Origin of the sequence: Pseudomonas sp. B2M1-30 (genome assembly GCF_025447575.1) — a bacterium.
GTDB classification, from domain to species: Bacteria; Pseudomonadota; Gammaproteobacteria; order Pseudomonadales; family Pseudomonadaceae; genus Aquipseudomonas; species Aquipseudomonas botevensis.
This window is the reverse complement of the sequence record NZ_JAOEJT010000001.1, coordinates 396,335-450,891: the sequence shown is the minus strand read 5'-3', so window position 1 is coordinate 450,891 and position 54,557 is coordinate 396,335. Positions and strand designations below refer to the sequence as shown.

Annotated in this window: 55 protein-coding genes (2 of these 55 running past the window's edge); 26 read left to right on the top strand and 29 right to left on the bottom strand. The window is 62.2% G+C overall.

Features of this window, described 5'->3' with window-relative positions; all coding sequences use genetic code 11:
- Positions 1-1,505 carry the 5' portion of a DNA helicase Rep gene (gene rep, locus N8H74_RS02075; protein ID WP_217829248.1) on the bottom strand. The gene continues 505 nt to the left of window position 1, outside the view, so the window shows 1,505 of its 2,010 coding nt (coding positions 1-1,505); it begins with the start codon at positions 1,503-1,505; its stop codon lies off the left edge, out of view.
- A 266-nt stretch (positions 1,506-1,771) separates the two neighbouring features.
- Here rep and N8H74_RS02070 point away from each other — a divergent pair, with 266 nt between their 5' ends.
- Positions 1,772-3,445, top strand: a complete 1,674-nt coding sequence (locus N8H74_RS02070; RefSeq protein WP_262146018.1) for a bifunctional diguanylate cyclase/phosphodiesterase — start codon at positions 1,772-1,774, stop codon at positions 3,443-3,445.
- A 59-nt stretch (positions 3,446-3,504) separates the two neighbouring features.
- Here the strand turns inward: N8H74_RS02070 and N8H74_RS02065 are convergent, their stop codons facing one another.
- The gene (locus N8H74_RS02065; protein WP_217829250.1) at positions 3,505-4,899 is read right to left on the bottom strand and encodes a NorM family multidrug efflux MATE transporter; all 1,395 of its coding nucleotides are present in this window, start codon (positions 4,897-4,899) and stop codon (positions 3,505-3,507) included.
- Positions 4,900-5,055: 156 nt separating this feature from the next.
- Between N8H74_RS02065 and N8H74_RS02060 the strand changes: the two genes are divergently transcribed.
- Both N8H74_RS02060 and N8H74_RS02055 read left to right on the top strand, forming a co-directional pair.
- Complete coding sequence (locus N8H74_RS02060) at positions 5,056-5,976, top strand: LysR substrate-binding domain-containing protein (protein WP_217829251.1); 921 nt, start codon at positions 5,056-5,058, stop codon at positions 5,974-5,976.
- Positions 5,977-6,162: 186 nt separating this feature from the next.
- Positions 6,163-8,139: a methyl-accepting chemotaxis protein gene (locus N8H74_RS02055; protein ID WP_217829252.1), complete on the top strand. Its 1,977-nt coding sequence runs from the start codon at positions 6,163-6,165 to the stop codon at positions 8,137-8,139.
- An 11-nt stretch (positions 8,140-8,150) separates the two neighbouring features.
- Here N8H74_RS02055 and N8H74_RS02050 read toward each other — a convergent pair whose 3' ends face one another.
- From N8H74_RS02050 to N8H74_RS02020, 7 genes are all read right to left on the bottom strand, one after another.
- A complete protein-coding gene (locus N8H74_RS02050) occupies positions 8,151-8,864 on the bottom strand; it encodes a phosphocholine cytidylyltransferase family protein (protein ID WP_262146017.1) in 714 nt (237 codons plus the stop codon).
- Complete coding sequence (locus N8H74_RS02045; RefSeq protein ID WP_262146016.1) at positions 8,861-9,481, bottom strand: gamma-glutamyl-gamma-aminobutyrate hydrolase family protein; 621 nt, start codon at positions 9,479-9,481, stop codon at positions 8,861-8,863. Before N8H74_RS02045 ends, N8H74_RS02050 begins: the two co-directional genes overlap by 4 nt.
- Positions 9,478-11,793, bottom strand: coding sequence for a PEP-utilizing enzyme (locus N8H74_RS02040; protein WP_262146015.1), 2,316 nt, complete (start codon positions 11,791-11,793; stop codon positions 9,478-9,480). Before N8H74_RS02040 ends, N8H74_RS02045 begins: the two co-directional genes overlap by 4 nt.
- A gap of 6 nt (positions 11,794-11,799) precedes the next feature.
- Positions 11,800-12,549 (bottom strand): methyltransferase domain-containing protein, encoded by a 750-nt coding sequence (locus N8H74_RS02035; RefSeq protein ID WP_217829256.1) that lies wholly within the window; start codon positions 12,547-12,549, stop codon positions 11,800-11,802.
- Complete coding sequence (locus tag N8H74_RS02030) at positions 12,546-13,124, bottom strand: adenylyl-sulfate kinase (protein ID WP_225929804.1); 579 nt, start codon at positions 13,122-13,124, stop codon at positions 12,546-12,548. Before N8H74_RS02030 ends, N8H74_RS02035 begins: the two co-directional genes overlap by 4 nt.
- Before the next feature lie 43 nt (positions 13,125-13,167).
- A complete protein-coding gene (locus N8H74_RS02025; protein ID WP_262146012.1) occupies positions 13,168-14,334 on the bottom strand; it encodes a hypothetical protein in 1,167 nt (388 codons plus the stop codon).
- A 360-nt stretch (positions 14,335-14,694) separates the two neighbouring features.
- On the bottom strand, positions 14,695-16,188 hold the full coding sequence (locus tag N8H74_RS02020) for a YifB family Mg chelatase-like AAA ATPase (RefSeq protein WP_262146011.1): 1,494 nt from the start codon (positions 16,186-16,188) through the stop codon (positions 14,695-14,697).
- Positions 16,189-16,398: 210 nt separating this feature from the next.
- Between N8H74_RS02020 and N8H74_RS02015 the strand changes: the two genes are divergently transcribed.
- Positions 16,399-16,668 carry a HigA family addiction module antitoxin gene (locus tag N8H74_RS02015; RefSeq protein ID WP_217829260.1) on the top strand — a complete coding sequence of 90 codons (270 nt, stop codon included), beginning with the start codon at positions 16,399-16,401 and terminating at the stop codon, positions 16,666-16,668.
- On the opposite strand, the gene N8H74_RS02010 is transcribed toward N8H74_RS02015, so the two are convergent.
- Together N8H74_RS02010 and N8H74_RS02005 are read right to left on the bottom strand one after the other, a co-directional pair.
- The gene (locus N8H74_RS02010; protein WP_262146010.1) at positions 16,663-17,190 is read right to left on the bottom strand and encodes a Bro-N domain-containing protein; all 528 of its coding nucleotides are present in this window, start codon (positions 17,188-17,190) and stop codon (positions 16,663-16,665) included. The two genes, N8H74_RS02015 and N8H74_RS02010, sit on opposite strands and share 6 nt — an antisense overlap.
- Positions 17,191-17,583: 393 nt before the next feature.
- Complete coding sequence (locus N8H74_RS02005) at positions 17,584-17,844, bottom strand: accessory factor UbiK family protein (protein WP_217829262.1); 261 nt, start codon at positions 17,842-17,844, stop codon at positions 17,584-17,586.
- A gap of 396 nt (positions 17,845-18,240) precedes the next feature.
- On the opposite strand from N8H74_RS02005, the gene glnK reads away from it, so the two are divergent.
- From glnK to sutA, 4 genes are all read left to right on the top strand, one after another.
- Positions 18,241-18,579, top strand: a complete 339-nt coding sequence (gene glnK / locus N8H74_RS02000) for a P-II family nitrogen regulator (RefSeq protein WP_002555808.1) — start codon at positions 18,241-18,243, stop codon at positions 18,577-18,579.
- Positions 18,580-18,614: 35 nt separating this feature from the next.
- Positions 18,615-19,952 (top strand): ammonium transporter, encoded by a 1,338-nt coding sequence (locus N8H74_RS01995; RefSeq protein WP_217829263.1) that lies wholly within the window; start codon positions 18,615-18,617, stop codon positions 19,950-19,952.
- Positions 19,953-20,168: 216 nt separating this feature from the next.
- Complete coding sequence (locus N8H74_RS01990) at positions 20,169-20,618, top strand: secondary thiamine-phosphate synthase enzyme YjbQ (RefSeq protein WP_217829264.1); 450 nt, start codon at positions 20,169-20,171, stop codon at positions 20,616-20,618.
- Between the two features lie 76 nt (positions 20,619-20,694).
- Positions 20,695-21,030: a transcriptional regulator SutA gene (gene sutA / locus N8H74_RS01985; RefSeq protein WP_217829265.1), complete on the top strand. Its 336-nt coding sequence runs from the start codon at positions 20,695-20,697 to the stop codon at positions 21,028-21,030.
- Between the two features lie 83 nt (positions 21,031-21,113).
- Here the strand turns inward: sutA and N8H74_RS01980 are convergent, their stop codons facing one another.
- Genes N8H74_RS01980 through N8H74_RS01955 form a run of 6 tightly spaced genes read right to left on the bottom strand, consistent with a single transcriptional unit; the run spans position 21,114 to position 25,724 of the window.
- Positions 21,114-21,821, bottom strand: coding sequence for an HAD-IA family hydrolase (locus N8H74_RS01980; protein WP_262146009.1), 708 nt, complete (start codon positions 21,819-21,821; stop codon positions 21,114-21,116).
- Positions 21,818-22,717: a tyrosine recombinase XerC gene (gene xerC / locus N8H74_RS01975; protein ID WP_262146007.1), complete on the bottom strand. Its 900-nt coding sequence runs from the start codon at positions 22,715-22,717 to the stop codon at positions 21,818-21,820. The genes N8H74_RS01980 and xerC overlap by 4 nt, the downstream gene beginning before the upstream one ends.
- A 2-nt stretch (positions 22,718-22,719) precedes the next feature.
- A complete protein-coding gene (locus N8H74_RS01970) occupies positions 22,720-23,445 on the bottom strand; it encodes a DUF484 family protein (RefSeq protein ID WP_217829268.1) in 726 nt (241 codons plus the stop codon).
- 13 nt (positions 23,446-23,458) lie between these two features.
- Positions 23,459-24,289, bottom strand: a complete 831-nt coding sequence (dapF, locus tag N8H74_RS01965) for a diaminopimelate epimerase (protein WP_217829269.1) — start codon at positions 24,287-24,289, stop codon at positions 23,459-23,461.
- A gap of 4 nt (positions 24,290-24,293) precedes the next feature.
- Complete coding sequence (lysA, locus tag N8H74_RS01960; RefSeq protein WP_262146006.1) at positions 24,294-25,541, bottom strand: diaminopimelate decarboxylase; 1,248 nt, start codon at positions 25,539-25,541, stop codon at positions 24,294-24,296.
- A gap of 9 nt (positions 25,542-25,550) precedes the next feature.
- Positions 25,551-25,724: a lipoprotein gene (locus tag N8H74_RS01955; RefSeq protein WP_217829271.1), complete on the bottom strand. Its 174-nt coding sequence runs from the start codon at positions 25,722-25,724 to the stop codon at positions 25,551-25,553.
- Between the two features lie 217 nt (positions 25,725-25,941).
- Between N8H74_RS01955 and cyaY the strand changes: the two genes are divergently transcribed.
- The 3 genes from cyaY (at position 25,942) to rnk (ending at position 27,062) form a co-directional block, all read left to right on the top strand.
- Positions 25,942-26,274 (top strand): iron donor protein CyaY, encoded by a 333-nt coding sequence (gene cyaY, locus N8H74_RS01950; protein ID WP_217829272.1) that lies wholly within the window; start codon positions 25,942-25,944, stop codon positions 26,272-26,274.
- 4 nt (positions 26,275-26,278) lie between these two features.
- Positions 26,279-26,500 (top strand): DUF1289 domain-containing protein, encoded by a 222-nt coding sequence (locus N8H74_RS01945; RefSeq protein ID WP_217829273.1) that lies wholly within the window; start codon positions 26,279-26,281, stop codon positions 26,498-26,500.
- A gap of 151 nt (positions 26,501-26,651) precedes the next feature.
- The gene (gene rnk / locus N8H74_RS01940; protein WP_217829274.1) at positions 26,652-27,062 is read left to right on the top strand and encodes a nucleoside diphosphate kinase regulator; all 411 of its coding nucleotides are present in this window, start codon (positions 26,652-26,654) and stop codon (positions 27,060-27,062) included.
- A 7-nt stretch (positions 27,063-27,069) separates the two neighbouring features.
- On the opposite strand, the gene N8H74_RS01935 is transcribed toward rnk, so the two are convergent.
- The 3 genes from N8H74_RS01935 to N8H74_RS01925 form a co-directional block, all read right to left on the bottom strand.
- Entirely contained in the window at positions 27,070-29,913 is a 2,844-nt protein-coding gene (locus tag N8H74_RS01935) for a class I adenylate cyclase (protein ID WP_262146005.1), read from the bottom strand.
- A gap of 194 nt (positions 29,914-30,107) precedes the next feature.
- Positions 30,108-30,353: a TIGR02647 family protein gene (locus tag N8H74_RS01930; protein WP_217829276.1), complete on the bottom strand. Its 246-nt coding sequence runs from the start codon at positions 30,351-30,353 to the stop codon at positions 30,108-30,110.
- Positions 30,354-30,548: 195 nt separating this feature from the next.
- Positions 30,549-30,833 (bottom strand): hypothetical protein, encoded by a 285-nt coding sequence (locus N8H74_RS01925; RefSeq protein ID WP_217829277.1) that lies wholly within the window; start codon positions 30,831-30,833, stop codon positions 30,549-30,551.
- A gap of 122 nt (positions 30,834-30,955) precedes the next feature.
- Here N8H74_RS01925 and N8H74_RS01920 point away from each other — a divergent pair, with 122 nt between their 5' ends.
- On the top strand, positions 30,956-31,615 hold the full coding sequence (locus tag N8H74_RS01920) for a glutathione S-transferase (RefSeq protein WP_262146002.1): 660 nt from the start codon (positions 30,956-30,958) through the stop codon (positions 31,613-31,615).
- Positions 31,616-31,714: 99 nt separating this feature from the next.
- Here N8H74_RS01920 and argH read toward each other — a convergent pair whose 3' ends face one another.
- The gene (argH, locus tag N8H74_RS01915; RefSeq protein WP_262146001.1) at positions 31,715-33,109 is read right to left on the bottom strand and encodes an argininosuccinate lyase; all 1,395 of its coding nucleotides are present in this window, start codon (positions 33,107-33,109) and stop codon (positions 31,715-31,717) included.
- 472 nt (positions 33,110-33,581) lie between these two features.
- On the opposite strand from argH, the gene N8H74_RS01905 reads away from it, so the two are divergent.
- The 7 genes from N8H74_RS01905 to rsd all read left to right on the top strand — a co-directional run bounded on the left by N8H74_RS01905 (position 33,582) and on the right by rsd (position 39,989).
- Complete coding sequence (locus tag N8H74_RS01905) at positions 33,582-34,328, top strand: LytTR family DNA-binding domain-containing protein (RefSeq protein ID WP_217829280.1); 747 nt, start codon at positions 33,582-33,584, stop codon at positions 34,326-34,328.
- 137 nt (positions 34,329-34,465) lie between these two features.
- A complete protein-coding gene (hemC, locus tag N8H74_RS01900; protein ID WP_262146000.1) occupies positions 34,466-35,407 on the top strand; it encodes a hydroxymethylbilane synthase in 942 nt (313 codons plus the stop codon).
- The gene (locus N8H74_RS01895) at positions 35,404-36,168 is read left to right on the top strand and encodes a uroporphyrinogen-III synthase (RefSeq protein WP_262145999.1); all 765 of its coding nucleotides are present in this window, start codon (positions 35,404-35,406) and stop codon (positions 36,166-36,168) included. The genes hemC and N8H74_RS01895 overlap by 4 nt, the downstream gene beginning before the upstream one ends.
- 16 nt (positions 36,169-36,184) lie before the next feature.
- Positions 36,185-37,339: a uroporphyrinogen-III C-methyltransferase gene (locus N8H74_RS01890; protein WP_262145997.1), complete on the top strand. Its 1,155-nt coding sequence runs from the start codon at positions 36,185-36,187 to the stop codon at positions 37,337-37,339.
- The gene (locus N8H74_RS01885) at positions 37,336-38,574 is read left to right on the top strand and encodes a heme biosynthesis protein HemY (RefSeq protein ID WP_217829284.1); all 1,239 of its coding nucleotides are present in this window, start codon (positions 37,336-37,338) and stop codon (positions 38,572-38,574) included. Before N8H74_RS01890 ends, N8H74_RS01885 begins: the two co-directional genes overlap by 4 nt.
- A 219-nt stretch (positions 38,575-38,793) precedes the next feature.
- Positions 38,794-39,345, top strand: a complete 552-nt coding sequence (locus N8H74_RS01880; protein WP_262145996.1) for a disulfide bond formation protein B — start codon at positions 38,794-38,796, stop codon at positions 39,343-39,345.
- Between the two features lie 185 nt (positions 39,346-39,530).
- Positions 39,531-39,989: a sigma D regulator gene (gene rsd, locus N8H74_RS01875; protein ID WP_217829633.1), complete on the top strand. Its 459-nt coding sequence runs from the start codon at positions 39,531-39,533 to the stop codon at positions 39,987-39,989.
- A 61-nt stretch (positions 39,990-40,050) separates the two neighbouring features.
- Here the strand turns inward: rsd and N8H74_RS01870 are convergent, their stop codons facing one another.
- Complete coding sequence (locus tag N8H74_RS01870) at positions 40,051-40,716, bottom strand: FKBP-type peptidyl-prolyl cis-trans isomerase (RefSeq protein WP_262145995.1); 666 nt, start codon at positions 40,714-40,716, stop codon at positions 40,051-40,053.
- A gap of 192 nt (positions 40,717-40,908) precedes the next feature.
- On the opposite strand from N8H74_RS01870, the gene N8H74_RS01865 reads away from it, so the two are divergent.
- Complete coding sequence (locus tag N8H74_RS01865) at positions 40,909-42,093, top strand: AlgP family protein (protein ID WP_262145994.1); 1,185 nt, start codon at positions 40,909-40,911, stop codon at positions 42,091-42,093.
- Here the strand turns inward: N8H74_RS01865 and N8H74_RS01860 are convergent.
- Positions 42,090-42,551, bottom strand: a complete 462-nt coding sequence (locus tag N8H74_RS01860; protein ID WP_262145993.1) for a TIGR02444 family protein — start codon at positions 42,549-42,551, stop codon at positions 42,090-42,092. The two genes, N8H74_RS01865 and N8H74_RS01860, sit on opposite strands and share 4 nt — an antisense overlap.
- Before the next feature lie 50 nt (positions 42,552-42,601).
- On the opposite strand from N8H74_RS01860, the gene N8H74_RS01855 reads away from it, so the two are divergent.
- The 3 genes from N8H74_RS01855 (at position 42,602) to N8H74_RS01845 (ending at position 45,867) form a co-directional block, all read left to right on the top strand.
- Positions 42,602-44,512: an ATP-binding cassette domain-containing protein gene (locus N8H74_RS01855; protein ID WP_262145992.1), complete on the top strand. Its 1,911-nt coding sequence runs from the start codon at positions 42,602-42,604 to the stop codon at positions 44,510-44,512.
- Positions 44,512-45,093, top strand: a complete 582-nt coding sequence (locus tag N8H74_RS01850) for a mechanosensitive ion channel family protein (RefSeq protein ID WP_217829290.1) — start codon at positions 44,512-44,514, stop codon at positions 45,091-45,093. The genes N8H74_RS01855 and N8H74_RS01850 overlap by 1 nt, the downstream gene beginning before the upstream one ends.
- A gap of 141 nt (positions 45,094-45,234) precedes the next feature.
- Positions 45,235-45,867 (top strand): LysE family transporter, encoded by a 633-nt coding sequence (locus N8H74_RS01845; protein WP_217829291.1) that lies wholly within the window; start codon positions 45,235-45,237, stop codon positions 45,865-45,867.
- Between the two features lie 91 nt (positions 45,868-45,958).
- On the opposite strand, the gene N8H74_RS01840 is transcribed toward N8H74_RS01845, so the two are convergent.
- From N8H74_RS01840 to N8H74_RS01820, 5 genes are all read right to left on the bottom strand, one after another.
- Positions 45,959-46,702 (bottom strand): penicillin-binding protein activator LpoB, encoded by a 744-nt coding sequence (locus N8H74_RS01840; RefSeq protein WP_262145991.1) that lies wholly within the window; start codon positions 46,700-46,702, stop codon positions 45,959-45,961.
- 3 nt (positions 46,703-46,705) lie between these two features.
- Positions 46,706-47,293, bottom strand: a complete 588-nt coding sequence (gene lpoB, locus N8H74_RS01835) for a penicillin-binding protein activator LpoB (protein WP_217829293.1) — start codon at positions 47,291-47,293, stop codon at positions 46,706-46,708.
- A gap of 36 nt (positions 47,294-47,329) precedes the next feature.
- Complete coding sequence (locus tag N8H74_RS01830) at positions 47,330-47,704, bottom strand: YcfL family protein (RefSeq protein ID WP_217829294.1); 375 nt, start codon at positions 47,702-47,704, stop codon at positions 47,330-47,332.
- A 15-nt stretch (positions 47,705-47,719) separates the two neighbouring features.
- The gene (locus N8H74_RS01825; RefSeq protein WP_262145989.1) at positions 47,720-49,114 is read right to left on the bottom strand and encodes a hypothetical protein; all 1,395 of its coding nucleotides are present in this window, start codon (positions 49,112-49,114) and stop codon (positions 47,720-47,722) included.
- Between the two features lie 206 nt (positions 49,115-49,320).
- Positions 49,321-50,715 carry a hypothetical protein gene (locus tag N8H74_RS01820; protein WP_262145988.1) on the bottom strand — a complete coding sequence of 465 codons (1,395 nt, stop codon included), beginning with the start codon at positions 50,713-50,715 and terminating at the stop codon, positions 49,321-49,323.
- A gap of 146 nt (positions 50,716-50,861) precedes the next feature.
- On the opposite strand from N8H74_RS01820, the gene N8H74_RS01815 reads away from it, so the two are divergent.
- Both N8H74_RS01815 and N8H74_RS01810 read left to right on the top strand, forming a co-directional pair.
- Positions 50,862-52,757, top strand: coding sequence for an FTR1 family protein (locus tag N8H74_RS01815; RefSeq protein ID WP_262145987.1), 1,896 nt, complete (start codon positions 50,862-50,864; stop codon positions 52,755-52,757).
- A 106-nt stretch (positions 52,758-52,863) separates the two neighbouring features.
- Positions 52,864-53,319 carry a YaiI/YqxD family protein gene (locus N8H74_RS01810; protein WP_262145986.1) on the top strand — a complete coding sequence of 152 codons (456 nt, stop codon included), beginning with the start codon at positions 52,864-52,866 and terminating at the stop codon, positions 53,317-53,319.
- Positions 53,320-53,362: 43 nt separating this feature from the next.
- On the opposite strand, the gene elbB is transcribed toward N8H74_RS01810, so the two are convergent.
- Positions 53,363-54,031, bottom strand: a complete 669-nt coding sequence (gene elbB, locus N8H74_RS01805; protein ID WP_217829299.1) for an isoprenoid biosynthesis glyoxalase ElbB — start codon at positions 54,029-54,031, stop codon at positions 53,363-53,365.
- 116 nt (positions 54,032-54,147) lie between these two features.
- On the opposite strand from elbB, the gene N8H74_RS01800 reads away from it, so the two are divergent.
- On the top strand, positions 54,148-54,557 hold the 5' end (the start) of the coding sequence (locus N8H74_RS01800) for a sterol desaturase family protein (protein ID WP_262145985.1). 826 nt of this gene lie beyond the right edge of the window; the window shows 410 of its 1,236 coding nt (coding positions 1-410); it begins with the start codon at positions 54,148-54,150; its stop codon lies beyond the right edge, outside the window.

The following is a 54,557-nucleotide window of genomic DNA, read 5'->3' as shown; positions in this document are numbered from 1 at the left end:
CGGTAGTCCGCCGCCTTGTCGCTGGAACTGTTGGTGCGCAGCCAGTTCTCGTAGTCGATGTCCATGACCATGCTGCGCAACGCCGAGATCGGGTCTTCACCGGCGCACTGCTCGCGCACTTTGTCCATGAAGCGCTTGAAACGCGACAGGCGATCGGTGAAGCGGCTGTCCAGATGTTCGCCCAGGCCGATTTCGTCGGTGGCGGCGTACATCGAGATCTTGCGTTCGGTGGCGTAGTTGCCGAGTTTTTCCAGGGTCGTGGAGCCGATTTCCCGGCGCGGCACGTTGATCACCCGCAGGAAGGCGTTGTCGTCGTCCGGGTTCACGATCAGGCGGAAGTAGGCCATCAGGTCCTTCACTTCCTGGCGCCCGAAGAAACTGTTGCCGCCACTCAGGCGGTACGGCACCTGGTGGTGCTGCAATTTCAGCTCGATCAGTTTGGCCTGGTAGTTGCCGCGATAGAGGATCGCGAAATCGCTGTACGGGCGGTCGGTGCGCAAGTGCAGGCTGAGGATTTCCATGGCCACGCGCTCGGCTTCGGCGTCCTCGTTGCGGCAGCGGATCACGCGGATCTCGTCGCCGTGGCCCATTTCACTCCACAACTGCTTTTCGAATTCGTGGGGGTTGTTCGAAATCAGCACGTTGGCGCAGCGCAGGATACGGCTGGTGGAGCGATAGTTCTGCTCGAGCATCACCACTTTCAGGGACGGGTAGTCCTCTTTGAGCAGCATCAGGTTTTCCGGCCGCGCGCCGCGCCAGGCATAGATCGACTGGTCGTCGTCGCCCACCACGGTGAACTGGTTGCGCTTGCCGATGAGCATTTTCACCAGCAGGTACTGGCTGGCGTTGGTGTCCTGGTATTCGTCGACCAGCAGGTAACGCACCTTGTTCTGCCACTTTTCGAGGATGTCGGCGTGTTCCTCGAAGAGTTTCACCGGCAGCAGGATCAGGTCGTCGAAGTCCACCGCGTTGAACGCCTTGAGCGTGCGCTGGTAGTGGGTGTAGACGATGGCGGCGGTCTGCTCCTTGGGATTGCGGGCGTTTTCCAGGGCCACGGCCGGCAGGATCAGGTCGTTTTTCCAGGCGCCGATCATGTTCTTGATCTCGTCGACGCCGTCGTCGCCCGCGTATTCCTTCTGCATGATGTCCGTCATCAGGGACTTGACGTCGGTTTCGTCGAAAATCGAGAAACCGGGCTTGTAGCCCAGCCGTTCATGTTCCTTGCGGATGATGTTCAGGCCCAGGTTGTGGAACGTGCAGACTGTCAGGCCGCGACCTTCGCCGGCGCGCAGCAGGGTGCCGACCCGCTCCTTCATCTCGCGCGCGGCCTTGTTGGTGAAGGTCATGGCGACGATGTACTGGGCGCGGATGCCGCAGTTCTGGATCAGGTGCGCGATTTTGCGCGTGATCACGCTGGTCTTGCCGGAGCCAGCACCGGCGAGCACCAATAGAGGGCCGCCGACGTAGTTCACGGCTTCTTGCTGCCGGGGATTGAGTCGGGACATACGAAAATTCGGGAGTCGATGACGAAATGGGCCGGCATTTTAACAGGCTCAGCGATTTGTGCTGCTCTCTCCGACTTGTGACGCATCACGCGATTCAAATTTGCCGGTTTTGTTACTTTCACGCAGGATGCGCGGTGATTTTGCGGCTAATGTTCTCTTTCATGACAAAAAATCACAGGTTTTGATAACTGTTGTCATTTGGTCATTGGTCTGCACAACGGCATAATGCCCGCCGCCCACATCATTGCAGAGTCTAGGGAGCTAGCTTGTCTACGCCTGTCGAACCCTTGCGTTTGCTGCTACTGGCCGAAGAGCCAGCGTGGACAGCGTTGTTGCGCGAGTGTCTGGCTCCCATGGGGAGCACGGCGGTGCTGATCAGCGCGCCGAGCTGGGAATCGGTCAGCACTCTGTTCGAAGACAACCGCAACGCGGTGCTGTTGACCGTTCCGGCCCTGCAACCGGCGCCCGGCCGTTGCAGCCTGCCGACCGTGCTGCTCCTGGAACAGGAGCCGGCGACTCCGCCCGATGGCGTCAGCGACTGGCTGGTGCGCGACGTACTCGACAGCGGCATGCTGCGCCGCTGCCTGCGCCATGTGCGGGAGCGCGGTGTACTGGAAAACACCCTGCAACGCCTGGCCGAGCAGGACCCGCTGACCGGCATTGCCAACCGTCAGGGTTTTCAGACCTTGCTCACGGCGCGGCTGGCCGAAAACGACGGTCGCGGCCTGGCCCTCGGTCATCTCGACCTCGATAACTTCCGCCACGCCAACGACGCCCTCGGCCACCAGGCCGGTGACCGGCTGATCCTGCAAGTGGTCTCGCGGCTGAAAAGCCAGCTGGAGGCCGGCGACCAGTTGGCACGCCTGGGCAGCGACGAATTCGCCCTGCTGATCGACACCCGCCGCGCCCCGCAACGGGCCGAGTGGATGGCCGAGCGCATAACCGAAGCGCTGGCCGAGCCTTACTGGGTCGACGGCGAAAGCCTGTTGATCGGCTCCAGCCTCGGTATTGCCCATGCCCGCGCCCAGGGTGGCGCCGATCCGCTGATGTGGCACGCGCACATCGCCATGCAGCAGGCCAAGAGCACTCAGGGCTGCACCTTTCATATCTTCAACGAACGGATCAACCGCAACGCGCGGAGCATGGCCGATCTCGAAAGCGAGCTGCGCCGGGCCTTGCGCCGCGATGAGCTGGAGCTGCATTACCAGCCCCGGCTGAATCTTGAGGACGGGCAGATTGTCGGCCTCGAAGCCCTGGTGCGCTGGCGCCATGCCGAGCGTGGCCTGCTGCCGCCCAGTGAGTTCGTGCCGCTGGCGGAGCAGAGCGGGTTGATCGTGCCGCTGGGCTACTGGGTGATTTCCCGGGCCTTGCGCGACATGCAGGCGTTGCGCGAACGCGGCCTGCCGGCGCTGCACATGGCGATCAACCTGTCGTTCCGCCAGTTCCAGGACAGCCAGTTGCTGCCGACCCTCAGCCGTCTGATCGCCGAGCGCGGCGTCGAGGCGCAATGGCTGGAGTTCGAACTCACCGAAACCGCCGTGATGCGCCGCAGCGATCTGGTCAAACAGACCATGGACGCCCTCGGCCGCCTCGGCGTGCGCTTCTCGCTGGATGATTTCGGCACCGGGTTCTCGTCGTTCGTCCACCTCAACAGCCTGCCGATCACCCTGCTGAAGATCGACAAAAGCTTCGTCGGCGGCATGGAGCAACGCGAAGAGAACCGCAAACTGGTGCATGCGATGATCAACCTCGCGCACAACCTGCACCTGGAAGTGGTCGCCGAAGGGGTGGAAACCCCGGAGCAACTGGAACTGCTGCGCGGATTTGGCTGCGATCAGGTGCAGGGTTATCTGATCAGCAAGCCGTTGCCGCTGGCGGAACTGGTGGAGTATCTGACGTTTGGCTCCAGTCAGCAGCCAGCGCTGGAAATCGTGAGCTGAGCCGGTCCCTGTAACGAACAATCCGTTGGGAGCGGGCAAGCCCGCTTCCAACGGTCATCTTATTCAGCCTGCGCGATGTTGAAGCCCTGCGATTGCGGCTCCAGCCGAATCATCCGCTTCATCTTCCACTCGAACGCCAGTGTCAGGCTCACCGCCGCACAGGCCAGGCCCAGCGCCAGCCCCCACCAGACCCCGGTCGGCCCCCAGTGCAGATGGAACGCCATCAGCCATGCCGCCGGCGCGCCGATCAGCCAGTAGCAACCGAGGCCGACCAGAAACGTGGTCTTGGCATCCTTGAGTCCACGGATGCAGCCCATGGCGATCGTCTGCACTCCGTCGAACAGCTCGAACCACGCGGCCACCGCCAACAGGCTCACCGCCAGCCGAATGACCTCGGCAAACGCCGGGTCGTGGTGATCGAGGAACAGACCGATCAACTGATTCGGCAGCAGCCAGAACACCATCGCAAAACACAGCATCACCGTCGCGCCGAACGCGATGCCGACTCGCCCGGACATTCGTGCGTCGCCCAGTTGGCCGGCGCCGTAGTGTTGACCGATGCGCATGGTGATCGCATACGACAGGCCTGCCGGCACCATGAACGCCACCGAGACGATTTGCAGGGCGATCTGGTGTGCCGCCAATTGCGTGCTGCCCATGGTGCCCATGCACAGCGCCGCGAAGGCGAACAGCCCGACTTCCACCGCGTAGGTGCCGCCGATCGGCAGACCTAGGCGCCATAGCTCTTTCAGATACTGCCGGTTTGGCCGGGACAGCCCCTGGCGCAACGGATAGGCGTCGTAAGCCGGATGCCGGCGAATGTGCCAGGCCAGCGCCAGAGCCATGCAGTTGGCGACAATGGCCGTGACCAGACCGATGCCGGTCAGGCCCAGTTTCGGCAGGCCGAACAGGCCGGTGATCAGCGCGTAATTGAGCAGAAAGTTGGCCACGGTGCCGGCCAGGCTGATGACCATCACCGGTGTCGCCCGGCCGATGGCGCTGGTGAAACCGCGCAGGGCCATGAAGCTCAGATAGCCGGGCAGGGCGAACGGCAGGGCGATCAGAAACTGTCCGGCGGCGTTGACGTTGGTTTCGGTCTGGCCGAACAGTAGCAACACCGGTTTGAGGTTCCATAGCAGCAGCCCGGCGACCAATGCCATCAGCCAGGCCAGCCACAGGCCGGCCTGGGTCAGGCGCGCGGCGCCGAGGATGTCGCCGGCACCGTGACGAATTGCCACCAGTGTGCCGACCGCCGCGATCACACCGATGCAGAAAATCGACACGAACGAGTAGGTTGCCGCGCCCAGACCGCCGCCCGCCAGCGCTTCGGGGCTCAGGCGCGCCATCATCAGGGTGTCGGTCAGCACCATCAGCATGTGCGCCAACTGCGAGGCGATCAGCGGCCCCGCCAGCCGCAGGATGGCCCAGAGTTCGGTACGCACAGGTTGCTGCATGGTCATCACCCACAAAAAAGAGGGAACAAGAGACCGTCGATTCTCGGCGTTCATCCGGCTTCGCACAAAGGGATAAAAAGGATGGGTGGCATGATTAAAACTCATCCTTGGCGGATTCTGTTAAGTTGGCTGCACCCCGCCATCGGAGCTTTGCCCATGTCCCGCCGCCTTCCTCCCCTGTATGCCCTGCGCGCATTCGAAGCGGCGGCGCGGCACAGTTCGTTCACCCGCGCCGCCGAAGAGTTGTCGATCACCCAGAGCGCAGTCAGTCGGCACATTCGTACCCTGGAAGATCATTTCGCCTGTCGGCTGTTCCACCGCAGCGGGCGCAACCTGCAACTCACCGAATCGGCGCGTCTGCTGTTGCCGGGCATCCGCGAGGGCTTCGGTGCCCTTGAGCGGGCCTGCAATACCTTGCGCGCCGAAGATGACATCCTGCGCATGAAAGCCCCGTCGACCCTGACCATGCGCTGGCTGCTGGCGCGACTCAGTCGCTTCCGTCACCTACAACCGGGCAACGAGGTGCAACTGACCAGCGCCTGGATGGACGTGGACTCGGTGGACTTCAACGATGAGCCGTTCGATTGCGCCGTGTTGCTCAGCGACGGCCATTTCCCGCCCGACTGGGAGGCCAGCCTGTTGTTCCCCGAAGAGCTGATTCCGGTGGGGGCGCCGAATCTGCTCAACGATCAACCCTGGGACGTGGCGCGGCTGGCGGCCGCCGAGTTGCTGCACCCGACCCCGGATCGCCGCGACTGGCGCAGTTGGCTGGAGCACATGGGCTTGTCCGATCAGGTGTCGCTCAAGGGCGGGCAGGTGTTCGATACCCTGGAGCTGGGGATGATCGCGGCGGCGCGCGGTTACGGCGTGTCGATGGGCGATTTGCTCATGGTGGCCGAGGATGTGGCGCAGGGACGATTGAGCCTGCCGTGGCCGACCGCCGTCGCCAGCGGTCTGAATTATTACCTGGTGTGGCCGAAAACCCGCCCCGGAGGTGAACGTTTGCGCCGCCTCAGCGACTTCCTCCAGGGCGAAGTCCGCGCCATGGCGCTGCCAGTGGTTGCGCGCCTGGGCTGAAACGTTCGAGCCCGCATAATTACGGCCATCGCATCACCCTGCTGGCGACTCAAGTATTCGCTTTTACCGCCGACTATGTGCAAGTGGAACCGTCGTGCCGGTCTCCGCGATTCACCCCCACTATTAGAAAATTTCCGAGCAAGTGCCGCGATCAAGGAGGGTCCGCCGCTCGGCCAGGAGCTGTTCATGTCTCAACCTCGCGCCCGCATCGCCTCACAGCTGGGCCTCGCGCTCGCTGTGATTCTGGCGATTGTCATCAGCGGCAGTACGGTGTTCGCCCTGCGTTCGCTGGACAACGCCAACCTCGCCACTCGTGAAGAGCACCTCGCCAGCGAAGCGCGTCTGCTCGCCGACCAGTTGAGCACTTTCCACGGCACCCTGCGCGAGAGCACCCTGCGCCTGAGCGGGCTGTTCGAGAAACGCTTCGGCAGCGGCCTGAGCGTGCATCCGGATGAGCCGGTGACCGTGGCCGGCACTCAGACGCCGGGCCTGCACCGTGGCAGCGAAGTGCTGAACAACAACTTCAAGGAAGTTGATGAGTTCAAGCAGATGACGGCCGGTGTGGCGACGATCTTCGTACGCAGCGGCGACGAGTTCATTCGGGTCAGCACCAACGTCAGCAAGCAGGATGGCAGCCGCGCCATCGGCACGTTGCTCGATCATGCCAACCCGGCTTATGCACGGCTGATGGCGGGACAGAGCTATGTCGGCCGGGCGCTGCTGTTCGAGCGTCTCTACATGTCGCAGTACACCCCGGTGCGCGATGGCAGCGGCCGAGTGATCGCGGTGTTGTACGTAGGGTTCGACTACACCGATGCACAGAAAGCGCAGCTCGATAACTTGCAGCGCTTCCGTATCGGCAAGACCGGTTCTCTGGCATTGCTCGACGAGCAGAACAAATGGATGGTGCCGCCGGCTGGTGTCCAGGTGCTGGATCAGGCCGCGACGGTGATTGGCGGTCTGGCGAAGACGCCGGGCAAGGGTTCGTTCTGGAGCGACAAGTCCGAAGACTTCTACAGCGTTGCCGTGCCGTTCGAAGGCGGGCCGTGGTCGGTGGTGGCGAGCATGCCGAAAGCCGAAATCCGCGAGGTGACCTGGAGTGTCGGCACGCAACTGGCGATCGGCAGTCTGCTGGCGATGTTGCTGGCGGTGGGTTCGGTTGTGTGGCTGCTGCGCAGCAAACTGGCCCCGTTGAGCGATCTCGTGCGTCAGGCCGAAGCCTTGGGCGCCGGTGACCTGAGCGTGCGTCTGAATGTGTCGAGCAACGATGAAATCGGGCAGTTGGCCCGCGCCTTCAACCAGATGAGCCAGGCGCTGTCGACCATGGTCGAGCACATTCGCCGCTCTTCGGAAGAGGTCAATCGCCGTGCCCAGGCGCTGTCCGGTCTGTCCGGTGGCGCTTACGAAGGCATGGAGCAGCAGTCCGGCGAAATCACCAGCATGGCCGGCGCCGTCGAAGAGTTCAGCGCCACGTCGCTGAACATCGCCGACAACATGGGCAACACCGAGCGTCTGGCTCAGGAAAACGCTCAGCAAACCCAGATCGGCCGCACCTCGATGGACGAAGCGTCGTCGTCGCTGGAACAAATCGCTGCTGCCCTGAACAGCACGGCCACGGTGATCAACACCCTTGGTCAGCGCTCCCAGGAAATCGGTGGCATCGTCGGCGTGATCACCTCGATCGCCGAGCAGACCAACCTGCTGGCGCTCAACGCCGCGATTGAAGCCGCACGCGCCGGTGAGCAGGGCCGTGGTTTTGCCGTGGTGGCGGATGAAGTGCGTAGTCTGGCGTCGCGCACGCGTCAGGCGACCGACGAAATCTCCGGCATGATCCACAGCATCCAGCAGGAAACCGGCAACGCCATCAGCACCATGGAACAGGGCAACGTGCTGATGCAGGAAGGCCTGTCGCGCAACGCCAACGTGGCGTCGGCGCTGGCGCGTATCGACGAGCAGAGCCGTTCGGCGGGTCAGCAGTTCGCGGCGATCACCACCGCGACTCAGGAGCAGAGCAGCACCGCGACCTTGCTCAGCAGCAACCTGCAAAGCATTGCGCTGGCCAACAGCGAGCAGCGCGAGGTTGTGTCGAACCTCGCGGTCACCGCCAAAGAGCTGGAGAAGCTGGCGGCGGATCTGCGCTCCGAGGTTGACCGCTTCCGCTGAGGCGGCGTGGCTTACTGATAGAGGGAGAGGTCGTCACTGGAGTCGACCTCGCCCCATTCTCCCGCGTAGGCAACAGCTTCGATCGGCACTCGACCGGCATCGATGACCCGTTGCAGGGTGTTGGTCATGTGCATGCTGTCGCGCTGCGCCGGGGTCAGTTGCGCACGCAACCGGACGACTTCCGCCCAGCCCTCGGGCGTGAAACGCAAAAGCCCCATGTATTGACCCTGAACGTCCTCCGCCGACTGCGGCTTGTTGCCGATCTCGACCAGGGTGTTGGCGTCGGTCAGGCGGAATGTCTCGGCATCCAGCAAGGGGTCGCCGAAACGGTCAGTCCACAATTGCAGCCAATCCGGATCGTAGGTAACGGCCAGCGTGGCCGTGCTGTTCATCAGCGACTGAACGGCCGTCGGGCTGTAGAAAATATCCGAATAGCTGACGATGCACGGTTGGTCCTGTAGCCAGGCCTCGGCGCAAGCCAGTGACGAAACCATGTTGGTGTCTGCCCAGCGCGGGTTATGAAACTCGCTCAGACCACGATCCGCCAGCCGTTCGCGCTTGTAGCCGGTTACCACCGCGATGTCGTGGATACCCGCTGCGCGCAGCGATTCCAGTTGCCACTCCAGCAGCGGTTTGCCGCGCAGCTCGACCAGGCACTTGGGGCGCTCATCCGTGAGGCTTTTCATGCGACTGCCACGTCCGGCAGCCAGAATAATGGCTTTCACTTCACTTCTATCCCATGGTTTTTCGAGCGAGGCTCGTTGAACAGTCGCTGTATTCGCTGAATGTCGTGCGCCGCAAATTCGGCCTCGCGCTCGGGGTGCCACATCCAGCCTTGCCAGGACCGGTGCAGATGCCGGATCGCTTCGATTTCCCCGTCCTCGCTACGCGCCAGCACTTCAAAGTCCTGGGGGCAGCCATCCAGAGCGAGGCTGTGATAGCTGTTCACTTCTGCTTCGATTTGCCCGGACAGTTGATGACGGGTTCGCACATGGCCGGCTACCGGTTTCAGCCCGCCACCTGACCAGTGCGCCAGCATCTGCATGCCCCGGCAGATACCGAGAACAGGCAACGCTTGAGCGCAGGCATGCTCCAGCAGCCCGGCTTCGGTGACGTCGCGGGCCGGGCACTGACCGATGTCGTTGCCCCCGGAAAGCACCAGGGCCTGAGGCGCTACCGCCGTGAGCCATTGCTCGAGGGGCAGCCGAGGCTCGTTGGGCACCGGCACCGGCATGAACCCGGCCGCCAACAGAAACCTGACCAGGCGCTGGTCCAGTGCATCGCGGCGTTCGCCGCGATCCGGGTGCAGATCCACGCGCTGGCTGACCGCGATCACCTTCATGCCATCATCTCCACTCGGCGCCCCGGACAATCCAGATGCAGGAAGTCCGCTGTCGACCAGCGTCGGTAGAGCACTTCGCCCGCGCCGATGACCGCCGGCAGGCCGAGTTCACCCGCACGGATCGCCATGTGCGAGTTGGCGCCGCCCCAGGCGGTAATCAACCCGGCGATCGGGTAGGCGAACAGCCAGTCGAAGCCTGGGTCCGCATTGGGAATGCAGACAATGGCCCCGGCGAGTTTTTCCCGGTCATCGCATTGCACCACGGGGGCGGTGACGCGTTTCTGGGTGATGAAGTTCGGCGCGGTCTCCGGCCACTCGAAGCTCCAGATATCCTCGGGCCGGGTAATCACCGGCGGCAGGGACACCTTGAGGGTCTCGGCGTAACGCGCCTTGCCTTGCTCGATGCTGCGCAACAGCACCTCTTTCGGATCCGCCGCCGCCACCTGCAGCTCGGTAAAGGCGCTGATGTCGCAGTAGGCCAGGTCTTCGCGGCCGATGCCGTGCTCGGCGCCTACCTGGGCGATCAACGCCAGGGCATCGGAGAGGTTGCGGGTGAAATGAAACTTGGCCAGTTCCCGAAGTTCGATGCCGTTTTGCAGGAAATCCAGCAAACCCACCGGGTCCGGCTCCAGGCCATGGGCCTCCAGCAATTTCACGATCTCGCGCATTTGCGGCAGCGTCAGCGAAAACGGCCGAAGAGGTTCCGGCGCGGCAGGGCGTTGATCCCAGTCGAAGTAAAGCTGCGGCGCCTCATCGTAACGAGGTGACAGGATGTCGTAGGTGCCCGGCCGCAAATGCCCGTAGCGCGCCAGGAATGCCGCCTTGTCGAGGCTCGCCCGGTCGCGTGCCAACTGGCCGCTGACCGTGGAAACTCCGGCCATGAACGCATCGTAGTCCGCTTGCGAGAACACCCCCACGCTCACCAGGGATCTGAGCATCTGTACCGCCACGAAACCCGCGCGGGCGAGGCCGGCGAAGGGCAGGGTGCCGTAGCGTTTCGCATCTTCCAGCAGCCAGTAAATACGCTCCAGGGGATCGGCGCCGGACGTCAGCAGCTCTTCGCGACGGGCATTGAGTACATCGAGCTTGCTGGCATCGCTGCGCCACAGCCCGTCCTTTGGATGCACGATCCGGTTGGTCAGCTTGCGCAGGCTGGTGCTGATCGCCTCCAGTTCCTGCTCGGAAAAGCCTGCGCTGGCCAAGCGCTCCAGCTGTTGCGACAGGTCCAGGGTGTAGCAGGAGAAAACGATCTCGAACTCCACCTTGTCGTGCAGGGTCGGCTCGGCCAGCAAGCGATCGATGTAGTAATCGACCAGCCGCCCGGCCAGCCCTTCATCGAGGTCCGCCGGAATGAAAGAGTTGAACGACAGGCGCACATCGATATACGGCAATCCGAAAAAGTGCGGCATCAGCGGAAAGCTGCGCAGGTTGCGGTAGCCGTAGTTGTGGCGCTGGTAAGCCCAGATAGAGTCGGTCACCAGATCCCGATACAGCGAAAGCGCCAATGGTTTGGGACGAATGCCGATGATTTCCGCCGGGTTCCAGTCAGGCATCACGCCATAGACCGTGCGCTGGCCGATCAGGAATGGGTGCGGGCGCATGCCGCGAGTCACCTTGCGCTCGATGTTTTCCAGGCGCGCACGCTGGGTTGCGTCGGGCTCCGGGCCGAAAGGCAAAATCAGCGGGCGGGCCTGCAACAGCCACAAGGTTTCGCCTTCGGCTTCGCGGGTGACCGCGAACTCGCAGTCGACCGGCGCTGCGCCAAACAAGCTCAGCAGCTCTTCGAGCAAGACAACCACGGGTTCCAGCGCTGCGGGTGCCGGAACCCTGCTATGGGCCGCCTGCTGCCAGAGTCGGCCACCCATGCCGCCGGTGACCGATGCCGTGTCGCTGCCTTCTGACCAGTTCACCACCCGATACGGCGCACAGGTGTTCGGGTCATGGGAGAAGGCAACGCCTGCGCGAACCACGTTGCACAGCATCGGCTGGATCAGGATTTCGTCGGCCGGGTACACCTCGCCATAGCTGGCGATGACCTGTTCAATGGCCGCTTCCAGCCCTGCCTCATCGACATTCGCAATCGACAGGAAAGCGCCCGCGAAGGACGCCTGGGCACTGTCCTCGCGTCCGCAACTGGAGCGGACGATCCACGGCGCGGCGGGCAGTTGCCCCTGTACGCGTGCGGCACAGGCTTGCCGATCCGCTTGCCAGTCCGCCACGGTGAACACCAGCAGCGGAGCAATCCGGGCCGATGCGAGCCGCCCTTGCAGGGACGACAGCGTGCCGGCCTTGGTTGAGAAATGCAGGGCCATCGGACGTTATCTCAGTTGCGCGACCCAGATGTTCGTCGAATACGGGATCTGGATCGAAGGCGTGCCGAGGCTTTGCAGGTAGTCGTCGATGGCGTCGATCACTTCATGGAAGTTCGCCCCGGCCTGACGCTCCAGGGTCGCGTGCGAACGCCAGGCTTCCAGGCACTCCGCAATCGTCTGCTCATGAATGACTCGCGCATCCAGATGCACCACCGGGCCGAACAGTTCGCTGGCGTCGATCACGGCCGTCTGGTCTTCACGACGGGTGCCGTAGCCGTAACCTGCTACGCGCTCCTTGATGATGGCTTCGATCCGCGCCTGGATCGGGTCGTCCAGGTGACGGTGGTTCCACATGCAGGCGAACCAGCCGCGTGGCTTGAGGATGCGCGCGGTCTCCTTGAGCGCCTGCTGACGGTCGCAGACGTTGAAGGAACTGCCGAACGTGACCATGTCGAACGCTTGCGAGGCTTGCCCGGTGACTTCGCCGGTGCCTTCGTGCCAATTCACGTTGCCCAGGTCGGCGGTACGTTTGATGCCGTTGGCGCGCATGGCGTCGTTAGGCTCGACCGCGATCACGTCCAGGCCACGGGCGGCCAGCATCAGCGTCAGGTGCGCGACACCGGCGCCGACGTCACAGAACTTGTCGCCCTGTTCGGCGCCAGCGATCGAAAGCATGGCGTCGATGGCGGCGTCGGCGTAGTCAGGACGCTTCAAGTAAGCATCGGCCAGGGTGGTGTAATCCCATTCGGTTTTCATGCGGTAGTCCTTTCAATCAGCGTATTGACTAAATGTTCTGCAAGTTCTTGTGCGGAGCGGTGGGCGTCGAATTCAACCCGGCAATCCGCCGCTTGTGGCTCGTCGACGGGCAGGTCGAGCCCGGCGACGTTCTGCAGTTCGCCAGCATCGAATCGACGGTAGATTCCCTTGGGATCCCGGCGGCGCAACTCTTCCACCGGCACCCTCAAATAAATTTCGAAGTAGCCGGGGAGATGGCTGCGGTTCCATTCGTGGACTTCACGAAACAGCGAAATGGTCGCGATAACCACCGTTTGCCCCTGTGCCGCGATCATTCGGCAGAGGTGGGCGTATTGCATCGCCAGTGCCAATCGGCCTTCGCGGCCATGGTTTTGTGAGCTGGCTGCCGCCGCGCCGAATACCTCGCGCAATTCGTCGCCATCCAGCATCACGACCGATTGGCCGTGGCTTCGCAGTCTGGCAACGAGTTCGCGAGCGAGGGTCGACTTGCCCGCTCCTGAAAGGCCGGTGATCCAAATTACCTGTCCGCCGGGGTCACATTTCATATTGGTCTGACTTGGTTCAGTGTGAGTCATGGCGTGTTGAACCTTGCTCAGGATCAACACGCTTTATCTGTTTTCAGTCCCGCTCGGTGATATTGCCAAAGGAGTCGATAGTTGACTGGCAATACATCGATTCATGCTGGTTTTCGATCAGGTCGTGAAACACATCCTGCGGTAACGGCAAGTTGCTGTACTGCGTTTCGTAGAACTTCTTGTAGATGAAATAACTGTCTGCAGGGGTCAACAGACTGAATCCTAGGGCCAACTCTTTAAGTTCTTCGCTGTTCTTGGCAATGGGCAGCAAATTGTTCATTTGCTGGAGCCAGATATCGACCGTGGGATTGTTCTGTTCGGTGGTCGGAACGTAATAGATGGGCAGCTTGCCCGAGTTGAGCATGAACGAAACACCGCCGGTGGATGCATCGGTAATGATCGTGTCGCACTGCTGGTAGAACGCGGTGCTGCTGGTGCCGGGCTTGTCGAGGGTGATCCAGTCGTAAGCGGCAAGCTGACTGCACAAGTCTTTAAGAGTCGGATGCGCAAGGTCGGTCATGTAAGGGCGCAGGATGAATTTCGCATGGGCAACCTGCGACTTCACGGCGTTGATCACGACTTGCAGGTTTTCGTACAGGGATGCGCCGCCGGGGCAGATGCCCAATTGTGTCGGCAGGAGCCCGACAACATAGTCACCGGATGTTTTGTTCGACGCGGGGGCAACATCAAAGAACCCTGGAATCTTGACGGGCAGGGTTGCGACCGGAGTCGTCTTGCGCATGTCCGAGCGCAATGCGATGCCGTCGGCAATCAGGCATTTCAGCTTCTTTCTGTCGACTCTGTAGCGCTGCAGGCCGGTTTTGAGCAGATCAAAACCCGATCGGGATGACGCAATGACCACGTCCCAATAGGACGTCAGTTCGGAGTAGTAATACTCGTCCTTGGTGGGCATCCCGACGTTGCCGTGGGTAATGAAAATGCCGAAGTTGGAATCGTCGAGGAGGCGGCCCACCCAGGCATCGTTGGAGATAACGATTTCAGATGCCAGGTTCGAGAATACCTCTACGTTCACCTGCTCGACCGGGTAATCCAGTATTTCTTCAGCTTCCTGCCTGCTCAGGCCGGTCTGGTCTGTTTGCAATACGATGCAGTTGTAGGTGTTGCGCAGGGAGTTGAGTGCCGGGATCAGGTACTCGAGATACGTCTTGCCACCGCTTTTTACATTGTTGATGAGATAAACGTTTTTCATTATAAGAGCGTGCTTCCAGTGTTTGCTGTGGCAAAACAATGTTTAAACAATAAGCGCGCGGGTAAATGCAGAATTTATGATATCCGGGCGCAGTATTAATAAAGTCTTCATGGCCAACTGTATTGGGTTGGTTGTTTATGAAGGCTGGAATGTATTAATTATGCTGAACCCGGCCGGGTGAAGAGATCTTGTCCATGATGTGCCGCTTCCATTGATGACTTTAAATTCAAGCCGTAACTAAAATGTTGATGTTCAACGCAGAGCGCCGTCGTTATATCACACATTGGCGAATGGCTATCAGTGCGCGGGGTGTTTATTTTCACTCCGTGAGCGCGCCTGCAAATGAGGTTTGCGTGCGATTTATTGCGTCGCCGGCCGATATTGCAGGGCCTCGGCCAGATGCTCACGCGTGATCGCATCGATTTGTTCAAGATCGGCCAGTGTTCGGGCGACCTTGAGCAAGCGATGCGCCGAACGCAGCGACAGGGTCAGCCGCTCGCATGCTGACTCCAGCCAGGCTTCATCGGCTGTGGATAACTTGCAATGCTTGCGCAGCTTCGGCAGGTCGAGGAATGCGTTGGCGCAACCCTGACGCTTCTGCTGGCGTTCCCTGGCCTCGGCGACTTGCGCTGCCGCGCTGGCGCTGTCTTCTCCCGGTTTGACCGTCGGATTCAATGCGGTGGTTTCCCGTGCAACCGTCAGGTGCAGATCGATCCGGTCGAGCAGTGGTCCCGACAGTTTGTTTCGGTAGCGCTGCACCATGTCCGGCGTGCAGGAGCAGCGCCCTGTCGGCTCACCAAGATATCCACAGGGGCAGGGATTCATCGCGGCTACCAGTTGGAATCTTGCCGGAAAACGCACCCGCTCCTTGGCCCGGGAAATGACGATATGCCCGGACTCCAGTGGTTCGCGCAGAACCTCCAGCACCTTGCGATCAAACTCCGGAAGCTCATCGAGGAACAGCACGCCATGGTGGGCGGGGGTGATTTCGCCGGGTTGCGGTTTCGCGCTGCCGCCGACCAGCGCCGGCCCCGATGCCGAGTGGTGCGGTTGCCGGAAGGGCCGCTGCGGCCAATGGGTCAGAGGCGCGCCGCTGGCGACGGATTGAATTGCCGCCACCTCCAGCGCTTCGCTCTCGGCCAGCGGCGGCAACAACCCCGGCAAGCGACTGGCGAGCAATGTCTTGCCCGTTCCCGGTGGCCCGCTGAACAGCAGGTTATGCGCACCCGCCGCTGCGATCAGCAGCGCGCGTTTGGCCGCCAGTTGACCCTGTACTTCGTTGAGATCGGGGTAAGGTTTGGCGGCATGGATCAAGCCGTCCGAGACATAAGGTTCGACCGGCGTATGCCCGTTGAAGTGGGCCACCGCTTGCAGCAGGTGATCCACCGCGATCACTTTCAATCCCGACGCCAGACAGGCTTCCTCGGCATTCGCCCGTGGCACCACCAGCGTTCGCCCGGCCTTGCGCGCGGCCAGCGCCGCCGGCAATACCCCGCGTACTGGCCGCACCGCCCCGGAGAGCGCCAGTTCACCCAGGCACTCCACCTCATCCAGCGTCAGACATGGCACCTGCACACTGGCCGACAGAATCCCCAGCGCAATCGCCAGATCAAACCGCCCGCCATCCTTGGGCAGATCCGCCGGCGCCAGATTCAAGGTGATCCGCCGCGCGGGAAACTGCAGCCCGGAATTGATGATCGCGCTGCGCACCCGATCCTTGCTCTCCTTCACCGCCGCCTCGGGCAGGCCGACCATGGTCAGCGAGGGCAGACCATTGGCCAGATGGACTTCGACAGTGACGGCGGGGGCATCCACGCCAACCTGGGCGCGGCTGTGGACAATGGAGAGGGACATGGTCGTTCCTTGAATTGAATCGGGGGGCCGCTTCCTGCGGGTTTTTGAAGGATAGTTGGGAGAGCGGATGTTGAAGGAGCAGTGCGGGGGTAAAACTTCACTGGATGTTGCCAAGGCGCTTCCCCCTAAGTTTTTATAGGGGCCTCGCTAGACTTCATCTTGAGGATTTTTTACTCGACTTCCTTCCCCTGCAGCCTCTGGAGGCGAAAATTGAACCGCAATGGTATGCGCCCGATTCATCCGGGAGAGGTTCTGAATAAGGAATTCATGGAGCCGTTGGGCATGACTGTCATGGATCTGGCCATGCCCACGAAATGGCCCGAAAGTGAAATTGAAAAGCTTGTGAAGTGCCAGATCAGGATCTGCGCCGATCTGGCAATCAGACTTGCCATTCATCTCAACACTACGCCTGAGTTCTGGCTGAATCTTCAGTCGACTTACTATTTGCGCAGGGCTCAGGTCAGGCATGCGGGCTTATAGCGATTGAAGCATCCGCGAAGCCTTTTTCCACCAACCCTCCGTCACTGGGCGCTTTCGATCTTCCCGTTCTACCACCATCAACGGCACATCCTGCAACCGAATCCACGGCTGGTTATTCCAGTGCAACAAACTCAATGACATCTGCGGCCAGTCGAGCAGGCTCAGTTGTGGGCGTTCGGGAGCGGTGGGGTGTTGGGCGTCACGCAAGGTGGGAACGACTTCGTGGGTGAGCCATTCGCGTAACGCTCGGTGTTCGGGGCAGTAGTGGTAGATGAGGAGGGCGTAGACACCGGATTCGCTGATGAGCAGGGTGTTTTCGATTTCGCCATGGATGAGGGTGCGGGTGGTCTGGTGTTGGTCGTGGTCGAGTCTGCGCAGGAGGCGATCATTGAGGTGAATGCGTAGTAATCGGCCGAGGTCGCGGGCGCAGAACCAGGGTTGGTTCTGGATCAGGAGGGCGTGGACGGGGAGTCTATGGCGGGTGAAGACGTTGGGTATCAGATAGTTTTCATCGTGATTCATTGAACAGCTCCTTTTGCTATAGGACCGCCCCAATCGTCGCCAAACAATTGGGTGGCAGTTGTACGCAGGTTGGCGAACCGGAGCAAAAGGAATCCGGCAGACCCTGAGGTCTCCCACGCACAACCGCCATGACTCTATGTGGCGGTAAATCCAGCCGTCATCATGGTTGTCGTGCGCCTCATGCTTCCCGGGTCGCCAAACCCAGTGCTGAACATTCAGCATTGGGTGAGCTTAGGAATCAGGGCTTCACGACGCAATCGGACGGCAGGGCTGCAAGCTGTAGGATTCTGCTGAGAGTCGGCGGCGAATCCTGAATGGCGGAAGGTCGTTCCGACCTTCATTCGCGGGCAAGCACGCTCCCACAGGGGGCCGCATTCACAAAGAAACCAGGTGTTATTCGGCTGGCGGGCTCAGCTTCGCTTCCAGTTCAGCCACTTTCGCCTCAAGGCTCTCAAGCCGTGCGCGTGTACGGGCCAACACCACCATCTGACTATCGAATTCTTCACGGCTCACCAGATCCAGTTTGCTGAAGGCACTTTGCAGCAGCATCTTGAACTGGCTTTCGATTTCGGCTTTGGGCAATGGCGTGTCGCCGCTGAACAGGCGGGAGGCGGTGCCGCTCAGGGCGTCGAGGAAGTCTTTTGGCGCGAGCATGGGGAATGTCCTGGAAACAATGGCCGGCAGTGTATCACGCGCTGTCTAAGTCATTTGCGCAGGCCCGGATGCACGCTTTTCGCGCAAGGGAATGCACAGGGTCGCACCGTTGTTGTGCGTATCTGGTTCGCGGTTTTCCCGACGATATCAGCCGTAACGGCCAAGGGATTGAAATCAGTGGGTTTTCCTGACATGGCAAGGTTTCTGCTTAGACCCTCGTGACCCATGCACTGATGCAGTCGCTGTGACGATGCAGTGCGGCAGACGGAGCGGGGAGTTTCGTCTGGATGCGGTTAGCTGGCGTCACTACGAAGCGTTACAAAGCCAGGCACTGCGCTTAGACTTGAGTCGGGTTTGTTTTCCTGGGGCAAGTCCACCAATTCGGGAGAGAGTTTCATGAAGCTAGTCACTGCCATCATCAAGCCGTTCAAGTTGGACGACGTGCGCGAGTCGCTGTCCGAAATCGGCGTGCAGGGCATTACCGTTACTGAAGTCAAAGGCTTCGGTCGGCAGAAGGGTCACACCGAGCTGTATCGCGGCGCGGAATACGTGGTCGATTTTCTGCCCAAGGTGAAGATCGACGTTGCCATCGACGACAAGGATCTGGACCGGGTTATCGAGGCGATAACCAAGGCTGCCAACACCGGCAAGATCGGTGACGGCAAGATCTTCGTGGTGAATCTGGAACAGGCGATTCGCATCCGTACCGGCGAAACCGATACCGACGCGATTTAAGCCGCCACAAACCCAACGCCCCAGGAGAAAACAAAATGACTCTGCGTAAATTCGCAGGGCTTGGAGCCCTGTTGTCTATCGTAATGCCCGGCCTGGCCATGGCGGCAGACGAAGTGGCTGCTCCAGTCCTGAACTCCGGCGACACTGCCTGGATGCTCACCTCCACAGCCCTCGTGCTGTTCATGACCATTCCCGGCCTTGCGCTGTTCTACGGCGGTATGGTCCGTTCGAAAAACATTCTTTCCGTGATGATGCAGTGCTTCGCCATTACCGGTCTGATCAGCGTCCTGTGGGTCATTTATGGCTACAGCATTGCGTTCGACACCACCGGCATGGAGCAGGGCGTCGTCAACTTCAACTCGTTCGTGGGCGGCATGGGCAAGGCGTTCCTCGCCGGCGTCACTCCGGCGAGTCTGACCGGCCCGGCGGCGCTGTTCCCCGAGGCAGTCTTCATTACCTTCCAGATGACCTTCGCGATCATCACCCCGGCGCTGATCGTCGGTGCGTTCGCCGAGCGGATGAAGTTCTCCGCGATGCTGGTCTTCATGGGGATCTGGTTCACCGTGGTCTATGCGCCGATCGCGCACATGGTCTGGTCCGGCAACGGCGGCCTGCTGTGGGACTGGGGCGTGCTCGACTTCGCGGGCGGCACCGTGGTGCACATCAACGCCGGTATCGCCGGTCTGGTGGCCTGCCTGGTGCTGGGCAAGCGTAAAGGCTTCCCGACCACGCCGATGGCTCCGCACAACCTCGGTTACACCCTGATGGGCGCCGCGATGCTGTGGATCGGCTGGTTCGGCTTCAACGCCGGTTCCGCTGCGGCGGCCAACGGCACCGCCGGCATGGCGATGCTGGTGACCCAGATCGCAACCGCTGCGGCGGCGCTGGGCTGGATGTTCGCCGAGTGGATCACCCACGGCAAACCAAGCGCACTGGGCATCGCCTCGGGTGTGGTGGCGGGCCTGGTGGCAATCACTCCGGCGGCCGGCACCGTAGGCCCGATGGGCGCACTGGTGATCGGTCTGGCGGCGGGCGTGGTGTGCTTCTTCTGCGCCACCACCCTGAAACGCAAAATGGGTTACGACGACTCCCTCGACGCCTTCGGCGTGCACGGTATCGGCGGTATCCTCGGCGCGATCCTGACCGGTGTGTTCGCAGCACCGTCCCTGGGCGGCTTCGGCACCGTCACCGACATCGGTGCGCAAGTCTGGATTCAGATCAAGGGTGTCGGCTTCACCGTGATCTACACCGCGATCGCCACCTTCATCATCCTCAAGGTGCTGGACGCCGTGATGGGTCTGCGGGTGACCGACGAGGAAGAATCGGTGGGTCTGGACCTGGCACAACACAACGAGCGCGGCTACAACCTGTAAGTACGCGCACCGAAAAAACTTGCCCGGTACGCCGGGCATTTTTTTGCCTGCGATTTGTCATTCAGGGAGAGGCTGAAAGGATTTTTCGTACTGCTTTGGTCGCGTTTACGACGAGGGTTTTTCTGCGGCCAATGGCTTACGCGATTGCGGGAATATTAGGGTCTTTGTTTTTTCCCTGAGCGCGCTAGAATGCGCCCCGAACGTGCGGAGAACTGTATGTGGCAACAGACTCTGATAACCCTGCGGGCACGGCCCCGGGGCTTTCATCTGGTAACGGACGAGTTACTCGCCGGCCTGCCTGAACTCAAGGCATGCCGGGTCGGTCTGTTGCATCTGTGGCTGCAGCACACCTCGGCGTCGTTGACCATCAACGAGAACGCCGATCCGGCGGTACGTCGCGACTTCGAACGATTTTTCAATCGTCTGATCCCACAAGGAGCAGACGGCTATGAGCATAACGACGAAGGCCTGGACGACCTCCCGGCGCACTTCAAGGCCAGCGTGCTTGGCTGCCAGATCAGTTTGCCGGTATCGGCAGGCCGTCTGGCACTGGGAACCTGGCAAGGCGTTTACCTGGGCGAGCACCGTGATCATGGCGGTGCCCGTAAAGTCCTCGCCACCTTGCACGGTGAAGGGGCATCACCGCTGGTCAGCAGCGGCGAATGATTTTTTCCGGCGACTTTCGATAGTCGCCAAAGCTGGTCTATAACTAATCTGCTTTTCGCAAGTCATGAGGTAGAACATGAGCGACGATGATCTGGAAAACGACGACCTCGAAGTAGGCGACGAAGACGAGGGTGATGAGGGCCTGGAAGCGGCAGCTGACGACGGCGCTGAAGATGACGGCGGCGATAGCGACAGCGATGCCCCGGCTCCGGCCGCCAAAGGCAAGTCCAAGGCTGCGGTATCGGTAGACGAAATGCCGAGCATGGAAGCCAAGCAGAAGGAGCGTGACGCCCTGGCCAAGGCCATGGAAGATTTCCTTTCGCGTGGCGGCAAGGTGCAGGAAGTGGAGGCCAACGTGGTCGCCGATCCGCCCAAGAAGCCGGACAACAAGTACGGTAGCCGCCCTATCTGAGGCGTGCCGCTTGCTTGCTGAAAAAGCCCGCCGTCGCTGCGGGCTTTTTCATGCCTGAAACAAAAGGTCCGGGGCGATTTTTGTCAGGCGGAGGTGGCGTTCCAGCGGGCGAGCACGGCCGGCAACTCGGTCAGACTGCGAATCTCCGCATCCGGCAGGCGCTCGGCCTCCCAGACCTTGCCCGCCGGGTTGAACCACACCGCGCGCAATCCCGCCTGCTGCGCGCCGGCAATGTCATCCCCTGGGTGATCGCCGATATGCACCGCCGCTTCGGCACTCACACCGCCACGCTGCAGGGCTTCGTGGAACAGCCGGGCGTCCGGTTTGGCGATGCCGATGTCTTCGGCGCACAGGGCAAACTTGAAATAGTCGGCCAGCCCCAGGCGGCGCACATCGGCATTGCCGTTGGTGACCACGCCGAGGGCGTAGTGGTTGGCGAGGATTTCCAGCACCGGTTCGACCTCGGGAAACACCTCGATCTGATGCCGTGCGTGCAGGAACACTTCAAAACTCTTGTCCGCCAGGTCCGTCGCCTCGCCGTGGGCGTATCCCGCTTCCTCCAACGCATGGAACAACACCCGTCGGCGCAGCGCACTGATGCGGTGTTTGAGCCCCGGTTCGCTAGTCAGTACCCGTTCGCGGATGGCCCACAAATGTTCCACCGGCACCGCGCCCAGGTCTGGCGCATGCTCGCCCAGCCATTCACGCAAAACCGCTTCGGCGCTGACGATCACCGGGGCTGTGTCCCAGAGGGTGTCGTCGAGGTCGAAGGTGATCAACTGGATGCTCATGAATCGTCGCCTTTCGTGCGTTTGGCCCGTGGATGGGCGCTGTCGTAGACCGCCGCCAGGTGCTGGAAGTCCAGGTGGGTGTAGATCTGGGTGGTCTTGATGTCCGAGTGGCCGAGCAACTCCTGCACCGCACGCAGATCCTGCGAGGATTCCAGCAAGTGGCTGGCGAAGGAGTGCCGCAACATGTGCGGGTGCAGGTTCTGCCCCAGCTCGCGCTCGCCGGCCAGTTTCACCCGTACCTGAATGGCCCGTGGGCCGAGGCGCCGGCCTTGCTGGCTGACGAACACCGCGTCGTCCGCCGGATTGGTCAGCGCCCGCAGCGGCAACCATTGCTCCAGTGCTTCGCGGGCCTTGGTGCCGACCGGCAGCAGGCGGGTCTTGCTGCCTTTGCCGAGCACCTGGACCATGCCGTCGGCGAGGTCGAGCTGATCGAGATTGAGCCCGGTCAATTCCGACAGGCGCAGGCCGGAGGAATAGAACAGCTCGAGGATTGCCTGATCGCGGCGGGCGAGGAAGTCGTCCTCGACAGCACCTTCAAGCAGTTGCAGGGCGCGGTCGGTGTCGAGGGTTTTCGGCAGCCGGCGTTCGCCTTTCGGCGGCGCCAGGCCAGTGGCCGGATCGTGGTCGCAGAGGCCTTCGCGATTGAGGTAGTGATAGAGCCCGCGCACCGCCGAGAGCAGGCGCGCGAGGCTGCGCGAAGACTGGCCCTGGGCATGCAGGCGCGCCACCAGGCTGCGCAGGCGCTGGATATCCAGGGCCTGCCAGCTACCGATGTTCTGTTTGATGCACCAGCCGACGACTTTATCCAGGTCACGGCGATAGGCCGACAACGTATGCGGCGACACCTGCCGCTCACTGCGCAGGTGTTCGCAGTAAGCGTCCAGTTGCCGTTCCATGCTCAGCGTACCGAGCGCAGGGAACTGTTGACCCGTGGCAGCACGCGGCCCATGACTTCGGCGATGTAGCTGAGGAACAGGGTTCCGACCGAACTCTTGTAATGCTGCGGGTCGCGGCTGGCGATGGCGAGGATCCCGTGGATGCCCTGATGGCTGACCGCAACCACGGCGGTGGAGCCGATCTGCTTGCGCTGTTCTTCGCCGAACAGGAAGTCCAGCTCATGTTCACGCAGGCTGCCGCTGACGCTCTTGCCTTCGGTGAGCAGGCCGCCAATGGCGGTTTGTGCATCGGCGTGGGTCACCCAGCGGCCGACCGGCGCCGGGTTGTCACCCAGCAGGATCAGGCTGACGAAGGGCACCTGGAAATCCTGGCGCAGGCTGTCCTCGACGGCGATCACCACGTCTTCGAGGCTGGTGGCGTCCATCAGCGCGAGGATCAGGCGGCGGGTCTTGTCGAACAGGCGGTCGTTGTCCCGGGCGACGTCCATCAATTGCGAGAGGCGGTGGCGCATCTCGATATTGCGGTCGCGCAGGATGGTCATTTGGCGTTCGACCAGCGACACGGTGTCTCCGCGTCGGTGGGGAATGCGCATTGCCGGCAGCAGTTCTTCGTGCTCGACGAAGAAGTCCGGATGAGCCTCCAGGTACGCGGCAACCGCTGCCGCCTCCAGGCTCTCGGACGCTGATTCGTCGGACTGTCGGGCGGGTACCTGAGGCTTATCGGTCATGGCTTCTGCTCACTCAAAGACGCACTTGTCCTTCATAAACGCGCACTGCCGGACCCGTCATCAAGACCGGTTGGCCGGGGCCTGCCCACTCGATGGACAGGCGCCCGCCCGGCAGGTCGATCAACAGCGGTGAATCCATCCACCCCTGACTGATCGCCGCGACGGCCGCCGCGCAGGCGCCGGTGCCGCAGGCCTGGGTTTCCCCGGCACCGCGCTCCCAGACGCGCAACTGCGCGCGGTTGCGGTCGATGACCTGGAGGAAACCGACGTTGACCCGCGCCGGGAAGCGCGGATGGTGTTCGATCTTCGGCCCCAGTTCATGCACCGGTGCGTTGTTGATGTCTTCCACCCGCAGCACGGCGTGGGGGTTGCCCATCGATACCGCCGCCAACTCGACATGCGTGCCGTCGACGTCCAGCGCATAGCTGGTCGCCTGCGCCGGTGCTTCGAACGGAATGTCCGCCGGCACCAGGCGCGGGGCGCCCATGTTCACGCCGATCTGGCCGTCGTTACGCACGTCCAGTTCGATGATGCCGCCCTTGGTCTCGACGCGGATCACGCGCTTGGCGGTCAGGCGCTTGTCGAGCACGAAGCGGGCGAAGCAGCGGGCACCGTTGCCGCACTGCTCCACTTCCGAGCCATCGGAGTTGAAGATCCGGTAGCGGAAATCCACGTCCGGATTGCTCGGCGCCTCGACGATCAGCAACTGGTCGAAACCGATACCGGTGTGCCGGTCGCCCCATTGCTTGGCGTGCTTGGGCTGAATGTGCGCGTGCTGGCTGACTAGGTCGAGGACCATGAAGTCGTTGCCCAGGCCGTGCATTTTGGTAAAACGCAGCAGCATGGGGTTACTCCGGCAGCAGGCTTTCGCCGGCAAACAGCTCGGCCACGGTTTCGCGGCGGCGCACTTCAAATACCTGGTCACCGTCTACCAGCACCTCGGCGGCACGGCCACGGGTGTTGTAGTTGGAGCTCATCACGAAACCGTAGGCACCGGCCGAATGCACGGCCAGCAGGTCGCCTTCTTCCAGGGCCAGTTCACGTTCCTTGGCCAGGAAGTCACCGGTTTCGCAGATCGGGCCGACGATGTCGTACTTGCGTGCGGCGGTGTCGCGCGGCTTGACGGCGGTGACGTCCATCCAGGCCTGGTACAGCGCCGGGCGGATCAGGTCGTTCATCGCCGCGTCGACGATGGCGAAATCCTTGTGTTCGGTGTGCTTGAGGTATTCGACCTGGGTCAACAGCACGCCGGCGTTGGCGACGATGAAGCGGCCCGGCTCGAACACCAGCGCCAGATCGCGACCGACCAGACGCTCGCGCACAGCCTTGATGTAGTCGGCGGCCAATGGCGGCTCTTCATCGCGATAACGCACGCCCAGGCCACCACCAAGGTCGATGTGGCGCAGGTGGATGCCGCAATCGCCGAGGCGGTCGACCAGGTCGAGCAGACGGTCGAGGGCATCGAGGAACGGCGGCAGGGTGGTCAGCTGCGAACCGATGTGGCAGTCGACGCCGACCACTTCCAGGTTCGGCAGATGCGCGGCGCGCACGTACACGTCTTCGGCGTCGGCAATGGCGATGCCGAACTTGTTTTCTTTCAGGCCGGTGGAAATGTACGGGTGGGTGCCGGCATCGACGTCCGGGTTGACGCGCAGCGAGACCGGCGCGCGAACGCCCAGCTCGGCGGCCACCACTTGCAGGCGCTCCAGCTCGTCGGTGGACTCGACGTTGAAGCAATGCACGCCGACTTCCAGGGCACGACGCATGTCGTCACGGGTCTTGCCGACGCCGGAGAACACGATCTTGTCGGCGCTACCGCCAGCGGCGAGAACGCGTTCCAGTTCACCACGGGAGACGATGTCGAAACCGGCGCCGAGACGGGCCAGGACATTCAGAACGCCGAGATTGGAGTTGGCCTTGACCGCGAAGCAGACCAGGTGCGGCATGCCGGCCAGCGCATCGGCGTAGGCCAGGTACTGGGCTTCGATGTGCGCGCGGGAGTAGACGTAGGTCGGTGTGCCGAAGCGATCGGCGATGGCGGACAGCGCCACACCTTCCGCGAACAGCTCCCCGCCACGGTAGTTAAAAGCGTCCATGGCGATCCCTTAGTAGACGTCGTGTTTGTGTGCTTTGGAGGCAGGCTGGTGTTGCGACGACTTGGCTTGTTCGGCCGGGTCCTGATCTTCATCGGGCAGGTACAGCGGGCCTTTCTGACCGCAGGCCGAAACGAGACAGGCAACCGCGACGAGCGCAGCAAGGGAAGAGATCAGGCGCTTCATGGCGAAATCCTTGAAAATGCGTTAATTGCGCCGGAGTATACCGGCCACCCGGCAGCTTGCCTATGCGACGGGACTCCCGTCTGGCGGGGCTTGCCCCGATCCGCATCAATCCTTCGGGTATCGGGACGGGTGTCTGGTCGTTATTCTTTGCATTCGGCCGCCAGCGCTCGTATCTTGCGGCGCTTGAGCCCGATCAGACATTTTTGAGGTTGCCGCAATGAGTTTGTCCGAAGCCCGTTTCCACGATCTGGTCGATGAAACCCAGGAAAAACTGGAAGACATCTTCGACGAAAGCGACCTGGACATCGACATGGAGAACTCCGCCGGTGTGCTGACCGTCAAGTTCGAGAACGGCACCCAGCTGATCTTCAGTCGCCAGGAACCGCTGCGTCAGCTGTGGCTGGCGGCGGTGTCCGGCGGTTTCCACTTCGACTACGACGAAGAAAGCGAACGCTGGATGTGCGACAAGAGCGAGGAGCAACTGGGTGAGATGCTCGAGCGTATCGTCCGGCAGCAGGCCGGCGCCGAATTCGATTTCGAAGGCCTGTGATTCCGTGACCCAGGCCGCTCCCGTTCGCCCGCCGAAGCCGCTTTACAGCAATGTCAGCCCGGCCGTGCCGTCGCCGTGTACCGGCGTGTGCCGGCTGGACGAGCAGAAGGTCTGCCTGGGCTGTATGCGGCATGTCGAGGATATTCGCGAATGGCGCTCGGCGGACGATGCGCGCCGCCGGGTGATCTGCGCCGAAGCCTCGGAGCGTCGCGAGGCCGCTCGCTAGCGATTGCGGGCTGCCGGGCGGCCGCTTGTATATTTTTTGAGCTGTGATAGTGTCCGAACACGCCTCAACCCATCGAGGCCAGGTAAGAACCCCGTCTTTTTTTGGCGGGGTTTTGCTTTTTTTGTGCAGAAGAAAGGAGTCTGCCCGGATCATGACCGCACCTTCCATCACCCTTACCCGTCTGGACGTGCAACGTCTGGAGCAGCTGATCGACAGATTGCCTGAAGGCACGCGCGGCGTTGATGAGCTGCAAACCGAACTGGATCGCGCCGATACCCTGGTCGGCCACAATGAAGTGCCCGCCGATGTCGTGACGATGAACTCCCGCGTGCATTGCCGCGAGGAAGGCAGCGGCAAGGACTATCACCTGACGCTGGTCTATCCCAGGCACGCCAACGCCGACGAAGGCAAAGTCTCGATCCTGGCGCCGGTCGGCAGTGCACTGCTGGGCTTGAAGGTCGGGCAACACATCGACTGGCCGGCACCGGGCGGCAAGACCCTGAAGCTGACCTTGCTGGAAGTTGAATCGCAGCCGGCCGATGGCGGCGAATACCCGGTCTGACCCCGTCTCAGACCTGTTCGAGCGCCTCGTTCAGGGCGCGCTCCAGGTCCGTCTTGTAGCGCAGATACAGATTGCTTGAACTCTGACCATCACCGAGCAGGCCTGACAGGTCCAGGTCGGTGATGTAGCAGCGATAGCGTTCGGTCTCGCGGCGCTGCTCGACGATTTCCCGGGCGACCACGCTGAACAGTTGGTCGCCATGTTCCAGTTCGCTGAATTCCCGCTGATTGCAATACAAGGTGACTTGCACTTGTCCCGGTGCAGCTTTGCCGATGATCGCCTGCACGTCGTAGAACGGTTTGTTGACCGGGGTCTGTGGCGCCGGCCGCGCTTCGACCCGCCGTGCCCGTCCCGGGCCTGATGGCAACAGCTGGTAATACAAAATTTCGAGGTTGGCCGACTGACCTGCGTCCATCGGCAGCAACGCTTCGCGACGGTACTGGATCGATTGCAGGAAGCGTTGCAACGGTACCAACAGGCTCTGTTCGTCGTGGTACGGCAAGTGCTGCTGCCACAGCGCGTTGAATTCATCGAGCACGTACAGCTCGGCCTGCTGCTCGCTGATCCGGTAGAACACTTGAATGCATTCGGGCTGCCCCATCGGCAGGATCAGCGCGAGGTCGTGATCCTCCAGCGCCATCGGGTCCAGGTGCAGCGGGCTGTAGCGCGGTTGTTCTTCGCCAAGGTAATCGAGCAGCGCCGGCAGCGTGGCGAGGGCGACGTGGTTGACCTGTCCCGGCACCAGTTCCAGTACGTGATAATGCTGCTGCACCTGAATCAAGTAGCGGTGATTGAGTTCGCTGAGCAGCAGGTTTTGCGCGGTATCGATGACTTCCTCGACGCGCCGGGCGATGAATTGCGCCCGGTTGTGGCAGAAACAGCGCACCCGCAGCGTTGGCTGTCGAGGGCCACGCGGCAGGTTGTTGAGGTAGTCGCGCAGGCAGTCGAGCAGCGCGTGGGGGCCGTCGAAACGGTTGACCAGCACTTCGTTCCAGCTGTTGAGCGTGACCTGATCGAGGGTCAGCACCAGGTTTTCGCGGACCCCGGCGTAGCTCAGGGAGTCGGTGCGCTCGGTGGTCATCAGGATGTTCAGGTCGCGGTGATGCTTGAGCGGGTCGACGCCGACGTTCACCAGAATCAGCACTTCGCTCGGCACGCTGGCGCGCAGCAACGGTTCTTCGGCAATCGTGGGCAAGGGCAGGGTGATGCTCTGTTGCAGGCTGCCGAGCAGGTTGAACAACTCGAACTCGCTCAAATCGCTGGCGCCGGGGTGCAGGGCCAGGCGGGTGCTGCTGTCGATCACGCCGTTGCGGTGGCACCAGGTCAGCAGTTCGAGCAACTGGCGGCTGCGCTTGATCGGCGCGAAATGCTCCCACTCCAGCGCGGTCAGACTGCCGTTGTACAGGCCCCACTGACTTTGCCCCGGCTCCTTTTTGTTCGGCGACTGCACCAGGGTCAGGGTGTCTTCGGCCAGGTCGGGGGCGATGCCGGGGTTGATGAACTCGACCTTGTCGGCCTTGCGCTCGAACGCGGCGTACAGCCGCCGTCCGAGGACATTGAGGTCACGTTTGTTGATCAGGCTGACGGTCTGTTCGGTGCGGGCGAACTGGGTCAGGAAGCGGTAGCTGTAATTCAGTTCATTGACCAGCGCCCGCCGTTCGGCGCTGACCTGGCGGACTTTCCACTGGCTGCGGCTGTCGAGCAGCGCCAGTTGTCGCTGATCCCAGTGCCATTCCTGAGCCAGCCGCTCCAGCAGCGAGCGCTGCCAGCTCTGGGTGCGGGAGTTGCCGGTGAGCTTGCGGTTGACCTTCAGGTACAGCGCCCGCCGCACCAGCTCCAGGCGTTCCGGCTCCTTGCGGGCGGTGAGGTATTCCTCGATGCGCCGGTAAACCACCATGTACGGATCCAGTTCATCCAGATCCAGTTGATTGGCGAACACCGCCCGCTTGTAGCGCAGACTGAGGCACTGCACCTGCGGGTGCTCGCTGGCGTAGACCTCGATCAGCAGCAGTTTGAGCACCGACTTGTAGGGCGACTCGATGCCCTTGAACAACTGCCACAGACCAGCGCCGATGAACTCGCCCGGCGGAATATGCGCCAGGTGCCCGAGATCGAGGGTTTCATCGTTGCGGATGAACCGCTTGGAAATCAGCGTGTGGGTGTACTGGTCGTAGGCGCTTTCCTCATAGACCGGCACCAGCCACCAGATCGGCGTGCGCCCGGCGAGCCAGATCGCGGTGCGGTAGAACTCGTCCAGCAGCAGGTAATGCTGGGTGGTGCCGCAGTCTTCGGAGCTGAGCTGGGTGTCGCGTTCACCTTTGACGAAGCGCGCCGGATCGATCAGGAAAAAATGCGCCTCGGCGCCCTGGCTGGCGGCCCAGGTTTCGAGCAACTGGCATTTCTTGCGCAGCTCGGCGAGCTCGCTGTCGCTCAGGTCCGGGGCGTGGCAGACCCACACGTCCATGTCGCTCTGGTCAGCCTGGGCCAGGGTGCCGAGGCTGCCCATCAGGAACAGTCCGTGAATCGGTCGCGGCGGATTGCTGCCGTGGCGCGGCTTGTAGGAAAACGAACGGGTCAGGCGCTGGGCTTCGGCGAGGGCGTCGGCGTCCGGTTCGTAATTCGACAGCCCGGCCGGCGTGCTGCCGGAGACGTAGCCGGGCAGCAGCGGGTGATTGACGTGAAAAAACAGCGGCAGCAGCGTCAGCACACTTTGCTGGCGCGTCGACAAGCCTTCCAGCGCCCGGCTCAGGCGGCCGTCATTGAGTTTGAGAAAGCGTGCGCGTAGCTGGCTGAGTACCTTGCGGTCGACTCCCTCGTCCAGGTCCGGGCGAATTTCGTGGGTGCGGATCATGTCAGCTCAAACCGGCTCGCGGGGCTCGGAGGCACAGGGATTTGGATGACGGAAGTTTAGCCTCAGAGCTGTAAGACTTTTAAGCTGAATTTGTTTTTTGACGTCAGATTTTTAGCGCGCGGCGACGGCAGGCAGCCGAAGCAGGCCCGCGGAAATCCCGTGGCGAGGAGTTCCCGTGGGCAGAGAGATGAGAATCAGGCGGTTTCTTTGGCGTTGAGAATGGTCAGCGCGGTCTGGATATTTTGTGCGGCGTCACGACCCAGGCTGGTCAGATAACCACCGTCGTCCTGGTCGGTGAGGTTTTTTTCGAAGAGGCGCCTGGCGGCGGCGATATGTTTCGGGGCGGCGGTCTGATGAATTTTCAAACCTTCCTGGGAACTGTCCAGGTTGAAGAGGGAAAGGACTTCCAGTTCGGCAACCAGCTCAGGGCTAAACGACATAAGGACTCCAGACTTTCTAGGAATTGGGTGATAGCGCCCCTAAGGTGAACCTGCTGTTGCGGCCTGTCCAGTGCCGTCGACCGGGTTTTTCTCCCTGGGGCGCAATCCAGTGTAGTCAGGCGTCGGCACACGGCCGTAAAGATGGGTGACAAATTGTGTGGGAGCGAACCTGTCTGCTCCCACGGAATCTCGGGCTTACTGCTTTTCCGGCGGCAGTTCAGGCAGCGCGCGCAGTGCTGTTTCGTACCACTCGGTATCGAATCCGCGATCTTCGTCCAGCATGGCGTCGATCTCGTAGGCCAGCACATGGGCCATCAGGTTGAGAATGTCTTCACGCTCATAACCGACCAGGGTCAGCTTGTTGAATGTCGCCTTGGCCGCTGGCGGATTTTCGCTTTCGATCTGGTTTTCGATGGCTTCGATCAGGGTCGACTCGGCGAACTCTTCTTCGTCGTTGTCGATGTCGGTTGGCTCGCTCATGGCAGGCTCCTGTGGAAAAGGCGCCAGTTTACCCGCATTCAGCGAGGTGATGCTGCTGGCAGGATTGCCCCGTGCAATCTATAAACAGGCACTGCCCACCCCATACGGCCTGGAGGCTAATGATGCTCAAGCTCTACGGATTCGCTGTCAGCAACTACTACAACATGGTCAAACTGGCGCTGCTGGAAAAGGGCCTGCCGTTCGAAGAGGTCACGTTCTACCCGACGCCAACCCCTGAGTCCCAGGCCATCAGCCCACGGGGCAAGGTCCCGGTGCTGGGTACGGATCAGGGCTATATCAACGAAACGATGGTCATCCTCGAATACATCGAGAGCAGCCAGACCGGCAAACCGCTGCTGCCGATCGATCCGTTCGAGCGGGCCCAGGTGCTGGCACTGGCCAAGGAAATCGAGTTGTACATCGAACTGCCGGCACGAGCCTGCTACGGCGAGGCGTTTTTCGGTACGACGGTTCCGGAAGCGATCAAGGAGAAAACCAGGGCCGAGTTGCTGCTGGGATTCGCCGCGTTGGGGCGGCACGGCAAATTCGCCCCGTACGTGGCAGGTGACAGCCTGAGCGTGGCGGACGCGTACTTTCTCTACAGCGTACCGCTGGCCTGCGCGGTCGGGCACAAGTTGTTCGGGGTGGATTTTCTGGCCGGGATGCCGGCGGCGAAGGCGTTGTTGCAGCGTCTGGAAGAAAATCCGAATGTGCAGAAGATTGCAGCGGACAAAGAAGCAGCGATGCCAGCGTTTTCGGCGATGATCGCGGCTAAGAGGTAGGTTTTACAGTATCTTTTGATCAGTATCGCGGGCAATCCCGCTCCCACAAAGCAAATACATCTAGTGTGGGAGCGGGCTTGCTCGCGAAGCTTTTAGCCTTTAGCGACTCGCCAGCAGCGCCTGACCCCGCACCACGGCTGCCTTGACCTGCGCCGGCGCAGTGCCGCCGATATGGTCACGGGCATTGACGGAGCCTTCCAGGGTCAGCACGGCGAACACGTCCTGTTCGATCTGGTCGCTGAACTGGCGCAGTTCGTCCAGGCTCATTTCCGCCAGGTCCTTGCCAGTGTCGACGCCGTATTTCACCGCATGACCGACGATTTCGTGGCAGTCACGGAACGGCAGGCCACGGCGCACCAGGTAGTCCGCCAGGTCGGTGGCGGTGGAGAAACCGCGCAGCGCTGCTTCGCGCATGATCGCGTGCTTGGGTTTGATCGCCGGGATCATGTCGGCAAAGGCCCGCAGCGAGTCGCGCAGGGTGTCGGCGGCGTCGAACAGCGGTTCCTTGTCTTCCTGGTTGTCCTTGTTGTACGCCAGCGGCTGGCCTTTCATCAGGGTCAGCAGGCCCATGAGCGCGCCGAACACGCGACCGGTCTTGCCACGCACCAGCTCCGGCACGTCGGGGTTTTTCTTTTGCGGCATGATCGAGCTGCCGGTGCAGAAACGATCCGGCAGATCGATGAACTGGAATTGCGCGCTGGTCCACAGCACCAGCTCTTCGGAGAAGCGCGACAGGTGCATCATCGCGATGGCGGCGGCCGAGCAGAATTCGATGGCGAAGTCGCGATCCGACACGTTGTCCAGCGAGTTGCCGCCCACGGCCTCGAAGCCGAGCAGCTGCGCGGTGTACTCGCGGTCGATCGGGTAGGTGGTGCCGGCCAGCGCGGCGCTGCCCAGCGGCATGCGGTTGGCGCGCTTGCGGCAGTCGACCAGACGCTCGTAGTCGCGGCTGAGCATTTCGAACCAGGCCAGCATGTGGTGACCGAAGGTCACGGGCTGGGCGGTCTGCAAGTGGGTGAAGCCCGGCATGATGCTGCCCGATTCGCGCTCGGCCTGCTCCAGCAGGCCTTTTTGCAGGCGGGTGATCTCGACCAGGATCAGGTCGATTTCGTCACGCAGCCACAGGCGGATGTCGGTGGCGACCTGGTCGTTGCGGCTGCGCCCGGTGTGCAGTTTCTTGCCGGTGACGCCGATGCGGTCGGTCAGGCGCGCTTCGATGTTCATGTGTACGTCTTCGAGGTCGACACGCCAGTCGAACTGACCGGCCTCGATTTCACCCTGAATGGTCTTCAGGCCATCGATGATGCTGTCGCGCTCGGCATCCGTCAGCACGCCGACCTTGGCCAGCATGGTGGCGTGGGCGATCGAGCCCATGATGTCGTGGCGATACAGGCGCTGGTCGAAAGTGACGGAGGCGGTGAAGCGGGCGACGAAGGCGTCGACGGGTTCACTGAAGCGGCCGCCCCAGGACTGATTGGTCTTGTCAGTGCTCATGAATTCGCTCGTATCGGCTTGAAAAAGGAAGGCGTGAAACGCTGGCGCGGATGATAACAGGGTTGCCAATCCTGTCGCTGACACTGGTCGATACGATTTTTTCTCATGCCCTGCTGCATAGTCGCTGCAGTCTGGCGGGGATTTGCACAAGGATATTTTCCGATTGAGCAATATCGGCCCGACGAACGTCTACAGTTGGACAGAAGGGTCGGCGCGAATGCGCATCAGGCAAAGCGCCGGGCACCGACTATCAGAAGAGAGGAGTGTGCGTATTGTCCATCGGCAGATCCGGTGAAAAACGCGGGCAACGGCGGGCCTTGAGCCGTGCGTACCGGATATCGGCAAATATTGCCGGCCGACGTACGGCACTTTTTGGTGCTCGGACTAGTCTTAGCGTGGATCGCGGTGACGGACGTCACTCCACCTGTCTACGCTATCCTTGTGCGAGACTCACGCAGGAATCCAGCGCAATATGAATGTCCTGATCGTTGATGACGAACCACTGGCCCGCGAGCGCCTCAGCCGAATGGTGAGCGATCTCGAGGGCTACACAGTCCTGGAGCCCAGCGCCACGAATGGCGAAGAGGCGTTGGCACTGATTGACAGCCTCAAGCCGGAAATCGTGCTGCTCGATATCCGCATGCCAGGCCTCGATGGCCTGCAGGTCGCTGCCCGTTTGTGCGAACGAGAAACGCCGCCCGCCGTGGTGTTTTGCGCCAGCCCCGAAGACTATGACGTGGAAGCCCTGAAGGCCGGTGCCGTGGGCTATGTGGTGAAACCCGTGCGAACCGAACATCTGCATGACGCCCTGAAAAAGGCTGAGCGGCCGAACCGGGCGCAACTCTCGGCCCTGACCCGTCCCGCCGCCGAAAGCGGCAATGGCCCGCGCAGTCATATCAGCGCCCGAACCCGAAAAGGCATCGAACTGATCCCGCTGGACCAGGTGGTGTACTTCATTGCCGACCACAAATACGTGACCTTGCGCCACGAGAGTGGCGAAGTGCTGCTCGACGAGCCGCTCAAGGCGCTGGAAGACGAGTTCGGTGAACGCTTCGTGCGTATCCACCGCAACGCCCTGGTCGCCCGCGACCGCATCGAGCGTCTGCAACGCACGCCGCTGGGGCATTTCCAGCTCTTTCTCAAAGGCCTGAACGGTGACGCGCTGATTGTCAGTCGCCGGCATGTGGCGGGCGTGCGCAAGATGATGCAAGGGCTCTGATCCGCAGGCGTCGGGTGGATCACCCTCCTTTTTACCGGGCATGCAGGCCAGGGAGGCCGTGCCGTCTCTGATTCAGATCAAAGTGGATTTGGCTGAGCTGTTATCATCCGCCGTATCTATTCAGTACGGATTGATCCATGTCCTCTCGCGAAATCCGCATCGCCACCCGCAAAAGTGCATTGGCCCTCTGGCAGGCCGAATACGTCAAGGCGCGTCTGGAAGCAGCCCACCCGGGTCTGCTGGTGACGCTGGTGCCCATGGTCAGTCGCGGCGACAAACTGCTCGATTCGCCCCTGTCGAAAATCGGCGGCAAGGGCCTGTTCGTCAAGGAGCTGGAAACCGCGCTCCTGGAGAACGAAGCCGACATCGCCGTTCACTCGATGAAAGACGTGCCGATGGACTTTCCCCAGGGCCTGGGCCTGTTCTGCATCTGCGAGCGCGAAGACCCGCGCGATGCCTTCGTTTCCAATACCTTTTCCAGTCTGGATGCGTTGCCTGCCGGCAGCATCGTCGGCACCTCCAGCCTGCGCCGCCAGGCCCAGTTGCTGACGCGCCGTCCCGATCTGGAAATCCGTTTCCTGCGCGGCAACGTCAACACTCGCCTGGCCAAGCTCGATGCCGGCGAGTACGACGCGATCATCCTCGCGGCGGCCGGGTTGATCCGTCTCGGTTTCGAAGATCGCATCACCTCGGCAATCAGCGTCGACGACAGCCTGCCGGCCGGTGGCCAGGGTGCAGTCGGCATCGAATGCCGCAGCGCCGATGCTGAAATTCACGCCTTGCTGGCGCCGCTGCATCACGCCGATACCGCCTCCCGCGTCACCGCCGAACGCGCGCTGAACAAACACCTGAATGGCGGTTGCCAGGTGCCGATCGCCTGCTACGCCGTGCTCGAAGGCGAGCAACTGTGGCTGCGTGGCCTGGTCGGTGAGCCCAGTGGTGGCCGGCTGCTCAGTGCCGAAGCCCGGGCGCCGCGCGGCGATGCCGAGGCCTTGGGCGTGAAAGTCGCCGAAGACCTGCTCGGCCAGGGCGCCGACGACATCCTCAAAGCGGTCTACGGCGAGGCAGGTCACGAGTGACCACCTGGCGCCTGCTGCTGACGCGCCCCGCAGATGACTGCGCGGCGCTCGCCGAGGTGCTGGCCGGGCAGGGGATTTTCGGCAGCTGTCTGCCGCTTCTGGAAATTTCCCCGCTGCCGGCCTCTGCCACAATGCGTCGGGTGGTCACCGGGCTGGCGCGTTACAGCGCGGTCATCGTGGTCAGCAAACCGGCCGCGCGCATTGCGCTTGAGCTGCTCGACGCCCATGGGATGCCCTTGCCCGCGATGCCGTGGTTCAGCGTTGGCGCGGCGACCGCGCAGATCCTTGAGGCGCGAGGGTTGGAGGCGAATTTCCCGGTGGACGGCGATGACAGCGAAGCCTTGCTGCAATTGCCGCGTCTGCGTGAAGTGGTCACGCCTGGATCGCAGGTATTGATCCTGCGCGGCGAAGGCGGACGCGAGTTGCTGGCCGAGCGCCTGCGCGAGCTTGGTGCTAGTGTCGAATATCTGGAATTGTATCGCCGTGAACTGCCGGCCTACCCGCCCCAGGAACTGTTGCGGCGGATCGCAGCGGAACGCCTGAACGGGCTGGTGGTCAGCAGTGGACAGGGTTTTGAGCACTTGCGCCAGTTGGCCGGCGACGCCTGGCCGACACTTGCGCAGTTGCCGTTGTTTGTTCCAAGCCCAAGGGTCGCCGAGCAGGCCAGCGCCGCCGGGGCCGGAACAGTTGTGGATTGCCGCGGCGCCAGTGCCGCGGCTTTGCTGACGGCGTTACGGGAGCATCCCGTGCCCGTTCTCTAATGCAAAGGATGGATACGTGAGCGAAACAGCCTTGCCTAAAGATGATGTTCAATCCGTGATCGATGCTCCGGTTGAGCCATCGGTAGAAAATCGGCCGCCGGTCGATCAACCACGCCGGGGCAATGGATTGGCCATCGTCGCGCTGCTGCTCGGCGCCGCTGGTGTCGCCGTGGGCGGCTGGGGTGTCTGGCAGGTACGCCACCTGCAGGCCAATACTCAGGAGCAGTTGAGCCAGGTGCAGGCGCTGAACGATCAGGCGCAGACCCTCAAGCTCAACGAGCAACGCCTGACCGAGCGTCTCGGGCAATTGCCCGGTGCCGACGAACTCGCCGATCGCCAGCGTCTGGTCACCCAGCTTCAGGGCGATCAGCAACGCCTCAATCAACGTCTGGAAACCGTACTGGGCGCGAGCCGCAAGGACTGGCGCCTGGCCGAGGCCGAGCATCTGTTGCGTCTGGCCAGTCTGCGTCTGTCGGCCTTGCAGGACGTCAGCAGTGCCCAGGCGCTGGTGCAGGGCGCCGACGAAATCCTCCGCGAACAGAATGATCCCGGCTCCTTCGCCGCCCGCGAGCAGGTGGCGAAAACCCTGGTGGCCCTGCGCAGCACCGAGCAGCCGGATCGCACCGGACTGTTCCTGCGCCTGGGCGCGTTGCGCGACCAGGTCATCGAACTCACCGAGCTGGCGCCGGAGTACAAGGATCGCGGCGAATCGTTGCTGGGCCTGACGGCTGATGGCGACGGCGCCAGTCGCTGGTCGCAGTGGTGGGATCAGATCTCGCGCTACATCCGCATCGACTTCAACGCCGACAAGAATGTGCGCCCGTTGCTGGCCGGGCAGAGCCTGAGCCAGGTGCGGCTGGCCCTGAGCCTGTCGCTCGAGCAGGCGCAATGGGCCGCCCTCAACGGCCAGGCGCCGGTCTACACCCAGGCCTTGGCCGAGGCGCGGGATGTGCTCAAGGGCAATTTCAATCCGGACAACCCGCAGAGCAAGATCATGCTTGAGCAGGTGGCCGAACTGAGCAAGCAACCGGTGACGGTCAACACGCCGGATCTGGCCGGAACCCTGAGCGCCGTGCAGGCGTATCTGGAGCGCCGCAACCTCAACGCTGAAGACTCGGCGAAACCGTTCGCCAAACCTGCCGCCAGCACCGCGCAGGAGGCCACGCCATGAAACGCCTGTATGTGATCGTGTTTCTGGTGATCGCCGCGACCGCGGCGCTGGGCCTGGCGATTGCCGAGCATTCCGGTTACGTGCTGATCGCCTATCGGAGCTTTCGCTACGAATCGAGCCTGTGGGCCACCCTGGCGGCGGTCGCGGTGTTGTGGCTGCTGATCTGGGGCATCAAGGCTCTGGTCGAGCTGGTGATGACCTCCAGCGGCGTGGTCAATCCGTGGTCGCGGCGCAACCGCAGTCGCCGCGTGCAGGTGGCGATTGAGCACGGCCAGCTGGATCTGGCCGAAGGTCGCTGGGCCAGTGCCCAGCGTCACCTCTATCGCGCCGCCGAAGCTGAACGCCAGCCGCTGTTGTATTACCTCGGCGCCGCCCGCGCGGCGAACGAGCAGGGCAATTACGAGGAATGCGATCACCTGCTGGAGCGCGCCCTCGAGCGTCAGCCGCAAGCGGAACTGGCGATTGCCTTGAACCATGCCCAGTTGCAGACCGATCGTGGCGACACCGACGGTGCGCTGGTGACGTTGCAGGCGATGCACGAGCGCCATCCGCACAACGCTCAGACCCTGCGTCAGTTGCAACGTTTGCATCAGCAGCGCGGCGACTGGTCGGCGGTGATCCGTCTGTTGCCGGAGCTGCGCAAGGACAAAGTCTTGCCACCTGCCGAATTGGCAGAGCTGGAGCGGCGTGCCTGGGGTGAGAACCTGTCGCTGGCGGCCCATCGCGAAGACGACGGCACTGTTGGGTTGCAGTCGCTGGAACGTGCCTGGCAGCAGCTCACTTCCGCCCAGCGTCAGGAAGCGCCGCTGGTGCTGGCCTACGCCGAGCAACTGCGTCAGTTGGGCGCTCAGGTACAGGCCGAGGAGGTGTTGCGTGGCGCTCTCAAACGCAAATACGACAGCCACCTGGCGCGCTTGTACGGCCTGGTGCGGGGCAGCGATCCGACGCGTCAGTTGCAAACCGCTGAGGGCTGGCTCAAGGAGCATCCAGCCGATCCCAGCCTGCTGCTGACCCTGGGTCGCCTGTGCCTGCAAGCCAGTTTGTGGGGCAAGGCGCGGGACTATCTGGAAAGCAGCCTGCGCGTGCAGCGCAATCCGGAAGCCTGTGCGGAACTGGCGCGATTGCTCGCCCGACTCGGTGATACCGAACGCAGCAACCAGTTGTTCCAGGAAGGCCTTGGCCTGCTCGACGAGCGTCTGCTGGCGGCGCCGTTGCCGGCCGTTGCACAGGCCTGAAAAACAGGGGAGGCTGCTCCCCTTTTTCGTCATTCGATGCCTGAATAGTTACCGCCGGGTTGAGTCCCAGGCAAAGTCCTACAGCGGACTACACGTATTCCTCTCGATGCTGTCGGGATTTCCCTACACCTCTGGTGAAGTGTCGGCAGTGGCCCGCCTTGAAAGGCTTACGCGCTTTCCTCTACCGTAACTGCCTGTCTTTACTGTTACGGATAAGCCATGTCGTTGGCCTGCTCACGCTCCTTGTTTTTCATGGCTTTCACTGCGGGAGCCCTGGCTCTGGGAGCTTCCTATTACTTCGAATATGCGGTCGGTCTGACGCCGTGCACGCTCTGTCTGGTGCAACGGCTGTTCCTGGCCTTGCTCACGTTCGGCTGCGCGGTGGCGGCCGTGCACGGGCCGCGTCGTGTGGGCATGGCGCTTTACTGGGTGTGGGCGTTGTTAGCCGGCCTTGGCGGCATGACCGCCGCCTGGCGGCAGGTGCTGTTGCAGAGCGACTCGCTGCGGCAATGGGTGAATTGCGTGCCGCACACTGAAGAGCTGTTCAGCAGCCTGCCGTGGATTTGTGCGCTGATGCGGATGCTCGACAACCGCATCGACTGCACGGAGCTGTCGTGGACGCTGTTCGACCTGAGCATTCCGGAGTGGAGCCTGCTGTTCTTCGTCGCCATGTCGATTCTTGCCGTTTACCAATTGCTGCGCGTTATCTGGAGTGCATTGCAGCGACCGCTCAGCGGCGAACCGTCGCACCGGCTGCTGATCGGGGATTAAACACTTGTATGAACTTTCTCTCCTGCGTACCTTGAAGCGACAGGCGTGCGGGCATAATCTGGCCCGCACATGTCGCTGGATTTATGTTGCTCGATGACGTTCTGCTCGACAGCCCCAAGCCATAAAAAGCCAAAAAGGGGGCGCGGGGACGGAGCAGCATGACCCACAAGGGAAGAGAGATCGCCATGCTCGAAAGTTGTCAGAATGCTCAGGAACGCTGGGGTGGAGTTCATCTGCTGATCGACCGCTGGTTGCAGGAGCGCAAGGAGTTGATCGACGCCTATGACAATCTGGGTGAAGAGCCCGCCGCCCTGGCCACCAACCGCAAACCATTGCAGGAATTCTGCGGCACCCTGGTCGACTATGTGTCCGCCGGCCATTTCGAGATCTACGAACAGCTGACCGGCGAAGCCAAGGCGTTCAACGACAAGCGTGGTCTGGAACTCGCCGAGACGATCTATCCGCGCATCGATGTCATCACCGAAAAACTGCTCGCCTTCAACGATCTTTGCGATGAAGGCAAATGCGTCGCGGAGAAGTTCAAGGAGCTCGGTGGCCTGCTTCATGAACGCTTCGAACTGGAAGATTGCCTGATCGAAGTGCTGCACACCGCACACAAGGAAGCGGCTCCGGCTCAGGCCTGAAACCCACTCCCGCAATACCTGAAAACGGTGCGCCATGGCGCACCGTTTTTCGTTTGGGCGATCAGCTGGTGGCGCCCTTGAGTTCCACTTCAAACACCAGTGGCGTGAACGGCGCGATCAGGTCACCGGCACCATCGGCGCCATAGGCTTGATCCGATGGAATGACCAGACGCCACTTCGCGCCCACCGGCATGTTCTGCAACGCGGTGCGCCATCCGGCGATCACGCTGTCGAGGTTGAACCATTGTGGCTGAGTGTTCTGATCGAACACCGTGCCATCCGGCAGTCGACCGATGTACAGCACCTGCACTTTTCCGTCCGGCCCGGCCTTGGCGCCATTGCCCGGTGTCAGCTCGGTCAGCAGGATGCCGTCGGCGAGTTCCTTGACCCCCGGCCTGGCTTTTTCAGCCGTCAGAAAACGTCGCTCGTTTTCCATCGCCGCATCACTCGACGGCATCGCGGCCTGCTCGGCGGTCTGCGATTCATGGTCGGCCAGGATCTGTTCGATCCGCGCCTCGCTCAGTGCCAGCGGCTTGCCTTGATAAGCCTGCTGCAAGCCTTCGATCAGCGCCTGGATCTGCAACTGCGGGACCTCCTGGCGCAGCCGTTCGCCGAGGCTCGCGCCTAGGCTGTAGGCCAGATCATGAGCCTCGTTCGGCGGGTTTTTTTCGTCAGCCTGGGCGGCGCAAAAAACCATGCAGAGGGATAAAAAAAGGTAGCGCGACATGGGCACTCTCCGTCCTGAGATGGGCGAGATTATGCCAGCGCAAACGTCTGCAACGGTGAACTGCTTTTGCCAATGTGAAGAAGATTTTCGCAACGTTGCAACGCGGGGCTTTCGATACTGTCAAGATGCCCTAGCGGCGGCTACGGCAGAGGTCTAGTATGAGCCGCACTCACGTCAGCCAGGAGGTAAACCATGTCGGCCACCAAGAAGCCTGTAAATACTCCGTTGCACTTACTCCAACAGCTCTCGGGCAGCTTGCTCGAACATTTGGAAAACGCTTGCTCCCAAGCCTTGGCTGATGCTGAAAAACTGCTCGCCAAACTGGAAAAGCAACGCGGCAAGGCGCAAGAAAAACTGCACAAATCCCGTACCAAATTGCAAGACGCAGCAGCGGCCGGCAAAGCCAAGGCGCAGACCAAGGCCAAGGGTGCCGTGAAGGAACTCGAAGACTTGCTGGACGCGTTGAAGGATCGTCAGTCCGATACCCGCAGCTACATTCTGCAACTCAAGCGCGATGCCCAGGAAAGCCTGAAACTGGCCCAGGGTGTCGGTCGCGTTCAAGAGGCCGTGGGCAAGGCGTTGTCCGCCCGCGCCGCCAAACCGGCAGCGGCTCCTGCGAAGAAAGCGGCTGCTAAACCTGCCGCCAAACCGGCTGCAAAAGCAGCGGCCAAACCGGCTGCCAAGCCTGCTGCGGCCAAGGCTCCTGTGAAAGCTGCTGCAAAACCTGCGGCGAAACCGGCTGCTGCGAGCGCTGCAAAACCAGCTGCTAAAACCCCTGCGGCCAAACCTGCCGCCGCCAAACCGGCTGCTGCAAAACCAGCGGCAAAACCCGTAGCGAAAACCGCCGCTGCAAAAGCCGCTCCGGCGAAAACCGCTGCCGCGAAGCCTGCCGCAAAACCGGCAGCCAAGCCCGCCGCAAAACCAGCCGCTAGAACGGCTGCTGCCAAACCTGCAGCCAAGGCAGCCGCCAAACCGGTGGCAGCCAAACCCGCTGCGAAACCAGCGGCAAAACCTGCGGCCAAGCCTGCTGTAAAAGCGGTCGCAAAACCTGCAGCCAAGCCGGCTGCGAAACCGGCTGCCGCTGCGAAACCTGCAACCACCGCCGCCAAGCCCGCTGTAAAACCGGCAGCCAAACCTGCCGCGAAAAAACCAGCCACCGCAAGACCTGCTGCCAAGCCAGCCGCCGCGAAACCGGCTACCGCTCCTGCTGCCAAGCCAGCCGCCGCGAAACCGGCTACCGCTCCTGCTGCCAAACCCGCCGCGCCGGCAACCCCGGCTTCGAGCGCAGCATCCGCACCAGCCGCCTCTACCTCGACCACCGCGCCATCCGCTGCGCCTGCGTCGAGCGTCGCCAGCAACCCGACCAGCGCTTCCTAAGCGCCGGTCGCCGCGACGCGCAGCACCCGCAGCGCGTCGCGGTTCAGGTTGGCCGCAGTGCCCGCCAAGGCTTCCAGCCAGTCACTTGACTCCTTAGAGTTGCGCGGCCAGCCCTGCGCCGTGCCTTCCAGTCGCGACAGCAAAGCGCGCTCCGCCTCCAGTTCCAGGCCCTTGATCTGATCGCGCATGCCCTTGAGCACCGGGTCAGCCTCGGCTGTCGTTTTCCACTGCATGCGCAACGTACGCAGCGGTTGCACCACCTCCCTGTCCCAGGGAGCGGTCAGTTCCTGAAGCTGTTGCACACGCGCCTCATCGCGGGTCACGTCACGCTGCTCCAGCCATAAACCACAGAGCATCAGGCACACGCTGGCCCCGGCCGATTGCAGGTGCAGACAAGCATCCTCCACGCCCGGACGGGCGTAGACGGCAAGGGCAAAGCTCCACAGGTCAGAGGACATCGTGCTACTCGCGCCAGTTGTGAGCGAAGCTGGTAGACTCCGCCGCCATTATGATCCGACTTCAGAACCTGACTTTACAGCGTGGCCCGCAACGTCTGCTAGAAGACGCCGAGCTGACCCTGCACGCCGGCCACAAAGCCGGCCTCATCGGTGCCAACGGCGCCGGCAAATCCAGCCTGTTCGCCTTGCTGCGCGGTGAGTTGCACCCGGACTCGGGCGACTGCCTGTTGCCGGCCGACTGGCGGATCGCCCACATGCGTCAGGAGGTCGATACCCTCGAGCGCCTGGCGGTCGACTATGTGCTCGACGGCGATCTGCGCCTGCGTGAAGTGCAGCGCGATCTTGCTGCCGCCGAAGAAGCCCACGACGGCACCGCACTGGCGCGTCTGCACGCCGAACTCGACAGCGCCGACGGCTACACCGCCGACGCGCGTGCGCGGAAGTTGCTCGCCGGCCTCGGTTTCACCAATGAACAGATGGATCGTCAGGTAGGAGATTTCTCCGGTGGCTGGCGGATGCGTCTGAACCTTGCGCAGGCTTTGATGTGTCCGTCAGACCTGCTGCTGCTCGACGAACCGACCAACCACCTGGACCTTGACGCCATCATCTGGCTCGAAGAGTGGCTGAAAAGTTACCCCGGCACCTTGCTGCTGATTTCCCACGACCGGGACTTCCTCGATGAAGTCGTCGATCACGTGGCCCACGTCGACCAGCGCAAACTGACCCTGTACCGGGGCGGCTACACCGCGTTCGAACGTGCCCGTGCCGAGCGTCTGGCCCAGCAGCAACAGGCCTACGAGAAGCAGCAGGCGCAACGTGCGCACATGGAAAGCTACATCGCCCGGTTCAAGGCCCAGGCCACCAAGGCCCGCCAGGCCCAGAGCCGGATCAAGGCCCTGGAGCGCATGGAAGAGCTGTCGGCGGCCCACGTCGATTCGCCATTCGATTTCGTGTTCCGCGAGTCGACCAAGATTTCCAGCCCGCTGATCGACCTGTCCGACGCGCGTCTGGGCTATGGCGAGAAAACCATCCTGGAGAAGGTCAAGCTGCAACTGACCCCGGGTGCGCGGATCGGCCTGCTCGGCCCCAACGGCGCGGGCAAGTCGACCCTGATCAAGAACCTTGCCGGCGAGCTTTCACCGCTGGCCGGGCGCATGACCCGTGGCGAGAACACCGTGGTCGGTTACTTCGCCCAGCATCAACTCGACTCGCTGGACTCCAAGGCCAGCCCGTTGCTGCACTTGCAGCGTCTGGCGCCGACCGAGCGTGAGCAGACCCTGCGCGACTTCCTCGGCGGTTTCGACTTCCGGGGCGCGCGGATCGACGAGCCGGTGCTGAATTTCTCCGGTGGTGAAAAGGCCCGCCTGGCCCTGGCGCTGATCGCCTGGGAACGCCCGAACCTGTTGTTGCTCGACGAACCGACCAACCACCTGGACCTGGAAATGCGCCTGGCGCTGACCATGGCGTTGCAGGAATTCAGTGGCGCGGTACTGGTGGTTTCCCACGACCGGCACCTGCTCAAGAGCACCACCGACAACTTCTATCTGGTCGCGGACGGCAAGGTCGAAGAGTTCGACGGCGATCTGGAAGACTACGCCCGCTGGCTGGTCGAATATCGCCAGCGCAACGCGCCGGTCAGCAGCACCCCGGTGAATCCGGACAAAACCGACAAGAAGGCCCAGCGCCAGGCCGCCGCCGCGCTGCGTCAGCAGTTGGCGCCGCACAAACGCGAAGCCGACAAGCTGGAAGCCGAGTTGGGCAAGCTGCACGAGAAACTGGCCAAGGTCGATGCCAGCCTCGGCGATAGCGACATCTACGAGCCGGCGCGCAAGAACGAACTGCGTGACCTGCTGGCCGAGCAGGCCAAATTGAAAGTCCGCGAAGCCGAGCTTGAAGAGGCGTGGATGGAAGCTCTGGAAACCCTGGAAAGCATGCAGGCGGAGCTGGAGGCGATGTCGTGATGGAAGCGTTCAAGCTTCCGTTGCCGGCGGTGTGGGTCGAGCCGATCTGGTTCGGCGTGCAGATTCTGCTGATTCTGCTGGCCGGTTACTTCGCCCAGCGCTTCGTTGCGCGGTTCCTGACCCGCCTGGGCGAACGCTATCCGTTTCCGCCGCAACTGCTGATGCCGCTGCGCGGAATCCTGCGCTGGCTGATCATGGGCAGCGCGCTGATCTTCGTGCTCGAACGTCTCGGGGTGTCGGCCACGGTGCTGTGGACCGCGCTGTCGGGGTTCGTCGCGGTGGCGGCGGTGGCGTTTTTCGCCATGTGGAGCGTACTGTCGAACCTGCTCTGCGCGATTCTGATCTTCACCGTCGGGCCGTTTCGCCTGGGCGATGTGGTGGAGCTGGTGGATACCACCGACAAGCCTGGCGTCAAAGGCCGGGTGGTGGCGATCAATCTGCTCTACACCACGCTGATCGAGGCTGAAGAGCTGGGCACCGGCAGCGCCATGGTGCAAGTGCCGAACAGCCTGTTCTTCCAGCGTTCGGTTCGACGCTGGCGCGGGAGCGATGTGCTGCCGTCGAGTGGTTTCGAGAAGTAGGCTCCTGCGGTGTCCGGGCGTAGGCCTTTGCGGGCACGTCCGCTCCCACGGGTCCCTGCAACATCCTGCAAAAATCGGTAGTCATCCAGCCAAAACCGCATTAGCTTTGAGGATTGTCACGAGTCCGAGTCGAGGTGTGCGATGGAGCTTCAAACATGGCTGGCGTTTTTTGCCGCCTGCTGGGTGATCAGTCTTTCTCCGGGCGCCGGCGCCATTGCGTCGATGTCCAGCGGCCTGCAATACGGTTTCTGGCGCGGCTACTGGAACGCCCTGGGCCTGCAGATCGGTCTGGCTGTGCAGATCGCTATCGTGGGCGCCGGTGTCGGCGCGATCCTCACGGCCTCGGCCACCGCCTTCCACGCGATCAAATGGTTCGGTGTCGCCTACCTGGTTTACCTCGCGATCAAGCAATGGCGCGCACTGCCCATGGACATGAGTGACGATGCGGCGGTCAGGCCGATCGGCAAGCCGCTGGCCCTGGTGTTCCGTGGCTTTCTGGTGAACATCAGCAACCCCAAGGCTCTGGTGTTCATGCTGGCGGTGCTGCCACAGTTCATCAATCCCCATGCGCCGCTGTTGATCCAGTACGTGGTGATCGGCGTGACCATGATTGCGGTCGACCTGATTGTCATGGCCGGCTACACCGGCCTGGCTTCGAAAGTCTTGCGTCTGTTGCGTACGCCGACTCAGCAGAAGCGCATGAACCGCACGTTTGCCGGGCTGTTCATTGGTGCGGCGGCGTTCATGGCGACCTTGCGCAAAGCGGCCGTTTAAACCCCGCCGCCACAAAAAAGGCGACCTGTTCAGGTCGCCTTTTTTGTTTCTGGCCGGGACGCAGAGCGCCCCGCACGGCATTACCGAGCAATCATTTAAGAATCACTGGCGCCGTGTCACGCGGCAGATTGTTGCGCTGCTGCGGTTCGCGCGGCTGCTCGTAACCAGCGCCACCGAGCTGCATGCTCAGTTGTCCGGCCACGTCCTCGCCCAGCGCCTTCGACACGTCACGCACCACCCGCGGGCGGTTCAGCGAGATCTTGATGTCGCGACCATTCACCAGTTTGGTGTCCTGCGCTTCGCCCATCGCCGTGAAGGCCGAGGTGATTTCGTAGGTCTTGGTGTTGATCAGGCTGAAGTCCGCCACCAACGTCAGGCCCAGCACCGCCGAATAGCTGTCGGTATTGGCCAGCTCGTTCATGTCCTGGGTGAAGTCGATGTCCGACACGGTGCCGAACAGCACGTAGTCGGCGCCCTTGAAGTTACCGGCCTTGATCCGCTTGATCACGTCGTAGACGTCACCCTTGGACGAGGCGGTGTACGGCGTGCCCTGCACCAGCTGGAACATGCCGGTACGGAGGATTTCACCCTTGATGTCGCCGGTGAATTTGCGCAGTTCGGTCTGCTCGATGTAACTGGTGCGCGCTTCCAGCTCGTTGTAGCTCGAAGAGCCGCTGGCGCTGTAGTAACCCTCGCGGTAATTGCTCTGCGCCGAAACGATGTGGATGTATTGCTCCACGCGTTCCTGGTACGCCAGATCCGTCACCGCGACTTTCGGGGCCGCCTGCGCGCCGAACGCGCAGGCCAGGGCCATCATGCCAATCCATGCACGCATCGATTAACGCTCCGTGGTTTTGCGGATCTCTTTTTCGTCCATCCACTCGGCCAGACCGCTTTCGACGTCGATCAATTGCAGGCTGAATTTGTAGAAGACGTCCTTGTAGTCGCTGCTGCGCTTGACGATCGAGCTGATCGAACCTTCGATGCGGTACTTGGCAGCCACCATGTTGCCGGTCTTGGCCACGGTGCTCTTCTTGTACAGGCCGCTCTGGTTCTGCAGCTTGAGCTGGTCAACCTGGCTCTGCATTGCGTTGTTGTCGCTGGCGAAGCGGGCGGTGCCGGACTTCATCAGCTGAGTCTTGATGCTGGTGGTGATTTCGCGGGTGTCGATGTATTCGCTGGTCTTGTTCTTCACGTCGTAGACCTGAACCACCGGACGGCCTTGCAGGATGCCGGACTGCGCCAGGGAACGGGTCATCGACTCGGCGATCATTTGCAGGTCGGTGGAACCGAATTCGTTGGTGACGGTTTCAACGGCCTTGGTGTCGCCGTAGCTGATGTTCTTGCTGCCCAGGGTCGGCGAAGTGTTGGCGCAACCGGAGGCCAGCAGGGCGATGACAGCGATGCAGGAAAAGCGTGCAAACATGGGAATGCTCTCTAAAACAGGAATAGGGTGTCGGGCTTAAGGCGTCTTGAGTTCCAGGCGGAAATCCACGGCCTTGGGCGTCGGGGCGATGGCCTGGATGAAGCTGGTCTGGGCGCCGTACATCATCTGGCTCTTCCAGACTTCTTCTTCGGCGACCGGGAACCCCTCGGGGCCGAGCCAGGCGAAGCGGTAGTAGAACGTCTTGTTGCTGTTGAGGGTGTTGGTCAACTGCACATTGACGGTCATGAAACCGTTTTCCCGGGCGACGCGCATGGCGCCGACAGCAATGTGTTTCTGCTGGCCCATGACCACGACCTTGCTCGCGGCGCTGCCCGGCTCCGGTGGTGGCGGGGTGGCGCAGCCGCTCGCCAACAGGGCGAGGGCGGCGACGGCGATGAGTTTGAAGCGCATGCAAAGACTCCGTTCTTAAGGTTGTTTGAGGCTGGCCACGGCGGTCTGGCCGGCGCTCGGGATCACGTGGGCGGCGACGCCAGCGGCGTATACCTGGTTGCCCACGGCGCGCAGGCTGATCACTTGATAACGCTGGTCGACGGTGACCTTGACCACCGAACCGCCCACGGCGCTCGGCAGACTGACTTGGTGTTCACCTTTCTTCAAGCGCAGACGCACCACTTGGGTGTTGTCCGGCAGCGTGCGCCACGTACGGGTATCGGCACCTTCCAGCACAGCTGAAGAAATACCGACCGCGAGGCCCGCCAGCGGGTTGGTTTCGTTGATCTTCTTCTGTGCCACACCTTTGGTGATCGCGCGCACGGTGGTGCGCACGATGATCCCCGGCATGTCATCACGCAGGGCGCGGCGGGACATGGCGGTGGTGCTGTTGAGCGCGGTCAGGTCGACTTGCTGGCCGTCGATACCAATCTGCGCGAACGGCGCGGTAGACGTGTCCGGCTTGATGATCGGGAACGACAGCGGGGTGATGACCACGTTGTTGGAAATCGGCAGTGGCAGCGGTACGCGGATCGAGTCGCGGGCCGGCGCCAGGCCGCTCTGCACCACGATCAGGATGTCGCTGTCGTCGCTCTTGCCCGGCTTGTCGAGGTTGACCAGCGCCTGCTCCAGCAGCGGGGTGTTCGGACGCAGTTCGGCAGCCTTGCGGTAGCCCGGCGCAGCCAGGTCTTTCTCGCCCAGGGCTTCATAGACGAAACCGGCCAGGTAATGGCTGAACGCACTCTGGTAGCTGTTTTTCAGGCTGACCACTTCCGGCGCGTCGAGGCTGGCGACCGGGTAGCCCTGCAAGTCCTTGTACTGGGTCTTGATGCCTTCTTTCTCGGCTTCCTCTTCGCTCTTGAGGTATTCCTTGTCGCGCAGGTCGGCGATCACCGCTTCGCGCTCGTGGGTCTTCTTGATCGCGGTGCGGGCGCCGTCGAAGTCGTTGACCGCCAGCAGGTTGAGGGCCATCTGCGTGGTCAGCATGACTTTTTCGTAGTCGTAGCCTTCGTAGCGACGCACCTTGTCGTTGACCAGGAAACTGCCGAACTGGGCCAGGTACTTGGCGCTGTCGAGCTTGACCGCGTCTTCCCACTGACCGACCACCTGGTCGGCGCTGCCCCAGGCGTTCTGGCTGCCGGACAGATCGCCCTTGGCGCGCAGCAACTCACCTTTCTCGAAGTAATAGAGCAGGTCTTTGTCCGGGCCGGTGTTGTTCTTTTCCAGCAAGGTCAGCGCGGCGTCGACGTTGCCGGAGGCCAGTTGCTGGTTGGTCTGGGCCAGTTCGGAATCGTAGTTGCGAAACGCCGAACAGCCGGACAGCAGAGTGACGGCGCTGAGCGCGATCAGTGTAGGAGCGCGGGATGCCATAGGGGGTACTTCTTCCCTGAGTGATGCAGCCGCGTGTGCTGGTCGGGCTGCTGGAACCGATCGGCAGTGGCTTGGCCTCCTGCCAATTCCTCATAAGCAGAGGAGCTTTAATGCCGCTTCGCGATAGCGAGGGCGCGGCATTATAAGCGGGCGGTGCTGGCTATGTAATAGCTTTTTAATTGCACCGGTTAGTTAGGTGCCATTAGTTATTTCGACGCGGATACCGACGCAGCGGGCGGTACATAGGCGTTGCCAATGTAGAAGGCCAGGTCGGCAAAGGCCCTCAGGTTGATCACTTGATGATCATGGTCAATGTTCACCGTAATCGCTGCGGTGCGCACCGCGTTGGGTACGCTGATGGTGTGCCGGCCCTTTTTCAGGCGCAGCCGCGCGACCAGCGTCCTGTCGGGCAGTGTGCGCCATGTGCGGGTGTCGGCTTCCTCGAAAGGATCTTCTCGGGTGACCACCAGCGAGGCTTTGGCTGGATTGCGCTGGTTTTCGTCGGCCTGGCCGATGGCGGCCATGTTGGCGCGGAACATCGCGGCCGAAATGATCGCCGGCATATCGTCGCGCAGGGTGCGCATGGCCATGTCGGCGACGCTGTTGATCGCGGTCAGCGGGCGCTTGCGACCGTCCAGCAGAAGGTGATCGAACGGCGGTGTCACGGTGTCGGGCACCAGCACCGGGAATGAAATCGGCGCAACGATCACCAACTGATCATTGAGTCGCACCGGGATCGGCACCTTGACCGAAACGCGCGCCGGAGCCAGACCGCTTTGCACGACAATCAGCACATCGCTTTCGTCAGCCTTGGCCGGCGGTTTGTCGAGTTCACGCAGCGGTTGTTCCAGAAAAGGGATATTGGGGCGCAGTTCGATCGCCTGTCGATAGCCTGCGGCGGCCAGCGCCCGTTCGCCCAGCGCTTCATAGGAAAACCCCGCCAGATAATGGCTGAACGCACTTTGATAGCCGTTTTTCAGCTCAATCACCGAGGGCGCGTCCAGGGTGGTCACCGGATAACCTTGCAGATCCTTGTAATGGATTCGGCTGCCTTGGGCCTTGGCCTGCTCTTCGACTGCTTCGTACTGCCGCTCGCGCTGGCTGGCGATCAGCGTTTCCCGCTCGTGGGTCTTCTTGATGTCGGCCCGCGCGCCGTCATAGTCGTTCACTGCCAGTTGGTTGAGCGCCATCTGTGTGGTCAGCATGACCTTTTCGTAGTCGTAACCGTCGTAGCGCTGCAGTTTGTTGTTGACCAGCATGATGCCCATTTCCCTGTTGAAGCGGTTGAGCAACTTCATCGGCGCGGAGGGCACCACTTCTTCGCGCTGGACAATCATCTGATCGGCGCTGCGCCAGGCCATCTGACTCTCCGGCAGGGCATTGCCGAGGCTGAGTACGGCGCCTTTTTCGAAGTAATACAGCAGATCCTTGCTTTCCCAGGGATTGTGCTGCTCGATCAGGTACAACGCGTTGTCGAGGTTGCCCGTCATCAACTGATCGTTGGTCTGCTGCATTTCCAGGTCGTAATTGCGGTAGGCGGCGCAATCACTCAGTTGCAGGATCGCGCCGAGCAACAGGGAGAAGAGCAGGCAGTGGCGCATGGCGACCGGATCATCCTTGAGCGAGAGGGTGGCGCATTATAGAGGGGGCGATGATAGCGATGTGCTCCGCAGCACCAAGAAAGCTTGAGCGAAACGTGCTCGACGTGAACAATATGTAACTTCGCATTTCCTCTTGAGACTCATTCATGACTGCCTCGTCCCGATTCCTGGCCTGGCTGGTGTTCCCGTTGTTTGCCCTGAGCAGCTTCAATCTGCTGGCCGACACCGTGGAAGGCGCGCCGCAAGCGCTGCACCTGCTCGATTACATCAGCGCTGACTACCCGCCAACGGTGGCCGCAGGCAAGGTTATCGACGATGCCGAATACCGCGAGCAACTGGAGTTCACCCAGGCGCTGCAAGGGTTGATTGCCGGCATGCCGGCCAAACCGGAGAAGGCCGGGCTGGAGCAGGGCGTCGCGGCGTTGTACGCGGCCATCAGCGGCAGACAGGACGGCGCCGAAGTCGCCCGTCAGGCCCGGCAGCTGGGGGCGAAACTGGCGGTGACCTACGAGGTCAGCCAGGCCCCGATCATCACGCCCGACCCGACTCGTGGCGCACCGCTCTACGCCCAGCATTGCTCGGTGTGCCACGGCGACAGCGGCGCCGGCGATGGCCCGGCGGGTGTCGGCATGAGTCCGGCGCCAGCCAATCTGCGTGACGCCGCGCGCCTGGATCACCTGAGCCTGTACGCGATCTACAACACCCTTGGCCAAGGCGTCGAAGGCACCGACATGCCGGCCTTCGCCGATCAACTGGACGATCGTCAGCGCTGGGACCTGGCGACCTACATCGCGCAGTTCAGCGCCGATCCGGCCACGCCGAAATCCGACAAGACCTACAACATCGCCGACCTGGCCCGCCAGACCCCGGCCGAAGTGCAGGCCGCCGAAGGCCCGCAGGCCGCTGCGCTCTTTCGCGCGCAACGGGCGCAGCCGCCGCAGGTCAAGCGTGGCCCGGCGCAGTTGCTCGACTACACCGCCGCGACCCTCGACAAGAGCCTCGCCGCGTACCGCGCCGGAGACCGTGATCAGGCCTATGACCTGTCGGTGGCGGCTTATCTGGAAGGCTTCGAACTGGTCGAAAGCTCGCTGGATAACGTCGACGCCAATGTGCGCAAGGACACTGAAAAGTCCCTGATGGCCTACCGGCAGTCGTTGCAGGACGGCCTGTCGGTGGCGCAGGCAGAAGAGCGTCTGGACGCGGCCAAGGCCAAGCTGAAAGAGTCCGCCGGCCTGTTGGGCAGCGATGGCTTGAGCTGGTCGCTGAGCTACATCTCCGGCCTGCTGATCCTGCTGCGCGAAGGCCTCGAAGCGATTCTGGTACTGGCGGCGATCCTCGCGTTTCTGCGCAACACCGGCCAGCAATCGGCGGTGCGCAGCGTCAACGTCGGCTGGGGCCTGGCGCTGCTGGCCGGCCTGGGCACCTGGGCGCTGGCGGCGTATGTGATCGATGTCAGCGGCTCCCAGCGTGAACTGCTCGAAGGCGCCACGGCGCTGTTTGCCAGCGTCATGGTGCTGTGGCTCGGGGTGTGGATGCACGACCGGCGGCATGCGGCGGCCTGGCAGGATTACATCAAGAAGAGCCTGGTCGGCGGTGGCGGGCGTTTCGGCTTCGCGATCCTGGCGTTCTTCTCGGTGTACCGCGAGCTGTTCGAAGTGATCCTGTTCTACGAAACCCTGTGGCTGCAGGCCGGTCCTGCCGGGCATAACGCGGTGCTGGCCGGTGGTGCGACGGCGCTGGTGCTGCTGATCGGTCTGGCGTGGGTGATCCTGCGCGGCTCGGCGAAACTGCCGCTGGCGCTGTTCTTCAGCATCAACGCGGCGCTGCTTTGCGCGCTGTCGGTGGTGTTTGCCGGTCACGGCGTGAAGGCGCTGCAGGAGGCCGGGATCTTCGGCACCCGTCCGGTGGCGTTCTTCGACTTCGAATGGCTGGGGATTCATGCCGATGCCTACTCGCTGTCGGCGCAGGCGGTGGCGATTGTTGCGATCATCGTGCTGTACGGTCGCAGCTGGGTGGCGGAAAAGCGCCGGGTGACGGCTTAACCGCATTCGCTGCGTTCACATTCGCGGGCAAGCCCGCTCCCACAGGTTCAACGATAATCTGTGGGAGCGGGCTTGCCCGCGACGTTTTCTGGAAGAGGAAAAATAGATGCGAGTCTGGATCGATGCCGATGCCTGCCCGAAGATGGCGAAGGAACTGGTGGTGAAGTTCGCGCTCAAGCGCCGGTTCGAGGTGGTGCTGGTGGCGGGTCAGCCGCAGAGCAAGCCGGCGCTGGCCATCGTCAAACTGATCGTGGTGCCCAGCGGCCCGGATGCGGCGGACGATTACCTGGTGGAACACGCGGTGCCTGGCGAGCTGGTGATTTGCAGCGACATTCCGCTGGCCGACCGTTTGGTGAAGAAGGGCGTGGCCGCGCTCGATCCCCGGGGCAAGGAGTTCGATGCGCAGAACATGGGCGAACGGCTGGCGGTACGCAACCTGTTCACCGATCTGCGTGAACAGGGCCAGGTCAGCGGCGGCCCGGCGCCGTTTGGCGAGCGCGAGAAGCAGGCGTTTGCCAATGCGCTGGACCGGATTCTGACCCGGCTGGCCCGCAATCCTTAGCTGATCGTTCCCACGCCGGGCACGGGAATGCTCTATTTGAAGATCAGGCGTCGTTTTCGTGGGTCAGTTCAAGCACCCGGTCGACCAGTTTGTTGATCCCCGAAGCCGCCTCGCTGATGCTCTTGGCCAGCATGTAGGCCGGGGTGGTGACCAGTTTGCGTGCCTTGTCTTCGATGATGTCGGTCACCGCACAGTCTTCGTGGGTGGCGCCCATCTTGTTCATGGCGGCGGCGGTGTCGCTGTCGTTGCCGATGGTGCAGGTCACGCCGGGGCCGTAGATCTTCGCCGCCAGCGCTGGCGAGATACAGAGCAGGCCCACCGGTTTGCCGGCTTCGGCAAACGCTTCGGCCAACGCCAGGACTTCAGGCTGGACGGTGCAGCCGGCGCCTTCGATGGCGAAGTTCGAGAGGTTCTTCGCCGCGCCGAAACCGCCGGGCACGATCAGCGCGTCGAAGTCTTCGACGTCGGCTTCGCGGATGTCCTTGACGTCCCCCCGGGCGATGCGCGCCGACTCCACCAGCACGTTGCGCGATTCGGGCATTTCCTTGCCGGTCAGGTGGTCGATTACGTGCAATTGCGCGATGTTGGGGGCGAAGCACTGCACCTGGGCGCCGCGCTGGTCGAGGCGCAGCAGGGTGATGACGCTTTCGTGGATCTCGGCGCCGTCGTACACGCCACAGCCGGACAGGATCACTGCAACTTTTTTGCTCATGAGCTTTTCTCCAGATTCATGGCGTTAAATGTCCACTAATTTGTCACTCGTTGCCATAGGGTTATTTCGCGGCTACACCTAGGATCTGTCCTCCAGGATTCCGATCAGGGCGCGTCATGGACTTCATTCTGTATGCGGTGCCGTTCTTCTTTGTATTGATCGCGGTAGAGCTGATCGCCGACCGTTGGCGCGGGGTGAGCAACTATCGCCTGGCCGATGCGGTGAACAGCATCAGCACGGGGGTGTTGTCGACCACCACCGGCCTGTTGACCAAGGGTGTGGGGCTGGTGACCTATGCGTTCGCCCTGGAGCACATGGCTCTGGTCAGGCTGCCGGCAGACAGCGTCTGGGTCTGGGTGTTTGCCTTCGTCTTCTACGACTTCTGCTATTACTGGCTGCACCGCATGGGCCATGAACGCAACATCCTCTGGGCCGCGCATTCGGTGCATCACCAGAGCGAGGATTACAACCTGTCGACGGCGCTGCGCCAGACCAGCACGGGGTTCCTGCTGAGCTGGATCTTCTA

Excerpts from the sequence above, each read along its gene's own strand:
- N8H74_RS02065 (WP_217829250.1), bottom strand. The coding sequence starts at position 4,899 with ATGCAGCAACCTGTGCGTACCGAACTCTGGGCCATCCTGCGGCTGGCG.
- N8H74_RS02060 (WP_217829251.1), top strand. The coding sequence starts at position 5,056 with ATGTCCCGCCGCCTTCCTCCCCTGTATGCCCTGCGCGCATTCGAAGCG.
- N8H74_RS02055 (WP_217829252.1), top strand. The coding sequence starts at position 6,163 with ATGTCTCAACCTCGCGCCCGCATCGCCTCACAGCTGGGCCTCGCGCTC.
- N8H74_RS02045 (WP_262146016.1), bottom strand. The coding sequence starts at position 9,481 with ATGAAGGTGATCGCGGTCAGCCAGCGCGTGGATCTGCACCCGGATCGC.
- N8H74_RS02040 (WP_262146015.1), bottom strand. The coding sequence starts at position 11,793 with ATGGCCCTGCATTTCTCAACCAAGGCCGGCACGCTGTCGTCCCTGCAA.
- N8H74_RS02035 (WP_217829256.1), bottom strand. The coding sequence starts at position 12,549 with ATGAAAACCGAATGGGATTACACCACCCTGGCCGATGCTTACTTGAAG.
- N8H74_RS02030 (WP_225929804.1), bottom strand. The coding sequence starts at position 13,124 with ATGACTCACACTGAACCAAGTCAGACCAATATGAAATGTGACCCCGGC.
- N8H74_RS02025 (WP_262146012.1), bottom strand. The coding sequence starts at position 14,334 with ATGAAAAACGTTTATCTCATCAACAATGTAAAAAGCGGTGGCAAGACG.
- N8H74_RS02020 (WP_262146011.1), bottom strand. The coding sequence starts at position 16,188 with ATGTCCCTCTCCATTGTCCACAGCCGCGCCCAGGTTGGCGTGGATGCC.
- N8H74_RS02010 (WP_262146010.1), bottom strand. The coding sequence starts at position 17,190 with ATGAATCACGATGAAAACTATCTGATACCCAACGTCTTCACCCGCCAT.
- N8H74_RS02005 (WP_217829262.1), bottom strand. The coding sequence starts at position 17,844 with ATGCTCGCGCCAAAAGACTTCCTCGACGCCCTGAGCGGCACCGCCTCC.
- glnK (WP_002555808.1), top strand. The coding sequence starts at position 18,241 with ATGAAGCTAGTCACTGCCATCATCAAGCCGTTCAAGTTGGACGACGTG.
- N8H74_RS01995 (WP_217829263.1), top strand. The coding sequence starts at position 18,615 with ATGACTCTGCGTAAATTCGCAGGGCTTGGAGCCCTGTTGTCTATCGTA.
- N8H74_RS01990 (WP_217829264.1), top strand. The coding sequence starts at position 20,169 with ATGTGGCAACAGACTCTGATAACCCTGCGGGCACGGCCCCGGGGCTTT.
- sutA (WP_217829265.1), top strand. The coding sequence starts at position 20,695 with ATGAGCGACGATGATCTGGAAAACGACGACCTCGAAGTAGGCGACGAA.
- N8H74_RS01980 (WP_262146009.1), bottom strand. The coding sequence starts at position 21,821 with ATGAGCATCCAGTTGATCACCTTCGACCTCGACGACACCCTCTGGGAC.
- xerC (WP_262146007.1), bottom strand. The coding sequence starts at position 22,717 with ATGGAACGGCAACTGGACGCTTACTGCGAACACCTGCGCAGTGAGCGG.
- N8H74_RS01970 (WP_217829268.1), bottom strand. The coding sequence starts at position 23,445 with ATGACCGATAAGCCTCAGGTACCCGCCCGACAGTCCGACGAATCAGCG.
- dapF (WP_217829269.1), bottom strand. The coding sequence starts at position 24,289 with ATGCTGCTGCGTTTTACCAAAATGCACGGCCTGGGCAACGACTTCATG.
- lysA (WP_262146006.1), bottom strand. The coding sequence starts at position 25,541 with ATGGACGCTTTTAACTACCGTGGCGGGGAGCTGTTCGCGGAAGGTGTG.
- N8H74_RS01955 (WP_217829271.1), bottom strand. The coding sequence starts at position 25,724 with ATGAAGCGCCTGATCTCTTCCCTTGCTGCGCTCGTCGCGGTTGCCTGT.
- cyaY (WP_217829272.1), top strand. The coding sequence starts at position 25,942 with ATGAGTTTGTCCGAAGCCCGTTTCCACGATCTGGTCGATGAAACCCAG.
- rnk (WP_217829274.1), top strand. The coding sequence starts at position 26,652 with ATGACCGCACCTTCCATCACCCTTACCCGTCTGGACGTGCAACGTCTG.
- N8H74_RS01935 (WP_262146005.1), bottom strand. The coding sequence starts at position 29,913 with ATGATCCGCACCCACGAAATTCGCCCGGACCTGGACGAGGGAGTCGAC.
- N8H74_RS01930 (WP_217829276.1), bottom strand. The coding sequence starts at position 30,353 with ATGTCGTTTAGCCCTGAGCTGGTTGCCGAACTGGAAGTCCTTTCCCTC.
- N8H74_RS01925 (WP_217829277.1), bottom strand. The coding sequence starts at position 30,833 with ATGAGCGAGCCAACCGACATCGACAACGACGAAGAAGAGTTCGCCGAG.
- N8H74_RS01920 (WP_262146002.1), top strand. The coding sequence starts at position 30,956 with ATGCTCAAGCTCTACGGATTCGCTGTCAGCAACTACTACAACATGGTC.
- argH (WP_262146001.1), bottom strand. The coding sequence starts at position 33,109 with ATGAGCACTGACAAGACCAATCAGTCCTGGGGCGGCCGCTTCAGTGAA.
- N8H74_RS01905 (WP_217829280.1), top strand. The coding sequence starts at position 33,582 with ATGAATGTCCTGATCGTTGATGACGAACCACTGGCCCGCGAGCGCCTC.
- hemC (WP_262146000.1), top strand. The coding sequence starts at position 34,466 with ATGTCCTCTCGCGAAATCCGCATCGCCACCCGCAAAAGTGCATTGGCC.
- N8H74_RS01885 (WP_217829284.1), top strand. The coding sequence starts at position 37,336 with ATGAAACGCCTGTATGTGATCGTGTTTCTGGTGATCGCCGCGACCGCG.
- N8H74_RS01880 (WP_262145996.1), top strand. The coding sequence starts at position 38,794 with ATGTCGTTGGCCTGCTCACGCTCCTTGTTTTTCATGGCTTTCACTGCG.
- rsd (WP_217829633.1), top strand. The coding sequence starts at position 39,531 with ATGCTCGAAAGTTGTCAGAATGCTCAGGAACGCTGGGGTGGAGTTCAT.
- N8H74_RS01870 (WP_262145995.1), bottom strand. The coding sequence starts at position 40,716 with ATGTCGCGCTACCTTTTTTTATCCCTCTGCATGGTTTTTTGCGCCGCC.
- N8H74_RS01865 (WP_262145994.1), top strand. The coding sequence starts at position 40,909 with ATGTCGGCCACCAAGAAGCCTGTAAATACTCCGTTGCACTTACTCCAA.
- N8H74_RS01860 (WP_262145993.1), bottom strand. The coding sequence starts at position 42,551 with ATGTCCTCTGACCTGTGGAGCTTTGCCCTTGCCGTCTACGCCCGTCCG.
- N8H74_RS01855 (WP_262145992.1), top strand. The coding sequence starts at position 42,602 with ATGATCCGACTTCAGAACCTGACTTTACAGCGTGGCCCGCAACGTCTG.
- N8H74_RS01850 (WP_217829290.1), top strand. The coding sequence starts at position 44,512 with ATGGAAGCGTTCAAGCTTCCGTTGCCGGCGGTGTGGGTCGAGCCGATC.
- N8H74_RS01845 (WP_217829291.1), top strand. The coding sequence starts at position 45,235 with ATGGAGCTTCAAACATGGCTGGCGTTTTTTGCCGCCTGCTGGGTGATC.
- N8H74_RS01840 (WP_262145991.1), bottom strand. The coding sequence starts at position 46,702 with ATGCGTGCATGGATTGGCATGATGGCCCTGGCCTGCGCGTTCGGCGCG.
- lpoB (WP_217829293.1), bottom strand. The coding sequence starts at position 47,293 with ATGTTTGCACGCTTTTCCTGCATCGCTGTCATCGCCCTGCTGGCCTCC.
- N8H74_RS01830 (WP_217829294.1), bottom strand. The coding sequence starts at position 47,704 with ATGCGCTTCAAACTCATCGCCGTCGCCGCCCTCGCCCTGTTGGCGAGC.
- N8H74_RS01825 (WP_262145989.1), bottom strand. The coding sequence starts at position 49,114 with ATGGCATCCCGCGCTCCTACACTGATCGCGCTCAGCGCCGTCACTCTG.
- N8H74_RS01820 (WP_262145988.1), bottom strand. The coding sequence starts at position 50,715 with ATGCGCCACTGCCTGCTCTTCTCCCTGTTGCTCGGCGCGATCCTGCAA.
- N8H74_RS01815 (WP_262145987.1), top strand. The coding sequence starts at position 50,862 with ATGACTGCCTCGTCCCGATTCCTGGCCTGGCTGGTGTTCCCGTTGTTT.
- N8H74_RS01810 (WP_262145986.1), top strand. The coding sequence starts at position 52,864 with ATGCGAGTCTGGATCGATGCCGATGCCTGCCCGAAGATGGCGAAGGAA.
- elbB (WP_217829299.1), bottom strand. The coding sequence starts at position 54,031 with ATGAGCAAAAAAGTTGCAGTGATCCTGTCCGGCTGTGGCGTGTACGAC.